Origin of the sequence: Lentzea sp. CC55 (assembly GCF_021056325.1) — a bacterium.
GTDB lineage: Bacteria > Actinomycetota > Actinomycetes > Mycobacteriales > Pseudonocardiaceae > Lentzea > Lentzea jiangxiensis.
This window is the reverse complement of record NZ_JAJCXE010000014.1, coordinates 1-55,247: the sequence shown is the minus strand read 5'-3', so window position 1 is coordinate 55,247 and position 55,247 is coordinate 1. Positions and strand designations below refer to the sequence as shown.

Genomic DNA, 55,247 nt, shown 5'->3' with positions numbered 1-55,247 from the left:
GCCACATCCGCAGCACCCCGCGGCCCGACGCGTGCAGGATGCTGTTCGTCGCCAGCTCGTTCACGGCGAGCACCAGGTCCTCGACCCGGTCGCGGCGCAGCGTGTGCGCGAACGCGGCGACGAGCTTGCGCACGTGGGCCAGCGTGCCGACGGTGAAGGGGTGCTCCTCGGCGCCCAGCGGTGGGGGCGGCAGCGGCACGTTGTAGAGGTCGGCGAGACCGGCCGGATCGGTGTACCACTCGCTCGCGACGCGCCGTTCGCCGTCGATCACCACCGGGTGCGTGCGCTTGGCGTCGTCCAGCACGTGGCCGGGCAACGCCCCCGCGTCGTACGGGCACAGGATGACGCCCCGCCGGCCCTCGAACGCCGTGTTGACCAACGCCTCGTGCTGCACGCACGCCGGGTACTCGAGCTCGGTGCGGCCGGGCCAGATCGGCTCGCCGACCATCCGGAAGCGCTGTTGCGTGCTCGCGCTGAACGCCATCAGCACACCGGGGATGATCCGGCCGGGGTTGCGCCCGGCCTCGGTCATGTCGATGAAGTGGACCTGGTCCGCCGTGCCGCCCAGCCGTGCGCGCAGGGGCGCGATGCTCACCTCCGGCACCGCCACGAGCACGGGCTCACCGGCCTCGACTCCGTCCGCCACGAATCTGGCCGTACCGGTGAGGAAGTCGTCCTCATCCCGGTAGAACAGGGCTTCGTGCGCGAACGGGGCAACGGGGTTCATCGGATTCCCGGCGGGCTCGGTGGCTGCGTCAGCCCTCCATTCTGCTACCCGTAACAGTGTTTCGGCGGGGGCCGGCCGGTGGTTGTCGGCGGGCGTCCAGGTGTCACGCGGTGCCGTGGCGGGTATCTCACGCTTCCGGCCGAGCCCGTCGGAGTGCCGTCCGGGGGGAGCTCGTCGTGCGGACGGGGAAAAGCCCAGGCAGACTGCCCTGGAGTCGGGGCCTTGCGAGGAGGTGACGCCGTGATCGCGCACCACACGCTGACCGGGCCGGAGGACGCGCCGGTGCTGGTGCTCGGCAACGCGCTCGGCACGACGACCGAGCTGTGGAACGACTTCTCGCTGCCGTTCCGCCTGCTGCGGTTCGACCACCGCGGCCACGGCGGCAGCGCGCCCGTGCCCGGTCCGTGCGAGATCGAGGACTTGGCCCGAGACGTCATGGAACTGTTGGACCACTTGGGATTGCGCCAGGTCTACTACTGCGGTGTGTCCCTCGGGGGAATGGTCGGCATGTGGCTCGCCGCGCACACCGACCGCATCTCCCGGCTCGCGCTGGTGTCCACGGCCGCGTGGCTGCCGGACAAGAAGCGGCTGGACGACCGGATCGCACTGCTGCGCTCGCGGGGGATGGAGCCCGCCGCGGACGCGATCGTCGGGCGCTGGTTCACGCCGGGGTGCGCGCCGGACGTCGTCGCCCGCTTCCGCGCCGGCCTGCTGGAGGTCGACCTGCCGTCGTACCTCGCGTGCGCCGAGGCCGTGCGGCGCATGGACCTGCGGGCGGACCTCGCGAAGATCGACGTGCCGACGGTGGTGATCGCGGCGGCGCAGGACCACGCGACACCGACGGAACTCGTGCGGCACACCGCGGAGGAGCTGCCCGACTCGGAGCTCTACGTGGTCGGCGACGCGGCGCACCTGGCGGTCGTCGAGGCACCGCGGACGATCTCGGTGATCCTCGACGACCACTTCGGCAACGACCAGGCCTGGTGCCGCGCCACGAGCCGGGCGCTCCCGCTCCCGGACCGGGGCTGATGTGGTGTCCCGGGACGTTGTTGCGGACGTGATGGCCTGTCGTGGAGACAGGGGACGGCCTCCGGGTGTGGAGTGGAACCGCTGAGGAACCGCTTCACGGTCTGGAGGCCAACGTGTCCCACCCTGACGCGACGTCGACCCCGCGCACCCGGTTGCGGCTGGCAGGGCCTGTGCCGAAATCCACGCCGGCGAAACCGCCGTCACCGCCATCGCGGTACTGCGCCGCGCTACCGCTTGGTTCTCCGATCGGGGAGTGACCGTCGAACGAGCCCTCTCCGACAACGGGGCCTGCTACAAGTCCTACGCCTGGCGAGACGCCTGCGCCGAGCCCGACATCCGTCATGAGCGCACGCGCCCTTACCGGCTCCAGGCCAACGGCGAAATCGAACGCTTCCACCGGACCCTGGCCGGCGGCTGGGCCTGCGCCCGCCACCACACCTCAGAAGACCAGCGCCGAACCGCCCTGTCCGGCTGGCTGCACTTCTGCGATCACCACCGAGCCCACTCCGCTCTCGGAGGCCGGCCACCCATCACCCGGCTGACCAACCTCCCCGGACGTCACACCTAGACCTTTTCGAGCGGCCGGTGCGGCCGCGCCGGGAGCTCGACCCGGATCTCGTCGCCCGGCCGCACGACGCCGCCGGCGAGCACGACCGACATGATCCCGGCGCGGCGCACCAGCTCGCCGTCCGGGCCCTTGAACACGACCTCCTTCAGCAGGCCGGAGGAGAACCGGTCGATCTGCACGCACGGGTTGCGCAGGCCGGTCACCTCCACGACGGCCTCGGGGCCCAGGTGCAGGCGGGTTCCGGTGGGCAGGCCCAGCAGGTCGACGCCGCGCGTGGTGACGTTCTCGCCGATCTGGCCCGGCTCGACGGCGAAGCCCTTGCCGCGCAGCTCGTCGAGCAGTTCCTCGTGGATCAGGTGCACCTGGCGCAGGTTCGGCTGGGTCGGGTCCTGGGCCACCCTCGACCGGTGCTTGACCGTGACGCCCTGGTGGACGTCGCCCTCGACACCGAGACCGGCGAGCAAAGTGATGCTCTCGCGCACGGGCTTGGTGAACGTGTACTCCTCGCTGCGGCTGACCGCCGTCACAACCCCCATGACGACGATTGTGCACGATCGGCTGAGACGCGGAACGTGCTCCGTTCGGCCCAGCGCGCGAAGGGACGCGAACCGGTCAGGACATCCCGGTACAAGGCGTCCGGCGGTGCCCTGCCTGCGGCGATGGGGTGAGTTGTGGAAACGCTCTCACGAACTTCCGGCAAGAGTCTTGACTGGGGCTGAGGTCAGGCTGTTGACTCCGTCACACCTCGTCGGAACCGGTTACGGAACCGGTTCCAGGAGGCGGCGGAAGGAAGTTCGGCATGCGTGTCACGATCGCAGAGGTCGCCCAACGCGCCCAGGTGTCCAAAGCGACCGTGTCACGTGTGCTGAACGGCAAGCCGGACGTGGACGCCTCGACCGCCCAGCGCGTGCGCAAGGTCATCGACGAGATCGGGTACGTGCCCAGCGCCCGCGCCGTCGGCCTGGCGAGGGGACGCACCCGGACCGTCGCGATGCTCGCGCCGTCGCTCACCTGGCCGTGGATGGGCGAGGTGCTGCAGGGCATCGTCGACACGCTGGAGGCCGACGGGTACGGCCTGCTGCTCTACACGCTGAACCGCGGCCCCGACTCGCTCAACCAGTTCGCGAACCACGTGTCCGCCAACGCCTTCGACGGTCTGCTGGTCGTCGAGCCGCCGGACGCCCTGCACTACATCTCCACGCTCTACCGGGCGGGCCTGCCGGTCGTCATGATCGACGACCGCGGCTCGCACCCGGAGTTCCCCTCGGTGACGACGACGAACCGGCAGGGAGGCGCGGACGTCGCACGGCACCTCGTCGCGGCGGGCCGCCGCAGGTTCGCCGTCGTCACCGGGCCTCCGCACTTCGGGTGCACCCGGGCGCGGCTGGACGGGTTCCGGCTCGCTCTGGCCGAAGCGGGCCTGACGCTGCACCCGGATCTCGTGGTCGACGGCGACTTCACCACGGAAGGTGGTGAAGTCGCCGTCGACAAGCTCGTCGCGAGCGGGATCCCGTTCGACGCCGTGTTCGCGCAGAACGACCTCTCGGCGGTCGGGGTGCTGCGGGCGCTGCGGGAGTCCGGCCGCAGCGTCCCCGACGACGTGTCCGTGGTCGGCTTCGACGACGTCCCGGTCGCGGGACACACCGAACCCCGGCTGACGACGATCCGCCAGCCGCTGCAGGAGATGGGTGCCGCCGCCGCGCGGATGCTGCTCTCCACGCTCGAGGGACAGCCCCTGCCCGACCACCCGCTGGTGCTGCCGACCTCGTTGATCGTGCGCGAATCCGCGCCCTGACCCACCCGCCCCACCACAACTGAAGAACCCGCCGGGCCGGACCACGGCCCGGCTGGTTCGCCGTACGCATGAGAGAGCGCTCTCATGCTCCGTCGTATCGGGAGATTCCCCCATGCGCAGAACAATCATCGTCGCGTTGGCACTGGCGCTCGCGGCGACAGGTTGCTCCTCCGGCGGTGCCTCCAAGGCCTCCGGCGTGTTGACCGTGGGCATGCCCAACGGGCCCCTGACCGAGAACCACAACCCGTTCCTGCCCACGTCGGCGGCGGGGTCGCTCGGCTACCGCTACCAGATCTACGAGCCGCTGGCGTTCGTGAACAACACGCGCCCGGCCCAGGACCCGGTGCCGTGGCTCGCGACCAAGTGGGACTGGTCGGACAACTACAGGAAGGTCACCTTCACGATCCGGGAGAACGTGAAGTGGTCCGACGGCAAGCCGCTCACGGCCGCCGACGTCGCCTTCTCGTACGAGATCCTCAAGAAGTGGCCGGCGCTCAACAACCGCGACTCGCTCAAGGTGGAGACCGCGACGGCGACGCCCGACGGCAAGGTCGAGGTCACCTTCCCCTCGCCGCAGTTCGTGAACCGCAACAAGGTCATCAGCGCGATGGTGGTGCCGCAGCACATCTGGAGCACCGTGCCGGACCCCACGACCTACACGAACCCGAACCCGGTCGGCACCGGCCCGTTCCAGCTCAAGTCCTTCACGTCGCAGACCGTCACGATCGCGCGGCGCGCCGAGTACTGGCAGGAGCTGCCCAAGGTCCCGGAGATCCAGTACACCTCGTACAACGACAACACGGCGCAGACCACCGCGCTGGCGTCGGGCGCGAGCCAGTGGTCGTACGTCTTCATCCCGGACTACCAGAAGCTGTACGTGGACAAGGACCCGGCGCACCACAAGCTCTGGTTCCCGGCCGGCCTCGGCATCCACGGCCTGTGGCTGAACACGACGATCGCGCCGTTCGACAACCCCGCGCTGCGTGCGGCCATGAGCGACGTGATCGACCGCGAGGCGATCTTCGTCCGCGGTGAGGCCCGCCTGTTCCCGAAGCTCGAGTCGAAGACCGGCATGCCGCTGCCCGCCGGTGAGTCGTTCCTCGCGCCGGAGTACAGGGACGCGAAGTTCAAGATCGACGTCGACGGCGCCAAGCAGAAGCTGGCGGCGGCCGGGTTCAAGCTGGAGGGCGACGTGCTCAAGGCGCCCGACGGCAAACCGGTCACGATCGAGCTCACCAACCCGTCCGGCTGGTCGGACTACCTGACGGTGCTCGACATCATCAAGAGCGACCTGAAGAAGATCGGCATCGAGGCGACCGTGCGCACGCAGACCGCGGACGCGTGGACCACCGACTTCGCGAACGGCGCGTTCCAGGGCTCGCTGCGCTGGACCAACACCGGCGCGACGCCGTACGAGATGTACCAGAACATCATGGACGCGGCGGAGATCAAGCCGATCGGGCAGACCGCGGCGGTGAACTTCGGCCGCTACAACAACCCGGAGGCCACCGCGGCGCTGGCGGAGTACGCGAACGCCGCAGACGACGCCTCGCGGGCCAAGAGCCTCGCGGTGCTGCAGAAGATCATGGTCGAGCAGGTGCCGATGATCCCGACGTCCGCGGGGCCGATCGGTGCGGAGTACAGCACGAAGAGCTGGGTGGGCTGGCCGACCGAGGAGGACCCGTACGGTCCGCCGCAGGCCACGCTGCCCAACGCCCTGCAGATCGTCATGAAGCTCAAGCCCGCGGGGTCGTAGAAGATGAATGAAGTCGCGCTTGAAGCGAAGGGTCTGGTCAAGACCTACAAGCGCGTGCGTGCGGTGCAGGACGTCTCGATCGTCCTGCGCCGCGGGCGCGTGACCGCCCTCGTCGGCGAGTCCGGATCCGGCAAGTCGACGGTGGCGAAGCTGCTCGCGCGGCTCGTGGAACCCACCTCCGGCGAGATCCTGCTCGACGGCGAGAAGGTGCGGCGGGTGCGGGCGTACCGGCGCAAGGTCCAGATGGTGTTCCAGGACCCCTTCGCCTCGCTCAACCCGGTCCACACGGTCCGCTACCACCTGGCCCGGCCGCTGAAGATCCACCAGCGGCCGGAGACGGTGGAGGAGCTGCTGCGGCGGGTGAACCTGCCCGCCGACTTCGCCTCGCGGTACCCGCACGAGCTCTCGGGCGGCCAGCGGCAGCGCGTCGCGATCGCCCGCGCGCTCGCCGCGCACCCCGAGGTGCTGCTCGCCGACGAGCCGGTGTCCATGCTGGACGTCTCCATCCGGCTCGGTGTGCTGAACCTGTTGCTGGACCTCAAGGAACGGCTCAAGCTCGCGGTCCTCTACATCACGCACGACATCGCGTCCGCGCGCTACTTCGCGGACGAGACGTTCGTGATGTACGGCGGGCAGATCGTCGAGGGCGGCGACAGCGAGACCGTGACGCAGAGGCCGGCCCACCCCTACACGCAGCTGCTGATCGAGTCCGCGCCCGACCCGGAGCGGTCGGTGGTCGCGCTGGACGCGCCACCGGAGGAGACCACCCAGGTCTCGACCGGCTGCCGGTTCGCGCCGCGCTGCCCGAAGGCGCAGTCGCGGTGCTGGACCGAGGCGCCCCCGCGCACGGAGGTCGACCCCTCCGGGCACTGGGCGGCCTGCTGGCTCTACGTGGAGGCGGCGGCATGACGTTCCTGGTGCGCCGTGCGCTGTTCTACCTCGTCACGTTGTGGGCGGCGATCACGATGAACTTCCTGCTGCCGCGCCTGCTGCCCGGCGACCCGGTGCAGGCGATGATCACCAAGCTCGGCGGCCGCCTGAACAGCGACGCGATGGCCTCGCTGTACGTGCTGTTCGGGCTCGACGAGCAGAAGTCGATCTGGGAGCAGTACCTCGACTACTGGGGCGCGCTGTTCCAGGGCGACCTCGGGCTGTCGTTCACGTTCTTCCCGACGCCGGTCGCCGACGTGCTCTCGCAGTCGCTGCCGTGGACGCTCGGCCTGGTCGGCGTCACGACGGTCATCGCGTTCCTGCTGGGCACCCTGATGGGCGTCTACGCGGGGTGGAAGCGCGGGTCGTGGATGGACAACCTCATCCCGTTGACGACGTTCCTGTCGTCGATCCCGTACTTCTGGCTCGGGCTGATCGCGATCTCGCTGTTCTCGGTGACGTGGCCGCTGCTACCGGCGTCCGGCGGCTACGCGGCCGGTCTCGTGCCGGAGTTCTCCGGCGAGTTCATCGGCAGCGTCCTGGAGCACGCGGTGCTGCCGGGTGTCACGATCGTCGTGAGCTCGGTGGCCGGCTGGATCCTCGGCATGCGCAACATGATGGTGACCGTGACGGCCGAGGACTACGTGCTGGTGGCGCGGGCCAAGGGGCTCACGCAGAAGCGGATCATGTTCGCCTACGCGGCCCGCAACGCCGTGCTGCCGTCGATCTCGGGTTTCGCGCTGTCGCTGGGGTTTATCGTCGGCGGCGCCCTGCTGGTCGAGATGGTGTTCTCCTACCCGGGCCTCGGCTACGTGCTGTTCCAGGGCATCGGAGCGAAGGACTACCCGTTGATGCAGGGCGTGTTCCTGGTGATCACACTGACCGTGCTGGTGGCGAACCTGCTCGCGGACATCGGCTACCTGCTGCTGGACCCGCGCACCCGGCGGGAGGGCTGAGACCGCGATGAACTCCAAGACCAAGCTGGGCCTGGGCATCCTGGCCTTCTTCACGCTGATCGCCGTGGTGGGCGAGTGGATCGCGCCGTACGACCCGTCCGCGATGGGCGACGACCTGCTGTCGCCGCCTTCCGCCGCGCACTGGTTCGGCACGACCATGACCGGGCAGGACATCTTCTCCCAGGTGCTCGTCGGCACCAGGGGCGTGATGGTCGTCGGGCTGGTCTGCGGTGTGCTCGCGACCTTCCTGTCGATCCTGGTCGGCGTGACCGCAGGGTTCCTCGGCGGCGCTGCCGACGAGGCCCTGTCCATGCTGTCCAACGTCTTCCTGGTCATCCCGGCGCTGCCGCTGATCATCATCGTGGCGTCGATGCTGCCGTCGGCGGACACCGTGCTGATCGCGGCGGTGATCGCGCTGACCGCGTGGGCGTGGGGCGCGCGGGTGCTGCGCGCGCAGACGATGTCGTTGCGGCGCAGGGACTTCGTGGAAGCCGCGCGGGCGTCCGGCGAGTCGACCTGGCGCATCATCGTGTTCGAGGTGCTGCCGAACCTGATGGCGGTGATCGCGTCCGGCTTCGTCGGGACGGTGATCTTCGCGGTCATGCTGCAGATCACGCTGTCGTTCGTCGGCGTCATCTCGTTGTCGACCTGGAACTGGGGAACGATCCTGTTCTGGGCGCAGAGCAACCAGGCGCTCGGCCTGGGCGCGTGGTGGTGGTTCGTCCCCGCCGGCCTGTGCATCGCGTTGCTGGGCACGGCGCTGGCACTGATCAACTTCGGGATCGACGAGTACGCGAATCCCCGGCTGCGGAAGGTGCGCGCATGAGCCCGGTGCTGGAGATCCGCGATCTCTCGGTGGACTACGGCAAGCTGCGCGCCGTGCACAACGTCTCGCTCTCGCTGAACAAGGGCGAGGTCCTCGGCCTCGCGGGGGAGAGCGGCAGCGGCAAGTCCACCCTGGCCTACGCCGCGACCCGGCTGCTGCAGCCGCCGGGCCACGTGCCGTCGGGCGAGGTGTTGTTCAAGGGCAGGGACCTGCTGTCGCTGAGCGAGAAGGAGCTGCAGGTCCTGCGCTGGAGCGAGATCTCCATCGTGTTCCAGGGCGCGATGAACGCCCTGAACCCGGTGATCTCGGTCGGCACGCAGATCGACGACGTGCTGCGCACCCACCGGCCGCGGATGAAGCGGCCGGAGCGCACCGCCCGCGCCCGTGAGCTGCTGTCGCTGGTGGGCATCCCGACCGACCGGCTCGGCGCGTACCCGCACCAGCTCTCCGGCGGCATGCGGCAGCGCGTGATGATCGCGATGGCGCTCGCGCTGGAGCCCGAGATCGTCATCATGGACGAGCCCACCACCGCGCTCGACGTGGTGGTGCAGCGGCAGATCCTCGGCCAGATGATGAGGCTGCGCGAGACGCTCGGCTTCTCGATCGTCTTCATCACCCACGACATCTCGCTGCTGGTCGAGTTCTCCGACCGCATCGCGATCATGTACGGGGGCCGCGTGGTCGAGGAGGCGCCCGCCTCGGAGATCTACCGGGCCGCCAAGCACCCGTACAGCCAGGGCCTGCTGTCGTCGTTCCCGGCGCTGCGCGGGCCTCGCCGCGAGCTGAAGGGCATCCCGGGCTCGCCGCCGGACCTGCGCTCGATGCCGGCGGGCTGCCCGTTCCACCCGCGCTGCCCGTCCGCGATGGACGTCTGCGGCGAGCGGATGCCGTCCCTCGAGTCCGTCGAGGAACGCCGCCGCGTGGCCTGCTGGCTGGAGGACGTGCGTGTCTGACGTGACCGCGGGCCTGCCGGCGGACTTCTTCTGGGGCGTCGCGACTTCGGCGTACCAGATCGAGGGCGCGCACGACGAGGACGGCAGGACACCGTCCATCTGGGACACCTTTTGCCGCCGTCCCGGTGCCGTCGCCAACGGCGAGAACGGTGACGTGGCCTGCGACCACTACCACCGCATGCCCGCCGACGTGGCGATGATCGCGGGTCTCGGCGTCGACAAGTACCGCTTCTCCGTGTCGTGGCCGCGCATCCAGCCCGGCGGCCGCGGCCCGGTGAACCCGAAGGGCGTGGACTTCTACTCCCGGCTCGTCGACGAGCTGCTGGCCAGGGGCGTCGACCCGTGGCTCACGCTCTACCACTGGGACCTGCCGCAGGAGCTGGAGGACGAGGGCGGCTGGCCGCACCGCGACACCGCGTACCGGTTCGCCGAGTTCGCGGGCCTGGTGCACGACGCCCTGGGCGATCGCGTGCCGACGTGGACGACGCTGAACGAGCCGTGGTGCTCGGCGGTGCTCGGCTACGACACCGGCCGCCACGCGCCGGGCCGCACCGACTTCGGCGACGCCGTGCGGGCCACGCACCACCTGCTCCTGGCGCACGGCCTCGCGGCGCGGGAGCTCCGCGCCCGCGGTGTGGAGTCCCTGGGCATCACGCTGAACATGGGCACGCACTCGGCGGCGTCGGACGACCCGCGGGACGTGGACGCGGCCCGCCGCGCCGACGGCCTCGGCACGCGCGTCTACCTGGATCCGCTGGTGTACGGGCGCTATCCGCAGGACGTGCTCGCCGACATCGCCGCGCGCGGTGCCGAGCTCCCGGTCCGCCCCGGCGACCTGGAGGTCATCTCGACGCCGCTGGACGTGTTCGGCGTCAACTACTACACCTCGCACGTGCACAGGGCGACCGCCGACCCGGCCGTGTCCGAGGTGGTGCCGCGGGGCCGTCCGGTCACCGCGATGGGCTGGGAGATCGTGCCGGAGGGCTTCACGTCGTTGCTGGTCCGGCTGCACGAGGACTACGGCGTGCCGATGGTGATCACCGAGAACGGCGCGGCCTTCGACGACCTCGACGTCGTGGACGGCCGGGTCGCCGACGCCGACCGCGTCGAGTACCTGCGGTCGCATATCGCGGCCGTGGCCGAGGCCGTGCGGGCCGGTGCGGACGTGCGCGGCTACCTGGCGTGGTCGCTGATGGACAACTTCGAGTGGGGCTACGGCTACGCCAAGCGGTTCGGCATCGTCCGCGTCGACTACGAGACCCAGCGGCGCATGCCGAAGCAGAGCGCGCTGTGGTTCCGCGACCTGGTCACCCGGCAGCGCGGGTAGGTCCCGATCCCCGGTCCGGTCGTCGTGGCACTTCCGCGTGCCCGCGACGACCGGACCGGTCTGCCGGCACGACGGACGTGACCGCCTCCGCGTCGAAGCGGAACCGGCCGAGTGGAACCCCGGCGTCCGCGGGCTGACCGAGAGCACGCTGAGCGCGTGAAACGCCCGAATCGTCCTTCGCCGGGGGCCGTGCGGCACTCCAGCGGCGTAGATCACGCCCAAATGCACTAGCTAAGGTATGCCTTAGTTAAGTTAGGGTCGCTTTACGCTGCAGTGGAGTGCCAGGAGAGGATCGCGATGGAACCGGTGTTAGACCTGGCCGGAATCGGCTTCGGGCCGTCCAACCTCGCTCTCGCGATCGCCGTGGAGGAACACGGGCTGCCCGTCCGGGCGCGGTTCTTCGAGCGGCAGCCCCGCTTCGGGTGGCACCGGGGGATGCTGCTCGAGGACGCCACGATGCAGGTGTCCTTCCTCAAGGACCTCGTGACGCTGCGCAACCCCACCAGCGGCTTCAGCTTCCTCTGCTACCTGCGCGACCGCGGGCGGCTGATCGACTTCATCAACCACAAGAACCTCTTCCCGCTGCGCAAGGAGTTCCACGACTACTTCGAGTGGGCCGCGGAACGGGTCGGGCACCACGTGTCCTACGGCACGGAGGTCTCCGAGGTCCGCGCGCACGACGACGGCTTCGAGCTCACCGCGGGCGACCAGCGGGTCAGGACGCGCAACCTCGTGCTCGCGACCGGGCTCGAGGCCAACCTGCCGGACGGCATCGAGACCGGCGAGCGGATCTGGCACAACAAGGACCTGCTGACCCGCGCCGGCACGCTCACCGACCCGCGCCAGGTCGTCGTGGTCGGCGCCGGGCAGAGCGCCGCCGAGGCCGTGGCGTTCTTCCACGACCGGTTCCCCGGTGCCGAGGTGCACGGCGTCTTCGCGCGCTACGGCTACAGCCCCGCCGACGACAGCTCGTTCGCGAACCGGATCTTCGACCCCGCCGCCGTGGACGACTTCTACGCCGCGCCGGAGGAGGTCAAGCGCAAGCTGATGGGCTACCACGCCAACACCAACTACGGCGTGGTCGACGGTGACCTGATCGAGGAGCTCTACCGCCGGGTGTACCGCGAGAAGGTCCTCGGGCGGCAGAGGTTGTTGCTGCACAACACTTCCAGGCTCATCGACGTGACGCCCGACGGCAGGTGCGCCGTCGAGTCGCTGACCGGCGGCGGACGGCTGCCGATCGACGCCGACGTGATCGTCTACGCGACCGGCTACCGCCCGGCCAACCCGTTGCGGCTGCTCGGCGGCCTCGCCGACGAGTGCGAACGCGACGAGCACGGCCGGTTGAAGGTGACGCGCGACTACCGCCTCGTCACCGGAGAAGGCATCCGCGGCGGCATCTACCTGCAGGGTGGCACCGAGCACACGCACGGCATCACGTCGTCGTTGTTGTCGAACACGGCCGTGCGTGTCGGCGAGATCCTCGACTCGGTCCTGCGGCGCGTGCAGCAGCAGGTCGCCGAGTCGGCGCCGAAGCTCCAGGCAGTCAAGTAGCTCCATGAGGAAGGACCCGTCATGACCAACCCGTTCGAGGACCCGCAGGGCCGTTTCTTCGTGCTGGTCAACGAAGAAGAGCAGCACTCGCTGTGGCCGACCTTCGCGGAGGTGCCCGCCGGGTGGACCAAGGTGTTCGGCGAGGACAGCCGCGAGGCGTGCCTGGCCTACGTCGAGGAGAACTGGACGGACCTGCGCCCCGCGTCGATCCGCTAGTCCGCACGCCCGATCGCGCGGCGGGGACCTCGGCCCTGCCGCGCGCCAGGTCCTTCACGGCAAGGTGTCCTGCCTGACGCGGTGGTAGTGGGCCAGCGCCACGGTGCCCGCCACCGCGGCGACCGCGCTGACCACCAGGCCGGCCTGCGCCGCGGCGCTCATGCCCGTGCCCTCGCCGAGCAGCTCGATCCCGATCCACGCCGCGACGATCGGGTTCACGACGGTCTGCCCGGCCACGACGAGGTCCGGCGGCCCGGCCGCGTACCCGAGCTGGATGAACCAGGCCCCGGACAGGAACGCCACCACCAGCCCGCCGAGTGAGACCCACTCGACCACCGGCAGCGCGGTCGTGACGTCCCGGACCAGCACGGCCACGAGCCCGTACGCGATTCCGGCACCCACGGCCAGCGCCAGCGCGCGCACCGCGCCCGCGGTGAAGGTCGCCGCGACGACGCACACCAGCACGCCCGCGACCACGAGCTGCCCGGCCTGCAGCGCCACCTTCGGCGAGACCTGGGTCGGCACCGCCGCGCCCGCCGTGATGGTCACGAACACCGCGATCCCCGCCGTCGCCACCAGCGCCGCGACCGCCGGCACGCCGGTGGGGCGCCGGGTGCGGGCCACCGCGATGATCGGGATGGCCAGCGCGTTCAGCGGCGCGACCACCGAGACCGGGGCCAGTGCCAGCGCGACGACCTGCAGCACCGCGCACGCGAACAGCACGAGGAACCCGTGGACCCAGCGGCGTGACCGCACGAGCCGCAGCGCCGAGGTGAGCTTCAGGTCGGTCGTCTCGCGGACCCCGGCGTGCTGCCACATCGCGCCGAGCGCACCGCACCCGGCCGCGAGCACAGCGCACAGGATCGCGACCCCGACCACCTGGCCGATCGTACGCCGCCGGTGCTATGGTTCATTACATGAGTAACGAACCAGGGAAGTAGTCGTGTTCGACGACCGGAGCCCGATCTACCGGCAGATCGCAGACCGGATCAAGGCCGACGTGCTCAGCGGGGCGTTGAAGGCGGACGAGCAGGTCATGTCGACCAACCAGTACGCCGCCTACTACCGGATCAACCCGGCGACCGCCGCGAAGGCGTTTCAACAGCTCGTGGACGAGCAGGTGCTCTACAAGAAGAGGGGGATCGGGATGTTCGTGAGCACGCAGGCTCGCGACATGCTGCGGGCACAGGGGAGGGAGACCTTCTTCGGCGAGGTGGTGGACCCGATGGTCGCGGAGGCGCGCGCCATCGGCATCCCGCTCTCCGAGGTCATCCGCCGGATCGAACAGCACGAGAAGAACGGGGGCGTGTGATGCGAGTCGACGTGCAGGGCTTAACGGTTCGCTACGGGGACGTGACGGCCGTGGACGACATGAGCTTTTCGTTGCAGGGCAACAAGATTTATGGATTGCTCGGCCGCAACGGCTCCGGCAAGACCAGCCTGATGTCGGCGCTGGCGGGCTACCGCAGGCCCGTGGGCTCCGTTCGGCTCGACGGCGCGCCGGTCTTCGAGAACGCCGCCGCCATGCGCCAGGTCTGCCTCGTGCGGCACAGCGCGGACGCCGCGGACAGGAGCGACAAGGTCTCGCACGTCCTGGAGTACGGCGCCGCGTGGCGGGACACCTGGGACAACGGGTACGCGCTGGAGCTGGCGGAGCTCTTCGGGATCCCGCTCGGGACCAAGGTCGGCGAGCTGTCGCTGGGCCGGCGGTCCGCGCTCGGTGTCGTGATCGGGCTCGCCAGCCGCTCGCCGCTGACGATGCTCGACGAGTCGCACCTCGGCATGGACACGCCGACGAGGTACGCGTTCTACGACACGCTGCTGCACGACTTCATGAAGCACCCGCGCACGATCATCATCTCCACGCACCTCATCGAGGAGCTGTCCTCGCTGCTGGAGGAGGTGCTGATCATCGACGCCGGTCGCCTGGTGCTGCAGGAGGAGGCGGACGTGCTGCGCTCGCGCGGCACCGAGGTCACCGGCAACACCCCGGACGTCGACGAGTTCACCGCCGGGCTGACCGTGCTCGGCAGCAGGTCGCTGGGGCGCACCAAGGCCGCGATGGTCTACGGCGCGCTCGACGACGACCAGCTGGTCCGCGCGCGCCGGCTGGGCCTGGAGCTCGGCCCGATCGCGTTGCAGGACCTGTTCGTCCACCTCACCGAACCTGTCGGAGGCAAGCGGTGAAGGTCTTCCGCCACCTGACCACGTCGCTCGTCGCGTTCTGCGCGCTGGTCGCGGGCGGCGCGTTCGCGTTCGCCGTGGCGCTCACGTTCGCCGTCTCGCTCTTCCGCGATGTCGAGATCAGCGCGTGGAACGTCGCCGCGTCCCAGATAGGTCCCTGGTTCCTGCTGTTCATCGGTGTCCACGCGATCCACAACATGTTGCCGATCGCCGTCGCGCACGGCCGCACACGTCGTGAGTTCCTCGTTGCGGCGTCGGTGTTCTCGGTCGTGCTGGCGGTTCTGATGACGGCGGTCGAGTGGCTCGGCTTCCTCGCCGAGGGCGGGATCTACTCGCTGATGGACTGGCGTGCGGACGAGCACGCCGCCCAGCCGGCGTACTTCCTGATGTACCTGGTGTGGTTCGCGGTCGGCATGCTCTGCGCGGCGGCGTTCGACAGGTACGGCCCGGGCGGGGTCTTCGTGCTGCCGGTGGCGTTCGCGCTCGTCGTCGTGACGCGCGTGCAGATGCCGGGATCGGGCAACCTGCCGTTCGTGGAGGACATCCCCGTGCTGCTCGGCCCGGGGTGGACCGCGGCGCTGGCGGCGTCGTCCGTGATCGCGCTGGCCGGGACGTGGGCGATCGCGCGGGACATGCCGATCCGGACCCGGTCGGTGTGACTCAGCCGCTGTCCCGCACCACCAGCGAGGGTTCGAAGACCACCGACGTGACGGGGGAGCGCGGCTCGGTGATCTGCCGCAGCAGCTGACGGGCCATCTCCGCGGCCATGTCGCTGATCGGCTGCCGGACGGTCGTGAGCTCGGGTTCGGACGTCAGCGCGGCGGTGCTGTCGTCGAACCCGACGACCGCCACGTCGTCCGGCACCTCGCGGCCACCGCGGTGCAGCACGGGGATGGCGCCGTTCGCCATGAGGTCCGAGGCGATGAAGACGCCGTCGACGTCCGGGCAGCAGCGCAGCAGCTGCTCCATCGCGGCGGCGCCGGACTGCCGGGTGAAGTCCCCGTGCACGACCACGGCGTCCGGCACCTCGGCGAGGAACCCGGTGAGCCGGTCCTGGCCCGCCGGGGTGTCCTGCGGTCCGGTGATCGTCGCGATCTTGCCGCACCGCAACGACTTCAGCCTTCGCGCGGCCAGGGTGGCACCGGCCGTCTGGTTCACGTCCACGTACGTGATCGGCATCGGGTCGAGCGGGCGGCCGGCCAGCACGACCGGCAACCCTTCCGCGATCAGCTGCCGCGGCACCGGGTCGGACGGGTAGGTGTGCACGAGGATCACGCCGTCGAGCCGCCCGCACCGCAGGTCGCTCAGCGCCTGCTCACGCGTGCCCGGCCCGGTCATCATCAGCACCAGGTGCACGCCCAGCGGCCGCACGACCCTGGTGACACCGCTGACGACGCTCGCGAGGTGCGGGTCGCCGAGCATCCGGCGCTCGTCGGGCAGCAGGAGCCCGATCGCGTCGGCCCGGCGCGTGACCAGCGAGCGCGCCGCGATGTTCGGCAGGTAGCCGGTGCTGGAGATGGCTTTCTCGACCGCGTGCCGCAGCGTCTCGTCGACCGTCGAGGCGCCGTTGACGACCCTCGACGCCGTCGCGCGCGACACCCCGGCGACGCGGGCGACCTCCTCCAGCGTCACGCGCTTCACCCGGCCGCCAGTTCCGCCGTGCGGTGGCGTTCCATCAGGGCGACCACCTCGGCGGTGGGCGGGTGGGTGACGGCCTGCCTGGCCGACCGGATGACCTCGAGCGACTCGGTGAGGTGGGCGCGCACGAACTGCTCCCGCGCGACCGGGTCGGTCGACGCGAGCCGGATCTCGGCGTCGGTCGGCATCCCGGGCATGTCGTGCCCGGCGTGGTGGTTCACGTACGGCGCGTCGAGCAGCTCGCGCAGCGCGGTGAGCTCGGTGATCCGATTCTCCCTGAGCTCCGCCCTGCCGGTGGGGCCGAGCAGCTCGAGCGCCTGCTCGTCGGTGGCGATGGCCAGCTCGACGAACGCTCGTTCCGTTGCGCCGTAACCGTTCTGGGTGCTCGACGGAGCTGGTGGTGGAGGAGCCGCGAGGGGTGGAGCCTGCTGGCAGGCCGTGAGAAGGCCTGCCAGCAGGAGCACTGTCATCCGTGGTTGCCGTTGTGGTCGCACTTGATCACCACGTTGATGCAGTTGCGGACGCGGCGTTCCATCTCGGCGCGCGGCCACACGTTGAAGAAGTCGCCGTGCATCGTCTGCCCCGTGCCCGAGGACAACCGCAGACCGGCGGTGGTGCCGTTGACCGGGTACCGCAGCACCATGCGGAGCTTCGGCACCGGCACCGGGTGGCTCGACGGGCAGCCGCCCGCGACCGGGTAGGACATGTGGGACTTGTGGTCGGACGAGTCGAGGTTGCGGCCGTCCCAGCACTGCGGGAAGTCCAGGTAGGTCTCGAGCATCGTGCCGGCCGGGCACTGCACGAAGTTCTTCGACGGGTTGACGTGCCCGGCGTGCAGGCAGGACCAGCGCGCGATGCTGTCGGCGTCGCCCGTGGCCTTCGCGTTGCCCGCCACGATCTTGAGCCCGTACGGCGTGGGCTGGATCGCCGCCGGGTTGTTCACGCCCTCACCGAGGTAGTAGAAGGTGACGCCGGTGGGGGCGATCGCGGTGTTGTCGCGGTACAGCGTCGGCACCCAGTACGACGAGATGTCGGAGACCGGGTTGCAGTTGCCCGTCGCGCCTTCGAGGGTCTGCTGGTTCGAGCGGGCGTTGGTCGAGCGGTTGCCGAAGAAGTCGTGCGAGTGGGACGCGCCCGGCAGGTTCGGCAGCACGATCGGGTCGTCCGGCAGGCGGTGGCTGATCGGGCATTCCGCGAGGAACTCGGCGACGCGCACCGGTTCCCCCTGCGCCGCAACGGGAACGCTGAGGGCCGTGGCGATCAGTCCGATGACGGCGGCTATGTGGAACAGAGGCTTCCTCATTGAAGCTTTCCTCTCCGCAGCAGGATTGGGAGAGCGCTCTCACGCCCTTCGAGCATGGCGCAGCCCGCGATCGGGCGTCAATCCGCAAGAAACGTTCAGAAGTCCCGGTTTTCTTGACACGGTGTGGGCGGTGCCCCGACTCTCGGCTCTGATCCCCTGTCGCAAGAGAGCGCTCTCTCGCCTTCACCTCCCGTTCTCCGGCACCAGGAGCACCCATGTCAGGAAGGCTTCAACGCGGAAGACTCCCCCTGTTCGCCGCGGCGGTGGTCGCGGCGGCGCTGGTCGTGCCCGTCCAGGCGTCCGCCGCCGGTCCGCTGATCTCCCAGAACCGCCCGGTCACCGCGTCGAGCAGCGAGAACGCCGCCTTCGCCGCGACCGCCGCGGTCGACGGCGACGCGGGCACCCGGTGGTCGAGCACGTTCAGCGACCCCCAGTGGATCCAGATCGACCTGGGCTCGTCCGCCCGTGTCGACCAGGTGGTCCTCGCCTGGGAGACGGCGAGCGCGCGGGCCTACACCCTCAGCATCTCGCCCGACGGCACGAACTGGCGGGAACTTCGTCGAACGACGACCGGTCCCGGCGGCACCGAGACGCTCGCGGTCACCGGCACCGGCCGGTACGTGCGCCTCGACCTCACCCAGCGCGCCACTGGGTGGGGATACTCGCTTTGGGAGTTCCAGGTGTTCGGCACCCGTGACGGCGGCAGCGCGGAAACCCTGCTCTCGTACGGCAAAACCGGTGCCGCGTCGACGTTCCAGGACGACCCGAACTGCGGTCAGTGCACGCCCGCCAAGGCGTTCGACCGCGATCCCGCCACGCGCTGGGCGACGAGCCCGACGAACGGCTGGGTCGACCCCGGCTGGATCTCCGTCGACCTCGGCGCTCCCGCGCAGATCTCGAAGGTCGTGCTGCAGTGGGACCCGGCGTTCGCGACGGCGTACCGGCTGGAGGTCTCCGACGACAACGTGAACTGGCGGCAGATCTACTCGACCACCACCGGCCGCGGGTTCAAGGAGACGCTGACGGTCAGCGGCACCGGCCGGTACGTGCGGATGTACGGCACGGCCAGGTCGAACGGCTACGGCTACTCGTTGTGGGAGTTCCAGGTCCACGGCACGGGCGGCGCGCCGGTCACGCCACCTCCGCTGCCGCCGAACCCGTCGTTCCCGGGCCGGCTGGTGTGGTCGGACGAGTTCAACGCCCCCGCGGGCACCGGGCCGGACGCCTCGAAGTGGCAGCCGGAGGTCGGGCCCGGCGTGAACAACGAGCTGCAGTACTACACGAACAACAACAACGCCCGGCACGACGGCAACGGCAACCTGGTGCTGCAGGCCCGCCGTGAGGTCACGCCCGGCAGCGCGTGCCCGGTGGACCCGGTGAGCGGCAGCACGACCTGCCAGTACACGTCGGCGCGGCTCAACACCTACGGCAAGTTCACCTTCACCTACGGCCGGGTCGAGGCGCGCATCAAGGTGTCGTCGACGCAGGGGCTCTGGCCCGCGTTCTGGATGCTCGGCGCGGACTTCTTCGACCAGCGCAGGCCGTGGCCCTACACCGGCGAGATCGACATCATGGAACACGTCGGCAAGGAGCCGAACCGGGTCTACTCGACGCTGCACGCCCCGCAGTACTTCGGCGCGGGCGGCTACGGCTCACCGCTCGACCTCGGCCAGCCCGCGTCGTCGGCGTTCCGGACCTTCGCGGTCGAGTGGGACTCCAGCCACATGACGTTCTCCGTGGACGGCACCAGGTTCTTCACCGTCGACCGGGAAGTGCTGGAGACGACGCGCGGACCGTGGGTCTACGACCACCCGTTCTTCATCATCATCAACAACGCGGTGGGTGGGGACTGGCCCGGCCCGCCGGGGGCCGGGACGCAGCTGCCGCAGGACATGGTGCTCGACTACGTCAGGGTGTACCAGTGAGCGAGATCCGCGCCGGTGCCGAGACGTCGAACGCCTCGCTGACGGCCTCCACCTCGATCGGCGTTGTCTCGCCGGCCGCCAGCGCGATCGCGGGCACGAAGTACGCGTCGTTCGGCGTGCCGCCGAGGAAGACCCGGCCGGAGCCCGTCCCCCGGTAGACCCGGTACTGCCGGATCGCGCCGGGGGAGCGGGTCCAGGTGAGCCGTGCCGACACCGCGGTGGCGTCGACACGGCTCACCTGCTCGACCCGGACGTGCGACGGGGCGGCGGGCGGTGTCATGACCGGGCTCGTGACCCCGATCCGGCCGATGAGGGCGGTGACCGCGGCACCGGGCAGCACCCGCAGCGAGATCTCCGTCAGCGTCGAGCCGGAGTGCTCGCCGAGCGGGAACGCGCTGCGCCGCCACGCGCCGCCGGCCCCGCCGAGGTCGAGGACGCGCTCGGTCGTCCCGAACCGCAGGACCGCCTGCAGCCGGGACGGGCCGGTGCCGGTGCGGTGGACGACCTCGAACCAGGTGGAGCCGGTGATCCCGAGCGCCGTCGCGAACAGGCGGACGTCGCCGGCGGACTGCTGGGGGCCCGTGATCTTCAGCGCGGTGCCGCCGTCGAACGGGTCGTCCCAGTCGAGCGACGGCGTGACCGGCGTGGTGGCGCCGGTGACGCTCCACCGCCACGTCGGCAGGACGTCCTGCAGCGACAGGTTGTTCCACGCCTGCGTCGAGCGGACCGTCCCGTTCACGGCGAACTTCCTGCCGTGGCCGGTGTTGAAGTTCGTGACGAACGGCAGCGACGTGATCGGCGTCAGCTCGGTGACGTGGTGCGCGATGCCCTTCCAGGTCGCCGTCGTCGTGGTGTTCGACGGATCGCCGTTCGGGCCGACCCAGAACCTGTTGTCGCGGGCGTAGAAGTCCGCGGGGCCCGACGCGGACTTGAAGGTCCACTCGGGACGGTACAGGCCGAGCGACGTCACGTGCGGCTTCCCCTCGGGGAAGACCGAGGCCCAGCCGACGCTCGTGTTGTAGCCGTTCGCCTCCACGTCCACACCGGCCGCCAGGTCGTACGGGCTGCGGCCCATCTGCCGCGCCAGCGCCGCCGAGTTCGCGAGGCCCTGCGCGCTCCACCAGAAGTTGAGGAACATCTCGTCGGACTGCTCGAAGAACGTCCGATTGCGCGAGGTCAGGGCGTTCTGCCAGCTGACGCCGCCGGTGTCGGTCATGGCGTCGTACCAGATGACCCGCAGGCCGGACTTCTTCAGGTAGACGATGAAGTCGCGCATGTCAGCGGCCAGCCGGGCGTCGCCGCCGGCGGTCTCCTGGTTGAGGAACCAGCCGTCAAAGCCGTGGTGGCGCGCGACCTGGATCATCTTGTCCGCCACGGGGAACCTGTCGCCCTCGCGCCGCACGAAGTCGCGGACCCACTGGAGCTGACCGCCGTACGCGGTCGGCGGGAAGAACACGTTGCCGATCACCCGCACACCGTTGCGGTGCGCCGCGTCGGTGACGGTCGGGTTCGGCGCGAGGATCAGGCCCTCGGAGGCGGACCCGCCCCAGAACACCAGCTCGTCGATGTACTGCCAGTAGTTCGTGGCGTAGTAGTTCATGTCGAGCGAACCCTGCGCGGGGTTGCCGCTCGTCGGCGCGTACGCCACGAGCGCCTGCACCCTGGCTTCGCCAGGACGCGCGTGCGCGTTGGCCGGTCTGGCCGGGACGACGCGCTTCGCGAGCGGCACCGTGCTGCGGTTGTACCTCGCGTCCCGGTCCGTCGACGGGTCCCAGTCCAGGATCGTCGAGGGGTGCCAATAGGACGCGTACGGCTGCGCGGTCTGCGCCGCGGACGCCGGAGTCTCCGACAGCAGACCGGTGAGTGCCGCCGTGGAGCTCAGGACGAGGAACTGTCTGCGGGTGGGCATAGGTCACCCTCGTGCTCCGTCCGAGCCGCCGCATACCGCTTCTACGGTGACCGGACAGGACGACAACGTCCCGGTCCGCTGCGCTGGGTGACGGAGGTCGCTTTCGCGAACACCCGTCGAACACCGTCGAAATGTCCCGGTAACCATCCGAGTGGCCGAATCCGTTCCGGGCTACCGGGCGGTAGCGTGAGCCCCGCCGTCGCTTTTGGTTACCCTGCAACCATTAGAGGTGTCTTCGTCGTGCGCGTCAAAACTGTGCTTGCGGCGCTGGTCCTGGCGCTGATCCCAGCCACCGCCCCCGCCGTCGCCACCGCGGCGGCCAACCCCCACGAACGCGGCCCCGCACCCACGGCCGCCTCCGTCGAAGCCTCCCGGGGCACGTTCGCCGTGACGTCCGCGGCCGTCGCCCGCCAGTCGAACTTCGGCGGCGGCACCGTCTACACCCCGACCAGCGACCTCACGTTCGGCGCGGTCGCCGTGTCCCCCGGCTTCACCGCCACCCAGTCGTCGATCGCGCACTTCGGCCCGCGCCTCGCGTCCTACGGCTTCGTGGTGATCACCATCAACACCCTGTCGGGCTTCGACGACCCGGACAGCCGGGGCCGTCAGCTGCTCGCGGCGCTGGACCACGTCGTCCGCACCAACCCCCGCGTCGACGCCTCGCGGCTCGCCGTGATGGGCCACTCGATGGGCGGCGGGGGAGCGCTGCGCGCCTCCGCGACGCGCCCGGCGTTGCAGGCCTCGATCCCGATGGCCGGCTGGCACACGACCAAGAACTGGTCGACGGTCCAGGTCCCGACCCTGGTGCTCGGCGGTCAGAACGACCCGACGGCGCCCAACTCGCAGCACTCGACGCCGTTCTACAACTCGATCACGGCCGCGCCGGACAAGGCGTTCCTCGAACTGCGCGGCGGTGACCACTCGGCACCGCGCAGCGACAACGTGACGGTGCGCAAGTACACGCTGTCGTGGCTCAAGCGGTTCGTCGACGACGACCTGCGGTACGACCAGTTCCTGTGCCCGGCCCCCGCGCCGAACACGCTCATCAGCGCCTACCGGGACACCTGCCCCCACGCGTGAGGAAAGGGGCTGTGCCGGACAGCGCGACGGCCCGGCACAGCCCCTCCCCACCGGCTCACTCGTAGGCGATCGCGTCCAGCACGTTGAGGCGCGCGGCCCGGATGGCCGGCAGGATCGCGGCGACCACGCCGACGAACGCCGCCACCACCAGGTACTGGACCATCGTCATCCACGGGATCCCGATCTCCGAGATGCCCTGGTCCTTCAGCGCCTGCACGGTGCCGGCGCCGAGCGCGAGACCGACCGCGAGGCCGAGCACCGCACCGAACACCGAGATCACCACCGACTCGACGGTGATCATCCGCATCACCTGCGCCCGCCGCATGCCGATGGCGCGCAGCAGGCCCAGCTCGCGGGTCCGCTCGATCACCGACAGCGCCAGCGTGTTGATGACGCCGAGGACGGCGATCAGGATCGCCAGCGCCAGCAGGATCTGGATCATCAGCAGGACCGTGTCGAACTGCGAGGTCGTCTGCTTCACGAACCCGCTGCGGTCCTGGACGGTGATCTCCGGGTTGTCCGCGAACAACGGCTCGACCCGCTTCTGCACGTCCGCCACGCTCGTCCCCGGCTGCACCCTGGCGAAGGCCTGGCTGATCTGGTCGGACCGGAACTCCCCGGCCGCCGACTCCGGCAGCACCAGCGCGCCCTGCAGCACCTGCGACTTGGCCCAGATGAACGCCACCGTGTACGTGCGGGGCTCGCCCTTGGCCAGTTGCAGCGTGACGGTGCTGCCGACCACCCAGTTCTTCTCGGTCGCGAGGTCCTCCGGCAGGCCGATCTGGTCGTCCCGCAGCGGTGCGATGTCACCGGACTTCGGCTTGAGGGCGAACATCTCCTCCAGCGCGGTCACGTCGGTCACGGCGACCGCGAAGCGCTGGTCCTCACCCTGCAGCACGCCGTCCTGCGACCAGCCGAACGCCGACCTCACGCCGTCGGTCTTCTCGACCTTCGCCAGCACGTCGCGCCGGAACGTCGCCGGCTGGCCCTCCACCTGGCCCTCGCCGGAGATGATCAGGTCGGTCTGCAGCTGCCCGGAGGCCAGCTTCTCGATCGACTTGGTCGCCGACGTCAGCACCACGCTCACACCGGTGATCAGCGAGATGCCGACCATCAGCGCGGCCGCGGTGATCGCGGTGCGCCGCGGGTTGCGCGCGGAGTTGCGGCGACCCAGCAGCCCCGGCATCGACCACGACAGCAGCCGGCCGATCAGCGACACCATCGGCTTCGACAGGATCGGCGTCAGCAGTGCGACACCGACGAACGCCACCAGGATGCCGCCGAAGATCAACGGCAGCGAGGCCTGGGTGAAGCCGAACGCGAGCGACGTGCCACCCGCGGCGGCCACCAGCGCACCGGTGATCGTGATCTTGGTGAGCGGCCGGTCCGGCGTCGCCGCCTCGCGCATCGCCGCCACCGGCGCGATCCGCGACGCCCGCAGCGCGGGCATGACCGAGGCGACCACGGTGACGATCATGCCCACCGCGAACGACGAGATGACCGCCGACATCGGCACGCCGATCCCCGCGAGCTGCAGGCTGGTGCCGCCCACCGAGCTGAAGATCTTCGCCAGCAACGCGCCGATGCCGACGCCCGCCGCGAGACCCACGACCGAGGCGATCAGGCCGATCACCAACGCCTCCAGCACCACGGACCCGATGACCTGGCCGCGCGAGGCGCCCATCGACCGCAGCAGCGCCAGCTCCCGCGTGCGCTGCGCGACGATGATGGAGAACGTGTTCAGGATGATGAAGATGCCGACGAACAACGCGATGCCGGCGAACCCGAGCAGCACGTAGTTGAAGAACTTCAGGCCCTCGTTGATCTGGTCGGCCTGCTCCTTCGCGAGCACCGCACCGGTCTTGACGTCGTAGCCGGAGCCGAGCTCGGCGGCGACGGCGTCCCGCAGCGCGTCGTCGGACGTGCCCTGCGCCGCCGTGACGGTGATGCCGGAGAACACGTCCTTCTTGCCCAGCAACAGCTGCTGCGCGACGGGCTCGGTGAACGCCACCGACAGCTCGCCGCCGAGCGAGTCGCGTCCGCCCGCGTACTCGTAGACGCCCGTGATCTTGAACGTCTTCTTGGGCTCCAGCGTCAGCAGCGCGATGTCGTCGCCGACCCGGAAACCGCCCGTGGTCGCGAGGAACCCGCCGACGGCGACCTCGTTCTCGGCCTGCGGCGCCCTGCCGTCGCGGATCTTCTCCTGGCCCGTACCGGTCCAGTTGAAACCGAACCGCGGCGAGCCCGACGTCGTGATGACCTTGCCGTCCTTGCCGATCGGCCGCGCGGACCCCTGCACGTCACCGACGGCCGACGCCACGCCCGGCACCGACTTCACGTCCGCGATCGCCTGCGGCGTCAGCGGTTCGGGCTGCTTGCCCTTTTCCTGCTTCGGCGACACCGACACGTCCACGCCTGCGAAGGCCGACGAGAACAGGTCGGTGAACGACCTCTGCAGCGTGTCCGTCAGGACGAACGAACCGGACACGAACATCACGCCCAGCACGACGGCGAGCGCGGACAGCACAAGTCTGAGCTTGCGCGACAGCAAGCTCTTGATGGTCGCCTTAAACATGCGGCACCACGACGCCGTCGAGGTGCTTCATGGTGTCGAGGACCTCTTCCGCGGACGGCGACAGCAGTTCGCGGACGATGTTGCCGTCCTTGAGGAAGATGACGCGGTCGGCGTACGAAGCGGCGTTCGGGTCGTGCGTGACCATCACGATCGTCTGCCCGAACTCACGGGCGGACCGCTGCAGGAACGCGAGCACCTCGGCGCCGGACTGCGAGTCCAGGTTGCCGGTCGGCTCGTCGGCGAACACGACCTCGGGCCGTGACACCAACGCGCGCGCACACGCCACGCGCTGCTGCTGACCGCCCGACAGCTGCGTCGGCCGGTGGGTCAGCCTGTCCCTCAGACCCACCGTGTCGACGACGACGTCGAACCAGTCCCTGTCGACCTTCCTGCCGCCGATCGCGAGCGGCAGCGTGATGTTCTCCTCCGCCGTCAGCGTCGGCAGCAGGTTGAACTGCTGGAAGATGAAACCGACCTTGTCGCGCCGCAGCTCCGTCAGCCCGCGGTCCTTCAAGCCGGTCACCTTCGTGCCACCGACCCACACCTCGCCCCGCGTCACGTCGTCCAGGCCTGCCAGGCAGTGCATCAGCGTGGACTTGCCCGACCCCGACGGGCCCATGATCGCGGTGAACCTGGACTTCTCCAGGTCGACGCTCACCCCCGCGAGCGCGGTCACGGCGGCATCGCCGGACCCGTAGGACTTCCAAACGTCGACGGCTCTGGCCGCGACTCCATCGGACGCGCTCACCCTTTGTTCCCCTCTGTGGCTCTCTTGTGCGCACCATCATCGGCGACGCCGTCGCACGCGGGATCGGGTTCTCCCCTGAGAAGAACCCTGAACCAGTGTGCCCCCACCCCCGGCGGAACACGCTGAGAGAACTCTCAGCTCCGGTGCGTACGCGTCGCGTGGCCGCGAGAGGAACGTTATTTCACCGGCGGTGCACTGTCTTCCGCCTTCGGATGACTAAGCCGTCAACTTCCGTCGCAAGGGGACGGTCGGTTCCATCCGCCATGAAACCAGTTCGACGCGGAGACCTTCCCTCAAGGCGTTGGCGGCGAGCCAGTGGTCCACGTCGCCGTGGTAGGCGTTCGCCGGCCGGGGCCAGCGGTCCAGCCAGTCGAGGAACGCCGCGGTGCACGCGATCGGCCCGCCGGGCGGACGCACCCCCAGCACGAGCACGGGGTCCTCCCCGGTGGTGAAGGAGGCGGCGGTGTCGTGCGCACCACCGAAGAGGACCCGATCCGCGCCCAGTTCACGTGCTTTGTCCGCCACCCCGAAGAACGCCGAACCACGTCCGAACGACCGCACCACCAGCTGGTGCGCACCGTGGTCCGCTTCGAGGAACTCGTCGGCGAACGTGCCGTCATCGGCGAGCACCAGCACGTTCGTGCCTCCGGGGAGCGCCCCGACCTGCTCTGGATGCGTGATGCCGATGACCGTGATGCCCACGACTCCCATGCTGCCGAACCCGTGTTAACCCTTGGCACCGAGCGCGTTAAACAAGTTTCGGGAGCACCTCGGCGCCGAAGAGCCGGATCGTCTCGACGACCGACTCGTGCGGCATGCCACCGATGTCCACCATCACCAGGTGCGTGTCGATGGACAGCAGCTCCGCCAGCGCGTTGAGCCGCCCTGCCACCTCGTCCGGCGTCCCGCACACCGCCGCACCGTCCATCAGCGCGTCGACATCGATGTCGCCGTCCCCGCGCCACGGGTCCGCGAACCGCGCGTACTCGGCGAGGTGCGGCCGCCACCGCTCCCGCGCGTCCTCGTCCGCCACGAACACGTGGCTGGGCACGCCCACCCGCCCACCGGGGAAGCGCTCGCGGTAGCGCTGCACCACCTCGCGGTAGATCGACGGGTCCCGCAACGTCGACGGCAGCATCAGCGGCATCCCGAGCTCCGCGCCCAGGTCCGCCGACACCGCCGACCCCGACCCGATCCACACCGCCGGCCGCGGCGTCTGCACCGGCCGCGGCGTCGTCGTCACCTCGCTGAGCTGCCCCCGGAACTTGCCGTCCCAGCTCACCTCCGGCTCCTCGAGGAGCTTGAGCAGCAACCGCAGGTGCTCCTCGAACCGCGCCCGCAGCTCACCGGGCTGCACACCGAACGCCGCGTCGGTCTGCTGGTCCACCCCGCGCGCCACGATCAGCTCCGCCCGCCCCCGCGACAGCACGTCGAGCGTCGCCAGCGCCTCCGCCACCAGCACCGGGTCGCGGTGGGCGAGCAGCGTCACCCCGGTCGAGAGCTTCAGCGTGGACGTCCGCGCCGCCACGGACGCCAGCAGCAATTCCGGCGCCGACACGATGTAGCGCGTGAAGTGGTGCTCGCCGATCGCGACGCCCGCGAACCCCGCCTCCTCGGCCACCACGGCCTGCTCGACCATCGCGCGCAGCCGGTCGGCCTGCGACACCTCCTCGCCCGTGCAGGGGTTGGGCAGGTGGTCACCCAGGATCAGCAGGTAGACGTCCATGCCCGTCATTTTCCATCCGTCCGGTGCAAGATGGTTGACATGGTCACCAAAAATGAAGCCGAGAGCCGCTACGAGGTCCACGTCGACGGCAAGCTCGCCGGCTTCCTGGAGTACCGCGACGTCTCCGGCGTCCTGGCGCTCGTGCACACCGAGGTCGACGACGCCTACGCCGGTCAGGGCCTCGGGGGACAGCTCGCGAAGTTCGCCCTGGACGACGTCCTGGCCCGTGGTGGCAAGATCTCCCCGCTGTGCCCGTTCGTGGCGAAGTACATCGACAAGCACCCCGAATACAGGGTTACTATCCGGTAAGAATTAGTTGCTGTCGCTAACGACGAGGTGGGCGAGCGTGTGGAGTGAGCCGGGCGCGTTCGAGGTGGCACCAGGTGTGCACCGCATTCCGCTGCCGCTGCCGAACGACGGGCTGCGCGCGGTCAACGTCTACGCGATCGAGGACGGCGACGGGCTCGTCATGATCGACTCGGGCTGGGCGCTCGACGAGGCGAGGGACCAGCTCGAAGCGGCGCTCGGCACGCTCGGCAAGGGCTTCGAGGACATCCGGCGGTTCCTCGTCACGCACGTCCACCGCGACCACTTCACGATGGCGGTGTCGCTGCGCCGCCTGTTCGGCAGCAGGATCGGGCTGGGCCTGGGCGAGCAGCCGTCGTTGCGGCACATGCTGCACGGCCAGGACGACCAGCACGTGTCGGACCTGCGCAAATGGGGTGCGGCGGAGCTGGCGGAGACGTGGGTCGAGATCATGCACCGGGTTGACCGCGGTGAGGCGCTGCGCGACTACGAGGAGCCCGACGAGTGGCTCGTCCGCGGCACCGTCGGCCTCGAGCACCGCGAGCTGGAAATTGTTCCGACGCCCGGTCACACGCGTGGCCACGTCGTGTTCGTCGACCACACCGCGAAGGTGTTGTTCTCCGGCGACCACGTGCTGCCGCACATCACGCCGTCGATCGGCTTCGAGCCGTTGCGGCCGGAGCTGCCGCTCGGCGACTACATGACCTCGCTGCGCCTGACCCGCGAGCTGCCGGACCTGCGGCTGCTGCCCGCGCACGGCCCGGTGACCGACAGCTCGCACGCGCGCGTCGACGAGCTGCTGCGGTTCCACGAGCAGCGCCTGGAGGAGATCGGCAAGGCCGTCGCGGGCAGCGCGTTCGAGACCGCCCGCAAGATCGGCTGGACCCGCCGCCAGCGCCGGTTCGACGACCTCGACATGTTCAACCAGGTGCTGGCCGTCGGCGAGACGGCCGCTCACCTCGACGTTCTCGTCGAACGTGGCGAATTGACCCGAACTGAGAACGCCGGCGTGCTCGAATACACGGCGTGACACCGCTTCAGCTGGCCGCCTGGACCTGGAAGATCCCCCGCAGGGGCAGGGGCTTCTGGTTCTCGCTGGCGATCGACGTCCTGTGGCCCGTCGTCGTGCTGTTCGTGCGGCTGCGGGTGCGGGGCAGGCACCACGTCCCCGGCAACGGCGGCGTGGTGCTCGCGTTCAACCACCTGTCGAACGCGGACGCCGTCGCGGCCGTCGTGTTCGCGCTCCTGTCGAACCGGGTGCCGCGGGTGCTCGCCAAGGCCTCCCTGTGGCGCCTGCCGCTCGTCGGCCGGGTCATGCGGTCCGGCGGGCACATCCCCGTCGAACGAGGCACCGTGAAGGCCGCGGAGGCGCTCAAGCCCGCCGTGGAGGCGCTGCGCGAGGGCAGGTGCGTGATGGCGTTCCCGGAGGGCACCTTCACGAACGACCCGGACGGCTGGCCGATGAAGGGCAAGTCGGGGGTCGCGCGGATGGCCCTCGAGGCCCGCGTGCCGGTCGTGCCGGTCGCCGAGTGGGGCACGCAGGACCTGCTGCCCCGGGGCTCGGTCCTGCCTCGGTTGTTGCCCCGCAAGAGGATCGAGGTCGTCGCGGGCGCCCCCGTGGACCTGTCCGACCTCTACGACCGCGAGTTGACGGCGGAGGTGCTGGACGAGGCCACGTCGCGGGTCATGGACGCCATCACGACGATGCTGTCGGGCATACGTTCCGCTCGATCGGGTAGCCGAGGTGCATGACCACGCGAGAAGAGTTCGAGTTGCGCAAGGGACGCCGTCCCGGTGGCACGGGAATCTGGGCGCCGGTCTTCCCCGAACCCCGCGAACCCCAGGAATGGGTCGTGCAGGCCGATGACGAACCGGTGATCGTCCGGAGCGTCGACTGACGTCCAGTTCACCTGAACAGTGTCTAGGGGGCATAGACGCGTCTAGTTACCGTAGACGCCATGACCCTGGACGAAGCGCTGCTGGCAGCGGCACGGAAGGCGGGCACCGCCTCGGCCGCTGCCCAGCAGCAGGCCGACGTCGCGAAGGCCGTCTACCACCACACCGTGCTGCGGCTGCACCGAGCGGGTGGCTCCCTGCGCGAGATCGCCGAAGCGCTGGGCATGAGCCACCAGCGCGTGCACCAGATCGTGGAGCAGTCCAGGCGAACCGAACGCTGCTGGTTCTGCGGGCGCGTCGCCGCGGACGTGGACAAGATGATGGCGGGACCTGCCGCCGTGATCTGCGACGTCTGCGTCGCCGAGGCCCGGGTGGGGGAGCTCGGCGACTGCTCCTTCTGCAGCGGGACCGCACCTGTCTTCTCCGGCGCGGAGGCGCGGATCTGCCGGTCGTGCCTGGACTTCAGCGCCGCCGTGATCAGCGGGGCAGCTTCACCACGGTGACGAAGAAGTCGTCGATCTGGCGGACGACCTCGATGAACCGGTCGAAGTCCACCGGCTTGGTGACGTAGGCGTTCGCGTACAGGCTGTAGCTGCGCAGGATGTCCTCCTCGGCCTCCGAGGTGGTCAGCACCACGACGGGGATGGAGCGCAGCTCGGCGTCCGCCTTGACCTCGCTCAGCACCTCGCGGCCGTCCTTGCGGGGCAGGTTCAGGTCCAGCAGGATCAGGCCCGGCCGCGGCGCGTTGGCGTACTGGCCCTCGCGGCGCAGGAACTCGAGCGCCTCCACACCGTCCTTCACCACGTGCAGCTTGTTGCGGATCTTGTGGTGCTCGAACGCTTCCTGGGTCATGAGGGCGTCGCCCGGGTCGTCCTCGACGAGCAGGACGTCGATCACGTTCAGCGGTGACTCAGACATGTACTTCCTCGGGTTGGGCGACGAGCTCGGGTACCACGGGCAGCGTGAACTCAAAGGTGGTTCCGGAGTCCACGTCGGTCTTCAGCCAGATGGTCCCGCCGTGGTATTCGACGATCTTCCGGCACATCGCCAGTCCGATGCCCGTGCCCGGGTAGGCGTCCTTCGGGTGCAGGCGCTGGAAGATGACGAAGATCCGGTCAGCGTACTCCGGCTCGATGCCGATGCCGTTGTCCCTGACCGTGAACTTCCACATCTCGTCGTCGCGTTCGACGCCGAGGGTGATCACCGGCGCCTCGGTGCCCTTGAACTTCAGTGCGTTGCTGATGAGGTTCTGGAAGACCGCGCTGAGCAGGGACGCCTCACCGCGCACGGAGGGCAGGTCCGCGATCTCCACTCGGGCACCGGTCTCCTCGACGCGGTCGGAGTAGCTGTCCAGGACCTGCTGCACGAGGACGTTCAGGTCGACCAGGGTCTGCTCGCGGGTCATCCGGCCGACGCGGGAGAACGCCAGCAGGTCGTTGATCAGCACCTGCATGCGCTTGGCGCCGTCCACCGCGAAGCCGATGTACTGGTCGGCCCGCTCGTCGAGCTGGCCGCCGTAGCGCCGCTGCAGCAGCTGGCAGAACGACGCCACCTTGCGCAACGGCTCCTGCAGGTCGTGCGAGGCGACGTAGGCGAACTGCTCCAGCTCCGAATTGGACCGCTGCAGCTCGGTCTTCGCCGTTTCGAGCGTCGCGAGCTCCTGCACGATCCGGCGCCGCATGGCGTTGACGTCCTCGCCGAGCTGCACGGTCTCGCGCGGGCCGTTCACGTCGATCTCGTGCTCGAAGTCGCCGGACGCCACCTGCCGGGTGTGGTCGGCGAGCTCCGCCAGGGGCGCGATCAGCAGCCGGTACAGCAGCAGCGAGAGACCGCCGATCACCGCCACGAGCAGCACGCCCATGCCGATGACCAGCCACAACACCACACTCGCCGCGTGCTGCAGCTCGTCGCGCGTCTGCCGGCTCAGCTCCAGGATGTCGCCCCGCAGCGCGGTCAGCTCGGTGCGGATCTGGTCGAACAGGACCTTGCCGCGCTCGATGTCGCCACCGGGACCGGGGGTGAGGCCGGGCCGGGCGGCGGTGATCGTGAGCGTCGCGTACTCCGCGCGCCACTGCCGGGCCAGGTCCTCGATGAGGGCCACCCGGCCCCCGGGGTCGCCGATCAGGGCGCGCACGTCCCGCGCGGCCTCCTCCTCGGCCTTCTGGCCCTCGAGGTAGGGCGTCAGGAAGTCGTCCTGCGTGGTGAGGACGAAGCCCCGCACGCCGGTCTCCTGGTCGAGCAGTGCGCGGTTCAGGTCGTTCGCGCGCCGGGCGGCGGGCTCGATCTGGTCGACCTGCCGCGACCTCGCGCCACCGAGCGAGTCGAGCGCGATGACGGTGGACGAGATCACCACCGCGGTCATGACCAGCAGGACCGCCACGATCCCGGCCATCAGCCGGCTCGCCGGCGCCGATTGCGGCAGCTTCACTTTCCGTCCTTCAGCAGCAGGATGGCCACGTCGTCGTCGAGCGGCCCGCCGTTGAGCTCCGTCACCTCCGCGATCACGGGGTCCACCCAGGCGGGACCGTTGCGCAGATGTCTGGCGAGGATCTCGCAGAGGCGCTCGACGCCGAGCCGGTCGACGTCGTCGGGCACGCGGCCCTCGATCAGGCCGTCGGTGTAGCAGGCGAGCGACCAGCCGGCCGGCAGCGGCACGTCCACGCCGGTCCACGCGTAGTCGGGCAGCACGCCCAGCGGGACGCCGACCTTCGCCCGGGGCAGTTCGACGATCTCCTCGCCGGTGACCAGCAGCGGTTCGGGGTGCCCGGCGAGGAAGTAGCGCGCCGAACGCCGGTCCGGCGCCACCGAGACCATGCATGCCGTGGTGAAGATGCCGTCGCCGTGCCGTTCGGCGACGAGCACCTGGTCGAGCGTCTTGAGCACCTTCTCGGCCGGCTCGCCGGCGAGCACCAGCGCGCGCCACGCGATCCGCAGGCAGACGCCCAGCGCGGCCTCGTCCGGGCCGTGGCCGCAGACGTCGCCGATGATGGCGTGCACGGTGCCGTCCGGCATGCCGACCGCGTCGTAGAAGTCGCCGCCGAGCAGCATCCGCTGGCCACCGGGCTGGTAGCGCACTTCGAGGCCCACGTCCGAGTTCTGCAGCAGCGCCGGAGGGAGCAGGCCGCGTTCGAGGCGCGACCGCTCGGAGGCCAGCAGCTCGACCTCGCGCAGCTTGCGCTGGGCGTCCTCGGCGCGGCGGCGTTCGACCGCGTACCGGACGCCGCGCAGCAGCAGCTCGCCGTCGACCTTGCCCTTGATGAGGTAGTCCTCGGCGCCCGCCGCGACCGCGTCGATGCCCTCGCGCTCGTCGTCGAGACCCGTCAGCACCAGGATCGCCGGTGCGTTCGGCTTGGCCAGCAGGCGGTGCAGTCCGGCGAGGCCCTGCGAGTCGGGCAGGCCGAGGTCGAGCAGCACGCACTCGGCGTCGGAGAGCATCCGCTCGGCCTCCGCCAGCGTTTCCGCGCGTGACAGCACGAATGGCGCGCTCGCCTCTTCGAGCAGCGCCTCGACGAGGACGGCGTCCCCGTCGTCGTCCTCGACCAGGAGGACCCGCACGGTCTTATTTCGCATCACGTCGGACTTTAACGTTATCGGGCTGCGGGGTCCGCGTCCGACCTACCAGGATGACGGGCGTGTTGATCCGTCTCGCCCAACCAGACGAACTGCCGTACGTCCGGCAGATCGAAAAAGCCTCCGGTGAACCCTTCCGCGACGTGGGCATGCCCGACATCGCCGACAGCGCCCCGATGCCCCTGGACGACCTGGCCGGACACGAGGTCTGGGTGGCCATCGGCGCCGAGGGCGTGCCTGTGGCGTTCATCGCGGTCGGTGACGTCGACGGTGTGACGCACATCCACCAGGTGAGCGTGCACCCCTCGCACGCGCGCCAGGGAATCGGTGCGGCGCTCATCGAACACGTCACCCGTCCCGGTCGCGCTGTGACGCTCACGACGTTCCGGGACGTGCCGTGGAACCGGCCCTACTACGAGCGCCTGGGGTTCCGGGTCGTGACGGAGGTCTCGCCGGGGCTCGCGGAGATCGTGCGCCGGGAGGCCTCAGCCGGCCTCGATCCCGCGAGCAGGGTCGTCATGCTTCTTCTCCCAGCGCAGGTATGACCCCGACGCCACCGAGAGGCTGCTGAGCAGCCACACGAGGACACCCGCGTCGTCGGTCACACCGATCAGGGGGAGGAACTCCGGCAGGACGTCGATCGGCGACACGAGGTAGACCAGCGCCACCGCCCACATCACGACCTGGCTGCGCGGCAGCTCCGGGTACTTCCCGCTCCGCCAGGTCCTCCACAGCCGCGGCAGCGCCTTGAGCCGCTGCACGGGGTTGCCGACCGGGCCGGGAGCCCCCTGCGCGCGCTTGCGGCGGTGGCGCAGGACGCCCAGCACGACGAACACCAGGCCGAGCGGGATCATCACCCAGCCGGCCACGGCGGGGCTCAGCCCGCCCAGCGGTGCGTCGCGCAGCAGCAGGATCAGCAGACCTGACAACGAGATGAGCGATCCGAAGACGACCATCTGGCTGGGCGCTCCTAACTGGGCTCCTGGAAGAGCATGGTCGGAATGGCCTTGTGGGGTTGCTTCTGCCGCGGCTCGGGCTCCCGCAGCTCGATCACCGGTTCGGGTTCCTCGGCGGGAGCCCGCTCAACCACCGGTTTGCGCGCGACCTTGACCGGGGCGGGAGTGGTCTGGTCCAGGGCGGTGCGCGCGTTGGAGATCCAGACCTTCTGCATGGCCTCGTCCTTGCTGCCGGCCGCCGTGGCCGCGAGTCCGGAGAGGACGCCGCGGATGCGGGGGACCAGTGCTGGATGACGCCGGATCGCCTGCCACACAGCGTGATCACCCGGTAGCCGGGCGGACACGAGCCGCGAGACCTGAGCGCGCAGCTCCTCTGTGGACAGATCGAGCCAGCGCTCGACCGCTGACGGGCCAATTGCCACGTAGACAGCCTTCCCCGAAAACGACAACTGCCCCCAGGATCTCACGGATCCGGCGGGGGCAGCGGTCTGGTGCCGGGATCGGTCAGGAGGCGACGGCTTCGAGCAGCGTCTTGCCGTTCTCGTCGACGATCCGGAAGGTCGCGATCTCGTGCCAGCGCATGGCGACGTTCGCCTGCAGCTTGATGGTCTTCGAGTCACCCGCCACCGGTTCGGGGGCGAACCACGACGTGACCTGCGCGACGCGGCCCGTGCGCCCGACGGCGACGAGCGAGCCCCTTCCGGGGCCGGTCATCCCGCTCACCTCGATGTCCATCGCCGTCCCCGACGGCGTGTCCTCCGCGGCGATCTTGGTGAAGACACCGCTGCCGGGGTCCTGCTGCTGGACCTTCATCGAAGCTTCGTTGCGGTTGTTCGCCACCGGCGTCTGGGACGTCGGGGTGGTGTTCTTCGGCGCGGCCTGGTTCGAGCCGTCGCCGCCACCCACGACGAGCGTCGTCACGACAGCCGTCACCGCCACGATGCCGGCGGCGGCGGCCGCGACACCCTGGGCGACGAACCACCGCCGGCGCTTCCTGCGCGCCGCGACGGCGTCGAGCATCACCCGCACCGACTTGCCGTCGGGGCGTTCCGGAGCTGTCCCGCGCAGCATCCCGCCCGCGTCGGCCTCGTCGATGAGGTCCGGCACCACCGCGAAGTCGCGCAGGTCAAGAGCGCACCGCCGACATTCGGTCAGGTGGTTCTCGAACGCCTCCACCTCATCGGCATCGAGGATGCCGAGCACGTAGGCGGCTACGTCGAGGTGATCTGGTGCCGTTGTCACCGCGTCTCTCCCCGATCGTGCAACGCACGCCGCAACGCACGGAGCGCGTAGTACACCCTCGACTTGACCGTCCCCGGAGGCACACCCAATGCCGCCGCGGCCTCACCGACGGTGCGGTCCCGCAGATATGTTTCGAGAATAGCCTCCCTGTGTTCCTCGGAGAGACCGTTCATCGCCTCCGCCACGACGATCGCCGCGAGGGTGCGGTCCTCTTCGCCGCCGGAGGGCGACTCGTCCGAAGGGGTCAGTTCGAACTCCTGCGGACGGACGCTTCTCTTACGCCTGTCGTCAATGACCAACCGCCTTGCCACCGTGAACAACCACGACCGCAGGAGCACGGGGTCACGTTCGAGCTTTTCGGCGTTGCGCCATGCCCTGACCAGGGTTTCCTGCACGATGTCCTCGGCCCACTGTCGATCGTGGCCCGTCAACCTCATGCAGTGTCCCAGCAGGGCGCTGCCGAATTCCTCGTACAGCCGACGGATCAACTCTTCTTCGAGAGACCCCGGTCTTGGTGATTGTTCGTCTAACTCGCGTTGACGTCTATGCCGCGCCACGGGGGACATCCTTGCCCTACCAACCGTCTCAAGTCGAGAGGCAAATATTCCTCACGAAGTTCGTGAACCGTTGCCGGATCGTGTCCGTACTCCTCGGTACCCAAGCCGAGAAAGGACCTGCCGATGCGACGTGGTCAAGCCATCACCGCTCTCGCGGCACTGGCTGTGAGCCTCACGGCGTGCGGTAGCACCCAGACCCCTCCCGGAGGGGCCGCGACGGGCGGCTTGCAGGCGAAACCCGCTGATCTGGGCGGCATGAACATGTACTTCATCGCGAACACCGACCAGATGGGCTGGTTCGTCACCGACGCCGACGGACTGCCCCTGTACCGCTACGACAAGGACGTTCCCAAGCCGTCCAAGTCGAACTGCGAGGGCGAGTGCGCGAAGGCGTGGAAGCCGGTGCCCGCGGACAAGACGCCGATGGCGACCGGTGTGGACCCCATCTCCATGGGTGTTCTGACCAGGCCCGACGGCACCAAGCAGCTCACCATCCAGGGCTGGCCGCAGTACACCTACGCCGAGGACAGGGCGGCCGGTGACATGAAGGGGCAGGGGAAGGGCGGCGTGTGGTGGGTCACCGCCCCGAACGGCGCCAAGATCACCGGCGGCAAGGCGCAGAACAACAGCAGGAGCAGCGGTCAGCCGAGCACGCCCCCCGCTTCGGGGACCGCGCGGACGCCGCAGTCCGCGCCACCTCCGCCGGCGCCCGGCTACTGAGCCCGCTGCTCAGGCGAACACGTCCACCCCTACCGACCTCCTTTGAACGACGAGGACCACAAGACGATGACCAGAGCCCTCGCCACCGTCTTCGCGCTGCTGTTCCTCCTCTCCGGCCTGACCGCCACGGCTGCGGCGCAGCCCGCGGACACCGGAGGAGTGATGGACACCCCGTCGGGGCCGTTGACCGCGAACGACCGCGAACTGCTGAACAAGGTGCGTCAGGCGGGTCTGTGGGAAATGCCCATGGGCGAGCTCACCGCCACGAAGGCGTCCAACGCCAGGGTCAAGCAAATCGGCAAGATGATCATGCTCGACCACATGATGCTGGACACGCTGACGAAGAAGACGGCCGCCCAGTTCGGGCTCACCACCCCGGACGTGCCGAACCCGGCGCAGCAGTCGTGGATGGAGGAGATCAACGCGCTCGACGGGGACGCGTTCGACCAGGCGTTCGTCGCCCGCTTGCGCGCCGCCCACGGCCAGGTCTTCACCTTCATCGCGAAGGTCCGCTCGGCGACGCGCAACGACGTGATCCGCGGCTTCGCCCAGGCCGGCATCGACGTCGTGATGAAGCACATGACGTTGCTGGAGAGCACCGGCATCGCCGGTGACTCGGCCTTCGCCGAGCCCGTGCCCGCCGGTGGCATCGTCAACGCGACCCTGGCCTCGAACGAGGGGCCGAACATGTGGGTGATCCTCACGGTCACCGCCGCGGGAGCCGTGCTCACGGTCCTCCTGCTCCGAGTGCTCCGCCCGCGACGACCGGTGCGGTGATGTGCGCAAGACCCCTGTGAACAACGGGAAACGGAGGTGGTGTCCCCAAGGTCAGAGGCACTCCAACGCGGACCTGTTCCCACCCGCCCGGCCCTGATGTGTCCACTCCTGCACCGCGGGGCCGGGCGGGTTCCCGCGAGAAAGTTCTTTCCGGAGGAAGAGTTGTTGTCGAGCCAGATTCCGCTCCTGGTGGCCCAGTCGTCGGAGTTCGACGCGGGCGTCAAGAAGATGGCGCAGCTGTCTGCCAGGCTGGCTTACGTCCTGATGTGCGCGACCTTGTCCTGGGGCGTGCTGATCGCGACCGGGTGGGCCGAGAAGCTCACCGGCCGTGAAGGGCTGAAGAACGGGCACATGGTGCTCGCCTCGCTGGCGATCGCGTTCGGCTGCATCCACGCGTTCGCCTTCACGCTGATCCAGACCGGTACCTTCGGCTTCGTCAAGCTCGTCCTGCCGTTCGTCGACGGCGGCCTGTTCCGGCACGCGCTGGGCATCCTCGGCCTGGAGGTCATGCTCGCGATCGCCGTGCTCGCCTCGATGAGGCACAAAGTCTTCTACCGCAAGTGGTTGCGGTTCCACCAAACCGCCTACATCGCGGTGACCACCACCGTGGTGCACTCCTGGTTCGGCGCCATCGCGAACGGCAACCTGTCCGTCCTCTGGCTCGCCGGCCTCACCGTGCTCGTCCCGACCGCCACCCTGGCCCTGGCCCGGTTCCTGCCGCCCGAGGTGCTCGTCCGCATCGGCATGCTCGACGCCGAGCGCGGCCAGGAGCCCGGTGTCGGCGAGGGCGACGCGATGGACGTGAGCGTCAACAACGAGAAATGCCACCGCTACGGCACCTGCCAGGCGGAGGCCCCGGACGTCTTCCAGCTGATCGAGGACAACCGCCTGACCTACAACCGCCGGCCGCCCGAGGAGCACTTCGCCCAGGCCCGTGCGGCACAGCGCGCGTGTCCCATGCGCGCGATCGAGATCAGGGAGCGAGTGAAGTGAGCGAACGGATCGTGGTCGTCGGCGGCGGACTCGGAGGAGTCCGTTCCGCGGAACGGCTGCGGGAGATGGGCTTCGACGGGCAGATCACGATCCTGTCCGCCGAGCGGCACCTCCCGTACCACCGCCCGTGCCTGTCGAAGCAGATCATCACCGGGGAGTGGACACCCGACGACGCCCTGCTGTCGTTCTCGGGGGACCTCGACGCCGAGTGGCGCCTGAACTCCCCGGCCCTGCACCTGGACCCGAAGAAGCAGTCGGTCTGGGTGCCCGGCGGCGAGGAGATCAAGTACGACGGCATGATCATCGCCACCGGCGTCGACGCCAGGGCGATGGGCGGCGCTCCGCGCCACGACCCGCGGGTGCACGTGCTGCGGACCCTGGACGACGCGGTCGCGATCCGCAGGAACATCCGCCAGTCGCAGGGCCTCGTCGCCGTCATCGGCGGCGGGTTCATCGGCTGCGAGCTCGCCTGCTCGGTCCGCCACATGGGCCGCGACGTGGCGCTCATCGTGCGCTCGCCCGCCTTGCTGGGCGGCGTCGTCGGCGACGACATCGGCAAGAAGATCACCGAGGCGCACGTCGAGCACGGCGTGCGCCTCGCCACCGGCGTGGGCATCAAGCACTGGGTGCGCCAGCCGGGCGGCATCGGCATCCACCTGTCCGACGGCCAGGTCTTCTTCGCCTCGTGCGTCGTGCTGGCGGTCGGCGCGTCCCCGGCCGTCGACTGGCTGCGCGGCTCCGGCCTCGACATCTCCGACGGCGTCCTCTGCGACTCGACGAACCACGTCGTGGGCGCCGAGAACCTGGTCGCCTGCGGCGACGTGGCCCGCTGGCCGAACATGCGCTTCAACGGCGTCGTCCGCCGCGTCGAGCACTGGCTCAACGCCGTGGAGGGAGGCCGCGCCGCCGCCGAGAACCTGCTGGTGGGCCGCAAGCACGCCCGGACCTACACCCCGGTCCCGCGCTTCTGGACCGAGCAGTACGGCATGCGCGTGCAGGGCGCGGGCCTGCCCGTCCTCGGCACCGACACCACCGACGTCAACGGCCTCACCGGCTTCATCGCCAACGGCAAGCTCGTGGGCATCGTGGGCCTCGAGTCGCCCGGCAAGATCATCACCGAGACCCCGGAACTCTTCCGCCAGAACGAGGTCGAGACGAACGTTCCGGTGTGGACGCAGCCGGAGGAACCCGCTGCCGCCGCACCGGAAGTCCTCCCGACCACCATGATCCCGGTTCCCGAACCGGTCGCCGCCCACGCATCATCCGTTCCCCCGTCCGTCTCGTCGTCGATGTCCCCGCCTTTGCAGCGGCGGCGGCATTCGCGCTCGAGGCCGGAGATGGTGCGCTCGGGCGGAGGACGCGCGAGGCCCTGACCAGGGCGAGGAGGTACCGGATGCCGGTACAGGGCAAGCGGGGACGGCGAACTCCGACGTCGCACGCGTGGCCAGGTGGCGGACCGATGACGTCACGCGGCGATGCGCTCGTTCCCGCGCCGGCAGTCCGGAACTTCCCTTTCGCGCGTCACCGGCGGTGTGGCGGCTCGGCGGGCTCCCGAGTCGCCACACCGGCCCCGGTGGTGTGGGCGGGTGTGAGGATCGCTTGGCGGTGGTCGCCTTGGTCCCGTATCGCGCGTGGTCGAGTCATCGCCGCTTCGCGACGATCGCCGTCGTGGTTGCGTCATCACCGCTGGTCAGAGGCATATGGCTTGCGCGGCTCGGTTTTGCCGTCGCGGTTGGTGGACTGGTGGCTCGCCTTCGGCTTCGCCCTGAGGGGCGTGGTGGTGACGGCGCACGGCACCGAGCCCCGGCCTCAAGGCGCCGTGACGACCTGCCCCGACCACGAAAGCCCGCCTCCGAAAGCGAAGAGGAGAACGGGCCGGCCGGACGGGAGCTCCCCGCGCTCGGCCATCTTCGAGAGGGCGAGCGGGACCGAGGCCGCGGAGGTGTTGCCGGACTCGACCACGTCGCGGCCGATCACGACGCCGGGCGGGAGGCCGAGGCGCCGGGTCATCGCCTCGATGATGCGCAGGTTGGCCTGGTGCGTCACGACGGCGGCGAGGTCGGTGACGGCGATGCCCGCCCGGTCGCAGGCCTGGGCGGCCACCGCGGGGAGTTCGCTGGTGGCCCAGCGGAAGACGGCCTGGCCCTCCTGGGCGAAGCGCGGTTGCCAGGCGTCGACGAGGCGGACGGCGTTGCCCCGGGTCGGGTCGGAGCCCCAGACGACGGGGCCGATGAGGGCGTCCGGGGAGGTGCTCACGACGGCGGCGCCTGCTCCGTCGCCCAGCAGGATGCAGGAGGAGCGGTCGGTCCAGTCGACGAGGTCGGACATCTTCTCGGCGCCGATGACCAGGGCGTGCCGGGCCGCGCCCGCTCGGATGGTGTGGTCGGCGGTGGCGAGGGCCGTGCAGAAGCCGGCGCAGGCGTTGTTCAGGTCGAAGCAGACGGCGGACGGGATCGACAGGCGGGCCGCCACCTGAGCCGCGGTCGACGGGCTGCGGTCGATGGCCGAGCAGGTGGCGACGACGACCTGGCCGATGTCGGACGGGGACAGGCCCGAGGACGCGAGGGCCTTCGCGCCCGCTTCGGAGGCCATGTCGGCGACGGTCTCGTCCGGGGCGGCGATGCGGCGGGTGGCGATGCCGGTGCGCTGCAGGATCCACTCGTCGCTGGTGTCGACCACCTTCTCCAGGTCGGCGTTGGTCAGCACCCGTTCCGGCTGGTAGTGGCCTAGCGCTGCGACACGGGATCCGGACACGGTGTGCTCCTTCGGCGGGGCCGGGCGACGACGCGGCGAATATAGCAACCGATCGGTCGGTAGCTAAAGAGACGTAAGGTACGGGGATGAGCCCGCGCAGATCTGTCGCCGACACCCTCGAGACGCGGCAGCGCATCCTCGACCGGAGTCTCGCCATCGCGTCGGCGGAAGGGCTGGAGGGGCTCACGATCGGGCGGCTGGCCGCGGAGCTCGGGATGAGCAAGGCCGGGCTGCTCGGGCACTTCGGTACCAAGGAGGCCCTGCAGCTCGCGGTGGTCGACCAGGCCGCCGAGGTCTTCCTGCGCGAGGTGCCCGGCAAGGTCGAGCAGATGCCGTCGGGGTTGCCGCGGCTGATCGACGTCTGCGAGGCGTGGGTGTCCTACCTCGAACGCGAGGTGCTGCCCGGCGGGTGCTTCTTCACGGCGGCGACGGCCGAGTTCGACGGGCGCAGCGGGCGCGTGCGGGATGCGCTGGCCGGCATGAACGCGTTGTGGCGCAGGGACTTGCGCATCCACATCCGGCGCGCGGTGAACGACGGCGACCTCGCGCCGGACACGGACGTCGACCAGCTGATCTACGAGATCCTCGGGGTCATGCTGGCGCTCAACCACTTCCTGCAGCTCGAACACGACAGCACGGCGCCGCGCCGGGCCCGTCAGGCGTTGAAGCGGTTGCTCACGAAGTGATCGACCACGGCCGCGACCTCCCGCGGCCGCTCGGCCACCATGCCGTGCGTGGCGTCGATCTCGTGCACCCGCACGTTCGGCGGCAGGTCGCGGCGCAGTCCGGCGCGGTGGGCGTCCATCAGCGGCACGAGCTCCGGCGGCACGGGCAGGTTCCGGGTGGCGAGCACGAGCAGGAACGGGCTCCTCACCGCCGCGAAGACCGGGAGCGCGTCCAGGAACTCCGGCGCCGTGCGCAGCGCCGAGGTGATCGAGCGCGACGGACGCGTGACCGTCTCCAGTTGCGCGTCGAAGAGGGCGTTCAGCGCGGCCAGGCCCTTCTCCACCTCCTCGGCCGGCAGCCCCGCGTAGTTCGCCGGATGCGTTGTCGCGGAACGGTGTCCGTCCAGGCTCACGGCGGGACGCCCCGGGTGCCGCGCCGCCCACATCCCGGCGAGGACGCCGCCCAGCGAGTGCCCGACGACCACGGGCTCGTCGAGTCCGAAGTGGACAGCTGTGTCCTCGAGGTCGTCGAGCACGGCGTCCCAGTCCCATTCGCCGTCGGGCGACTCGCCGTGCCCGCGCAGGTCGACCGCGACCGCGCGCCCGTCCAGTCGTGGCGCGAGCGCGTCCCACGCCGACCGGTCGCCGCCCAGGCCGTGCAGCAGCAGGAAAGGCGTGCCGGAGCCGCCGTGGTCCGTCGCCGCGAGCTTCACGCGTCTCTCCTCAGGCCGAGGCGGGCACGGATCGAGTCGACGGTCACGCCGCCGTCCGGGTGCCGCAGCAACTTGTGGCGGTTCACGAGGTCGTGCACGCCTTGGCGGGTGATGCCGAGCATCGCGCCGGCCACGCCGAGCGACACGTGGTCCTTGCCGGGGTGACCGGCGCGGCGTGCGGTGACGCGGCCCAGCGGCGTCGCCCACCAGCCCTCGGGCGGGTCGAACGGCGCGTCGCCGGGGTGGAGCACGGTCAGCAGCCTGATGGCCACCCGCCGGGCCACCGCGTCGTCCGGGCCGAGCAGCTGGGCCGCCCACATGTCGGCGTCGGCGCGGACGGAGGTCCGCAGGCCGGCCAGGTCGGCCTGCGGCAGCAGGATCTCCAGCGGGTCGAGCAACCGGCTCGTCACGAGCCGGATCAGGTCGTTCCGCAGGTCCACGTGATCCGAAAGGGTCGGCACCGGACAGACGATATCAAGTACTTGACGGCTGCTGTCAAGTAGCTCAGGCCGCCCACATCTGCACGGGCGCGATGTAGTTCCAGCTGTGGAGCTGGTTCGCTCCGTCGTAGCTGCCGTCGGTGCCCGCGCCGTAGGTGTCGTGAACGTAGAACGACCCGTTGTGAAGGTGGTGCCGCGGTGGGAGAACTCGTCGGTGATGTAGCGGCCCCACTTCGAGTGGTGCGAGAACGGCTGCGCGACCTGGACGCCGAACTCGCCGGTCAGCTGGTAGGTGACGAGGTCGACCACGCACTGGTCGGGCCGCAGGAGGAGTTGCCGTTGAACTCGTCGCGCGTGTCCCACAGCTGGTGTACGTACTCGGCGCGGTTCAGCCGGCCCATCGTGGTGACCTGGCCGCCGTCGAGCGTCGCCGCCTTCAGCCCGGAGGCCTTCACGTACCCGCGAGCCGGGCTGCCGATGACGGCCTCGGTGCCGTCGACGCCGGTCAGCGCGTAGTGGAACGACAGGCCCTCGACGACCCGCGTGGTCTTCCCGCAAGCCAGCTCCCGGACGTGGACGCCGTGGAGACCGTCGAACTGGTTCGGCCCGAGCTTCTTGTCGGACACGCCCCATGACCTCGTACGCCACGCGTGCGCCGTCGGTGCTCCACACCGCGCTGCGGTTGCAGGACGCGGGCGTCTTCCAGGACGAGCACTCGTCGCTCGCCAAGGCGTTCGTGACGTCGCGGATGCGCGAGGTCGTCGCCTGGGCGCGGGAGATCTTCGGGGGCAACGGGATCGTGCTCGACCACGACATCGCGCGGTTCTTCGCCGACGCCGAGGCGATCTACTCGTTCGAGGGCACCCGCGAGATGAACACGCTCATCGTGGGCAAGGCGATCACCGGGCAGAGCGCGTTCGTGTGACCCGTGGCGTGGAGGGGCCGTTGTCGGCGACAGCGGCCCCTCGTCGCGTCCTCAGGCGTGCCCGGCGATCCGGTGCGGCTCGTAGGAGCCTTCCAGCAGCAGCACCTCGGCGTCGGTCAGCTCGAAGTCCAGCGCCCCCACCGCGTCGTCGAGCTGCGCCGGCTTCGTGACGCCGACGATCGGCGCCGTGACGACGGGGTTGCGCAGCAACCACGCCAGCGCGACCTGGGCCCGGGAGACGCCGCGCGCCTCGGCCACCGCCGCCACCTGCTCGACGGTCGCGCGGTCCGAGTCGGTGTAGAGCGTGGCGCCGAACTCGTCGGTCTCGGTGCGTGCGGTCGTGGCGTCCCAGTCGCGGACCAGGCGGCCGCGCGCGAGAGGGCTCCACGGGATCACCGCGACGCCCTGGTCCGCGCACAGCGGCAGCATCTCGCGTTCCTCCTCGCGGTAGATGAGGTTGTAGTGGTTCTGCATCGACACGAACCGCGTCCAGCCGTTCTGCCGTTGCGTGAACAACGCCTTCGCGAACTGCCACGCGTACATGGACGACGCACCGATGTAGCGCGCCTTGCCGGATTTCACGACGTCGTGCAGCGCCTCGAGCGTCTCCTCCAGCGGCACGGTCTTGTCGAAGCGGTGGATCTGGTAGAGGTCGACGTAGTCCGTGCCGAGGCGGCGCAGCGAGTTGTCGATCTCGGCGAAGATGGCCTTGCGGGACAGCCCGGCGCCGTTGCGGCCGTCGTGCATGCGCCCGTTGACCTTGGTGGCGAGGACGATCTCGTCGCGGCGCGCGAAATCCCTCAGCGCGCGGCCGGTGATCTCCTCCGAGGAGCCCGCGGAGTAGACGTTCGCGGTGTCGAAGAAGTTGATGCCGGCCTCGATCGCGGCCTTGATGAACGGCCGGGACTCCTCCTCCGGCAGCGACCACGGGTGGCCGCCCCGAGCCGGGTCCCCGTAGCTCATCATGCCGAGGCAGATCTCGGACACGTCCATGCCGGCGAGCTTGGTGTAGCGCATGGTCAGCCCCTCAGGAAAACGGTGATCACGGTCGGGTGATGGCAGCCACGATCCGTTCAACATCAACCTAGTCCGCCTCGCCGGATCGTGCCCGGATCAGACACGACGGTGGAAACCCGCCTCCGGTACCTGACCAGCGGGTTTAGCGTCGGGATCCCGGTGTCTGAGAGGAACGCGGATGACGAGCATCGAGGCGGTCGCGCCGCCGAGGACCGCGCTGGAGCGGGCGCGTGCCACCGTCGGGCCGCTGCTGGCGGCCGCGCTGGCGGAGCTCCCCGGCGAAACACGCGAGGTGGTCGAGTCCGGCCTGTCCCGTCAGGACTTCTCGACGGCGGCGCTCGTGCTGCTCTGCGCGGAGGCGGTCGGCGACGCGGACGTGGTGCCGGTCGCCCTCGCGATGGAGTTCGCGCACCTGCACGAGCAGTTGCACGCGGACCTGATGGCGCACACGGGTGCTCGGGTGGAGTTCGGTGCGGACAGGGTCGTCTCGGCGGCCGACGCGCTGCTGTCCCTCGCGTGCGGACGGCTCGGCAGCACCGGGGTGATGATCCTCAACATCGCGCTGATGTCCGTTGTGGACGGTTACGTCCAGGAGATCGGGATGGCCGAGGAGGACGAGGCCGACATGTCCCGGCACCTCGGCGTGGCGGTGGCGAAGCACAGCTCGCTCACGGCCGCCGCGTGCGAGCTCGGCGCGCTGGCCGCCGGGGCGGACGCGCGCCGGGCGGGCCACCTCCGGCAGTTCGGCGACGACCTCGGCCTCGCGCGCAAGCACGTGGACGACGTCCTCGCCGTCCGCGACGACCGCAGGACGCTCCCGGTCGTGGCGGCGATCAACGCGAAGATCACCGTCGAGGGCGGGCGCAGGTGGTGCGAGCAGCAGGCCGGGCTGCTGCTCGCCCGCGCGCTGGGCCACCTGCGGCGGTGCGGTCCGAGGGCGGGGGCGGCGGACGAGCTGGCGGGGCTCGCCAGGCAGATCACGACCGGCAGGTGCGCACCGGCCGTGCCCGCCCAGGTGAGCCGGGAACCTCACTCCGACGGGCGCAGCACGACCTTGCCCGCGGCGTGTCCGGTCGCGACCAGGTCCTGAGCGTCGGCCGCGTCGGTCAGCGGGAAGCTCCGCGCGACGCGCACCGCGAGCTCGCCGTCGGCCACGAGCCGCGCGTACTCGCGCAGCCGCGAGCCGAACGGGGCACCGCCGCCGGAGAACTCGACGCCCAGTCGGGCCGCGTCGCCGGGGTCGACGATCGTGACGACGCGGTCCGTGGCGCCGCGCAGCTCGACGAGCACGTCCAGGTCGTGGCCGGCCGCGTCGAACACGGCGTCGACGCCTTGCGGTGCGGCGGCGCGGACCCGGTCGGCCAGCCCGTCGCCGTAGGCGACCGGCGTGGCGCCGAGCGATCGCAGGTAGTCGTGGTTGCCGGCCGAGGCGGTGCCGACGACGGTGGCTCCGCGGGCCACCGCGAGCTGTGCCGCGACGGCGCCCACGACCCCCGCGGCGCCGTTGAGGAGCAGTGTGTCGCCCTCCGCGACCGCGAGGAGGTCGAGCACGCGGACCGCGGTCTCCACGGCCACGGGCAGCGCGGCGGCGAGGTCCCAGTCGAGATCGGCGGGCTTGGGCGCGTAGTCGGTGGCCAGCGCGTGCTCGGCGTAGGCGCCGGTGGTGGTGAAGCCGAGGACCTCGTCACCCACCGAGACCCCGGTGACGCCCTCGCCGACCTCGTCCACGACACCGGCGGCCTCCAGACCGGGCGTGACGGGGAACGGGGGAGTCATGGACGGCATCCAGCCGTTGCGGATCTTGTGGTCGAGCGGGTTGACGGCCGCCGCCACGACCTTCAGCCGGATCTCGCCCGGTCCCGCGTGCGGCTCCTCGACCTCGTTCAAGCCCAGGACCTCGGGGCCGCCGAACGTGGTGTAGGTGATCGCCTTCATCTCTGTCTCCGGTGTGGTCGCCGTGTGGGTGGTACACCAGCCTTGAGCCTGTGATCGTTCTCGCGCGCCCGTACTTCGGCTAGCTCCACCTGTCCGAACGGCCAGTCGGCCACCTGTCGGTGAGAGCTACGCTCGGTTCATGGACCTGGTGACGGCCGCTCGGGTGATCCAGGCACCGCAGAGCGAGACGCTGGTGCACCTGTCGGCGGCGGTGGAACAGGCGATTCCCCACCGCGCGATCGCCGAGCTGTCGAACTGCTCGTTCGCGCCGTTCAAGTTCCGCGGCGAGTCGCCGGGGCCGTCCGTCACGATCGCCGACCTCGCCGCGCTGCGGTCGCGGGCCGGCGACGGGGGCGCCTGGCAGGGACGGGCGCTCCTGGCGGGCACCGAGGTCCCGGTGGTGGTGCTCGTCAGCGCCTTCTCCGAGCCGGACGCGCTGCTGGTGCTCCTGCGCACGGAGGACTCCCCGGTGCCGCGGGAGGTCCTGGCCTCCGCCAACGCGCTGTGGGACGTCGTGACCGCGCACATGGAGGGCCTGCGCAACGAGGCCGTGCCCGCCACGATCGCCGTATCACGGGCGGCCGCGGCGGCGCGTGCCGTGGCGATCTCCGACCTGGGAGACGCCTACGGGGCGTCGCTGACGGCGTTGCTGGGCGTGCTGCGCGACCGCGACGTCACGGACGCGGCCGCTCGCTCGCGTGCCACCGACCTCGCGGTGAGCGCGCTCGTCGAGCTCCGGGCGCGCGCGGACCTCGACCGGACGCAGACGGAGGAACGCGCGGGCGACGCCTTCGAACGGCTCGCCGAGTCGCTGCGCCGCGCTCTGCGCGGCCGGGACGTCCGGCTGGACCTGGGCACGCCCGGCGCGGAGGAGGGCGCGGACCGCGTCCTGCCCAGCGACATCGCCGCCACGGCCGCCGCGGTGGTCCGCTCGAGCGTGCACGCGATGCTCGACGACCAGCGGGGCGTGCACCGCGTCCACCTCGGCTGGAAGATCGCCGGAGCCGTGCTGAGGGCGACCGTGCGCGACGACGGCCCCGGCACGTTGTCGTGCGGCAGCCTGGACCTGCGCCGGGTTCCGGAACGGCTCGGGCCGCTCGGCGGCGTGGTCGAGGTCGACGCCGTCCCCGGCTGGGGCACGACCGTGACGATCGAGGTGCCGCTCGGCCCGCCGCAGACCCCGCGCGAGGACCCGCTGACCGTGCTGGGTGCGCGGGAGCTGGAGGTGCTGGGGCAGCTCGCCCGCGGCCGGCGCAACCGCGAGATCGCCGGGGACCTGCACATCAGCGAGTCCACGGTGAAGTTCCACGTGGCGAAGATCCTGGAGAAGCTGGGTGTCGGGTCGCGCGGCGAGGCGGCCGCGCTCGCGCACGAGTGGGGTGCGGCGGCGCGTTAGGCCGTGCCTGTGCCGGGGCCACGTCCGGCGGGGCAACGGCCGCCGATCGTGCCCGTCGATCCTCGGCACGGTCGCCACCTGCGCGAAGTCTCCCGCGAGCGAACCTGTGGCCACGGGCGCGAAGATGGCGTCTCCTGCTCGATACAGAGACGTGGACCACCCCTGGTTGCACGTCCAATAGTAGGAAGTCAAACTATTCTCATGACGATGCCGTCTTCTGGGACGTCCCCCGCGCCCGCGTTGCACAAGCCGGTCAACCCGGTGCGCTTCGTGACCGCGTCGAGCCTCTTCGACGGCCACGACGCGGCGATCAACATCATGCGGCGCATCCTGCAGTCGCAAGGCGCGGAGGTCATCCACCTCGGCCACAACCGGTCGGTGGCGGAGGTCGTGAACGCGGCGATCCAGGAGGACGCGCAGGGCATCGCCATCAGCGCGTACCAGGGCGGGCACGTCGAGTACTTCTCGTACCTCGTCGAGCTGCTGGGCGAGCGCGGCGCCGGGCACATCCGGGTCTACGGCGGCGGTGGCGGCGTCATCGTCCCCGAGGAGATCGAGCTGCTGCACTCGCGGGGTGTCGCGCGGATCTTCTCGCCGCAGGACGGGCAGACGCTCGGCCTCGCGCGGATGATCAACCTGATGATCGAGGAGTGCGACCACGCGCTCACCGCGCCGTTCAGCCACGACGCGTTGCTGACGGGGGCCGACGAGGCACTGGCGCGCGCGATCACGCACATCGAGGCCGGCACCGCGCAGCCGTTGGAGACCACGCGCAAGGTGCCGGTGCTGGGCATCACGGGCACCGGTGGCTCGGGCAAGTCGTCGCTCACCGACGAACTGGTGCGCCGCTTCCGGCTCGACCAGCAGGACAAGCTGCGCATCGCCGTGCTCGCCGTCGACCCGACGCGTCGCCGTGGTGGTGGCGCGCTCCTCGGTGACCGCATCCGCATGAACTGCCTCGACGGCGACCGCGTGTTCTTCCGTTCGCTGGCCACGCGCCGTGCGGGCAGCGAGATCCCGGACGGCTTGGAGCAGGCCATCGTGGCGTGCAAGGCGTCCGGCGCGGACCTCGTCATCGTCGAGACGCCCGGTATCGGTCAGGGTGACGCGGCCATCGTGCCGTTCGTCGACTTCTCGCTGTACGTGATGACGCCGGAGTTCGGTGCCGCGTCGCAGCTCGAGAAGATCGACATGCTCGACTACGCGGACGCCGTGGCGATCAACAAGTTCGAGCGCCGCGGTGCCGAGGACGCACGGCGCGACGTGGCGCGGCAGATGGTGCGCAACCGCGAGGCGTTCGGCGCGAAGTGGGAGGACATGCCGGTCTTCGGCACGTCCGCCGCGACGTTCAACGACGACGGCGTGACCGCGCTGTACCAGTTCCTGCGCGACGGACTCGTGGAACACGGCCTGAGCGTGGAAGAAGGCGCGCTGGCCACCGTTTCCGGCAAGACGTCGACCTCGGCGTCCACCGTCGTGCCGGCTTCCCGTGCGCGGTACCTGTCCGACATCTCCGACACCGTGCGCGACTACCACCGCAAGACCGAGGAGCAGGTCGCCGCGGTCCGCGCGCACACCCAGCTCACGGCGGCGCAGAAGGCGCTGGAGGCCGCGGGCAAGGGCGTCGCGGACATCGCGGACCTGGCCTCCGACGCGGAGCGCAGGGTCGACCGCGGCACCGCCGACCTGCTCCGGGCGTGGCCCGCGACGGTCGAGCAGTACTCCGGCGACGAGCTCGTGTTCAAGGTCCGCGACAAGGAGATCCGCACCCGGCTCACGCGGGAGACGTTGTCGGGCAACCAGGTCCGCCGGGTGAGCCTGCCCCGGTACGACGACGAGGGCTCGCTGCTGAGGTTCCTGCGCAAGGAGAACCTGCCGGGCTTCTTCCCGTTCACCGCGGGCGTCTTCCCGTTCAAGCGCGAGGGCGAGGACCCGGCGCGCATGTTCGCGGGCGAGGGCGACGCGTTCCGCACCAACCGCCGCTTCAAGTACCTGTCGCAGGGCAACCCGGCGACGCGCCTGTCGACCGCGTTCGACTCGGTGACGCTCTACGGCCGCGACCCCGACACCCCGCCGGACGTCTACGGCAAGATCGGCACCTCCGGCGTCTCCATCGCGTCGCTCGACGACATGAAGGCGCTCTACGACGGCTTCGACCTCGTGGCGCCGACGACGTCCGTGTCGATGACGATCAACGGCCCGGCGCCGACGATCCTCGCGTACTTCCTGAACACGGTGATCGACCAGCAGGTCGACAAGTTCAAGGCCTCCGAAGGCCGCGACCCGTCCGCCGAGGAGTACGAGGAGCTGCGCGCGTTCGCGCTGGCCAACGTCCGCGGCACCGTGCAGGCCGACATCCTCAAGGAGGACCAGGGCCAGAACACCTGCATCTTCTCCACGGAGTTCTCGCTGCGCATGATGGCGGACATCCAGGAGTGGTTCATCCAGCAGCAGGTGCGCAACTTCTACTCGGTGTCGATCTCGGGCTACCACATCGCCGAGGCCGGGGCGAACCCCATCAGCCAGCTCGCCTTCACGCTCGCCAACGGCTTCACCTACGTCGAGTCGTACCTGGCGCGCGGCATGAACATCGACGACTTCGCGCCGAACCTGTCGTTCTTCTTCTCCAACGGCATGGACGCCGAGTACAGCGTCATCGGCCGCGTGGCGCGCCGCATCTGGGCCGTGGCCATGCGCGACCGCTACGGCGCCGCGGAACGTTCGCAGAAGTTCAAGTACCACGTGCAGACGTCCGGCCGTTCGCTGCACGCGCAGGAAATGGACTTCAACGACATCCGCACCACGCTGCAAGCGCTCTGCGCGCTGTACGACAACTGCAACTCCCTGCACACCAACGCCTACGACGAGGCGATCACCACGCCCACGGAGTCGTCCGTCCGCCGCGCGATGGCCATCCAGATGATCATCAACAAGGAGTGGGGCCTCTCCGCGAACGAGAACCCGCTGCAGGGTTCGTTCGTCATCGACGAGCTGACCGACCTCGTCGAAGAGGCCGTGCTGATGGAGTTCGACCGCATCTCCGAACGCGGCGGCGTGCTCGGCGCGATGGAGACCGGCTACCAGCGCGGCCGCATCCAGGACGAGTCGATGCTCTACGAACAGCGCAAGCACGACGGCTCGCTGCCGCTGATCGGCGTCAACACCTTCCTGCCCGAGGGCGGCGAACGCGAGGTCGTGAAGATCGAGCTCGCCCGCGCCACCGAGGAGGAGAAGGAGTCGCAGGTCCAACGCACCCGCGCCTACCAGGCGGCGCACCGCGACGAGGCCCAGAAGGCGCTCGCCCGGCTGCGCGAGGTGGCGCAGACGAACGAGAACGTGTTCGCGGTGCTGATGGACGCGGCTCGCGTGTGCACGCTGGGGCAGATCACGGAGGCGTTCTTCGAGGTGGGTGGGCAGTACCGCCGCAACATCTAGCCCGGCCGAAGAGCAATGGCGCCCGTCAACAGCTGTTGGCGGGCGCCATCGCTGTTGAACCTGCCAGCTGCGGTGCCTCCGGGGCACACGGCCGGTGTCCACTTCTAGACCGCGTAGGGCCAGCCGACGATCCACCCGCCGACACGCTCGGGAAGCTCGTCGGTCGGCACCACCTCCACCGGGTCGCCGACGTTCACCACGCCCGCCCGCACCACCCAGCTGTCCAGGCACAGCACCCCGCCGAACTCCCGCCGGATCCGCCGGTGCACGTCCAGGTCCTGCGCCCCGGTGTCCGGGTCGATCGTCGTCACGACGCACCGCGCCCGCTTCCGGTACATCCCGATCACCACGTCACCCACCACCAGCGCGTGCCCCGGCCACGAGTCCTCCTCGCCCGCCTCGACCCCGCCGATCAGGATGTTGGGTCGCAGCCTCCGCACGTCGACCCCCGCGGCCGCGACCTGGCCGTCCGTCGCCACCAGGACGTTGAGGACGTCGAAGCGCTCCGGGCCGGTGTAGCGGGTGAGCCTGCCGCCGAACGGCAGCACCCGCTCGTGGGCTTGCCGGCTGTCCCACGGGTGGCCGTCGACCAGCGGTCCGCCGGGGCCGGTGGAGGCCGGGATCGTGAGCAGGCCGTAACGGGTGCGGCCGGTCAGCACGCCGCGTGGGCCCTGCACGTGCACCAAGCGGTCGCCCGCCACGCCGTCAGATGTGAACTCCGCCGACTCGAGCGGTTCGCCGCCCAGCGACTTCACGGGATAGCGCCACAGGGCTTCGACGTGCATCGCGGTCACTCCGCCGGGATCTCGTAGGTCGACGCGGGATCGATCCGCCTGTCCTCGAAGGCGATCCGCACGTCGTTGATGCTCGCCTCGCGCCGCGCCATCAGGCCGGAGGCGGCGAACTCCCAGTTCTCGTTGCCGTAGCTGCGCCACCAGCGGCCCTCGTCGTCGTGCCACTCGTACTGGAAGCGCACGGCGATGCGGTTGTCGCCGAACGCCCACAGCGACTTGCGCAGCACGTACTCGTGCTCGCGCTCCCACTTCCTCGTCAGGAACGCGACGATCGCGCCGGTGCCGCGGAGGAACTCGGACCTGTTGCGCCACACGGAGTCCGGTGTGTAGGCGGCGGCGACGCGCACCGGGTCCCTCGTGTTCCAGGCGTCCTGGGCGGCTCGCACTTTCAGGCGGGCGGTCTCCGCGTCGAACGGGGGCAAAAGTGCCACGAGCGGTCCTTCCAACGGTTGAACGATGTTCTGAACGTTAGAACGCGAGGCTAACGGATGCAAGCCTGTGTTACCGTTAGACGTGCTGACGCCCGACGAGCCCCGTCCGGTCCTGCTGATGAACACCATCTGGGCCAGCCGGTCGCAGGTGCACGACGACCTGACGACTGCCGGTGGGCTCCGCGACTTCCTGGGCGTGCCGGTGGACCGGGCCGACCTGGAGGCGTTCCGCGCGCTGCGGCAGGCGTTGCGGGACCTGGCGGGCGTGCTCACCGAGGACACGCGTGCGGTCGCGCAGGATCGTGACCTGGAGAGGGCCGTGACCGAGGTCAACCGTGCGGCGCGGAGCGCGCGCAAGTGGCCGCAGCTTGCTGTGCGCGACGGGGAGCTGTTGCGCCACAACGAAAGTGAAGGTTCGCCCGCGGACAGGGAGCGCGCGTCGATCGCCGCGGAGGCCGTGGAGCTGTTCACCGGCGAGTCCCGGCTGCTGTTGCGCGCCTGTTATGCGCCGGGCTGCGTGCTGTACTTCGTGAAGGACCACCCGCGCCGGGAATGGTGCTCGCCCTCGTGCGGCAACCGGGTGCGCGCCGCGAGGCACTACCGGCGCAATCGGGGTGAATCCCCTGGTCCGAACGGGTTTTCCTGATCGCAGGGCCTACACGTGAGCCGCGTTCGTTCCGATTAAACGGATAACAGTTGGGCGCGTTTGTGTGTGGTGGTGATCCGCGATGTCCCGAGAATCCGTACCAGGTCACGACATCAGCTATCACCTCGTCTGCTTCGACGAGACCGGCGACGAGCGGGGGCGCGACAGCGCGGACGTCCTGTACGACGCCCGCCGCGGTGTCACCGACGTCTTCTTCTTCATCCACGGGTGGAACGGCGACGTGCCGGCCGCCCGTCACCAGTACGGGCAGTGGGTCGCGACGATGGCCGGCTGCCGCGCCGAACGCGATGCGGCGCACCGGCTCCCGGGCGGCTTCAAGTCCCTGCTCGTCGGCCTGCACTGGCCGTCCAAGGCCTGGGGCGACGAGGACACGCGGTCCGACGAGTTCATCGAGGCGCAGGCGCAGCGGCTCGGCGGCGGTGCCGGGCGGACGGCCGCGGTGCGCACGATCGTGCAGGCCGCGCGGCAGCACCCGTGCCGGATGTCGGCCGCCGTCAAGCAGGCGTACGACTACCTGGAGAGCTCCGTGCCGGACCTCCCGGGCGAGGACGGGATGGCGTTCGACGCCGAGCAGCTCTACCGGGCGTGCCTGGAGGACCCGGCGCTGGGCGGGATCCTGTCACCGCTGCGGATCCTGACGTTCTGGAAGATGAAGCGGCGCGCCAAGGTGTTCGGCGAGAGCGGAGCCGCGCGGATCGCCCGCGAGGTCGCGCAGGCCGCCCCGGACGCGCGCATCCACCTGATGGGCCACAGCTTCGGCTGCATCACCGCCACCGCGATGGCGAACGTCGTGCCGGCCGCGACGCTCACCCTGGTGCAGGGCGCGATGTCGCTGTGGTCGTTCGCGGAACGGCTGCCCGGCGAACCCGGCTCCGGCTACTTCCGCGGCGTGCTCGGCCGCGTGCCCGGTCCGATCGTCGTCACGACGTCCGCGCACGACCACGCCATCGGCCGGTTCTACCCGCTGGCCGCGCGTTCGGGCCGCCAGGTCGACCTCGACTCGTACCCGAAGTACGGCGCCATCGGTTCGCACGGCGTGCAGGGCACGTACGCGCACGGCCACACGATCGGTTCACCCGGCGAGCTGGTCAGGGGCCAGGTGCACAACGTCGACTGCACGTCGGTGATCCGCCGCGTCGACGGGATCGCGGGCGCGCACAACGACATCTGCCACCCGGAGCTCGCCCGGCTGCTGTGGAAGGCGGTGCTGTCGCGGTAGCCGCCGGTCCGATGTGGACGGCTAGCTGTACTGACCTGTGAGGTTGGGAACGCGGCTGGCGGGTGGCTGGCCTTTGAGTGCGGTGTGACCGCGGTGGTGATTGTAGGTGTGGAG

58 protein-coding genes and 1 pseudogene (1 of these 59 running past the window's edge) are annotated in these 55,247 nt (G+C 70.1%); 33 read left to right on the top strand and 26 right to left on the bottom strand.

Features of this window, described 5'->3' with window-relative positions:
• Positions 1 to 727: the 5' portion of an anti-sigma factor RsbA family regulatory protein gene (locus L6E10_RS09815; RefSeq protein ID WP_236218941.1), read on the bottom strand. 170 nt of this gene lie to the left of the window's left edge; 727 of the gene's 897 nt are visible here — the first part of the coding sequence; its start codon is at positions 725 to 727; its stop codon lies beyond the left edge, outside the window.
• 240 nt (positions 728 to 967) lie between these two features.
• On the opposite strand from L6E10_RS09815, the gene L6E10_RS09810 reads away from it, so the two are divergent.
• Together L6E10_RS09810 and L6E10_RS09805 are read left to right on the top strand one after the other, a co-directional pair.
• Positions 968 to 1,756 carry an alpha/beta fold hydrolase gene (locus L6E10_RS09810; protein WP_236218940.1) on the top strand — a complete coding sequence of 263 codons (789 nt, stop codon included), beginning with the start codon at positions 968 to 970 and terminating at the stop codon, positions 1,754 to 1,756.
• A gap of 166 nt (positions 1,757 to 1,922) precedes the next feature.
• A pseudogene (locus tag L6E10_RS09805) lies at positions 1,923 to 2,324 on the top strand (integrase core domain-containing protein); the annotation flags it as partial.
• Here the strand turns inward: L6E10_RS09805 and L6E10_RS09800 are convergent.
• The gene (locus L6E10_RS09800) at positions 2,321 to 2,860 is read right to left on the bottom strand and encodes an MOSC domain-containing protein (protein ID WP_236218938.1); all 540 of its coding nucleotides are present in this window, start codon (positions 2,858 to 2,860) and stop codon (positions 2,321 to 2,323) included. The pseudogene L6E10_RS09805 and the gene L6E10_RS09800 sit on opposite strands and share 4 nt — an antisense overlap.
• A gap of 263 nt (positions 2,861 to 3,123) precedes the next feature.
• Between L6E10_RS09800 and L6E10_RS09795 the strand changes: the two genes are divergently transcribed.
• The 9 genes from L6E10_RS09795 (at position 3,124) to L6E10_RS09750 (ending at position 12,637) form a co-directional block, all read left to right on the top strand.
• The gene (locus L6E10_RS09795; protein ID WP_236218935.1) at positions 3,124 to 4,119 is read left to right on the top strand and encodes a LacI family DNA-binding transcriptional regulator; all 996 of its coding nucleotides are present in this window, start codon (positions 3,124 to 3,126) and stop codon (positions 4,117 to 4,119) included.
• A 112-nt stretch (positions 4,120 to 4,231) separates the two neighbouring features.
• Positions 4,232 to 5,875 carry an ABC transporter substrate-binding protein gene (locus L6E10_RS09790; RefSeq protein ID WP_236218932.1) on the top strand — a complete coding sequence of 548 codons (1,644 nt, stop codon included), beginning with the start codon at positions 4,232 to 4,234 and terminating at the stop codon, positions 5,873 to 5,875.
• A 3-nt stretch (positions 5,876 to 5,878) separates the two neighbouring features.
• Entirely contained in the window at positions 5,879 to 6,784 is a 906-nt protein-coding gene (locus tag L6E10_RS41165) for an ABC transporter ATP-binding protein (RefSeq protein ID WP_374236231.1), read from the top strand.
• Positions 6,781 to 7,761: an ABC transporter permease gene (locus L6E10_RS09775; protein ID WP_236218931.1), complete on the top strand. Its 981-nt coding sequence runs from the start codon at positions 6,781 to 6,783 to the stop codon at positions 7,759 to 7,761. Before L6E10_RS41165 ends, L6E10_RS09775 begins: the two co-directional genes overlap by 4 nt.
• A 7-nt stretch (positions 7,762 to 7,768) precedes the next feature.
• Positions 7,769 to 8,587 carry an ABC transporter permease gene (locus tag L6E10_RS09770; protein WP_236218929.1) on the top strand — a complete coding sequence of 273 codons (819 nt, stop codon included), beginning with the start codon at positions 7,769 to 7,771 and terminating at the stop codon, positions 8,585 to 8,587.
• Positions 8,584 to 9,540: an ABC transporter ATP-binding protein gene (locus L6E10_RS09765; protein WP_236218928.1), complete on the top strand. Its 957-nt coding sequence runs from the start codon at positions 8,584 to 8,586 to the stop codon at positions 9,538 to 9,540. The genes L6E10_RS09770 and L6E10_RS09765 overlap by 4 nt, the downstream gene beginning before the upstream one ends.
• On the top strand, positions 9,533 to 10,867 hold the full coding sequence (locus L6E10_RS09760) for a GH1 family beta-glucosidase (protein ID WP_236218926.1): 1,335 nt from the start codon (positions 9,533 to 9,535) through the stop codon (positions 10,865 to 10,867). Before L6E10_RS09765 ends, L6E10_RS09760 begins: the two co-directional genes overlap by 8 nt.
• Before the next feature lie 297 nt (positions 10,868 to 11,164).
• Complete coding sequence (locus L6E10_RS09755; RefSeq protein ID WP_236218924.1) at positions 11,165 to 12,421, top strand: lysine N(6)-hydroxylase/L-ornithine N(5)-oxygenase family protein; 1,257 nt, start codon at positions 11,165 to 11,167, stop codon at positions 12,419 to 12,421.
• Positions 12,422 to 12,442: 21 nt separating this feature from the next.
• On the top strand, positions 12,443 to 12,637 hold the full coding sequence (locus L6E10_RS09750) for an MbtH family protein (protein ID WP_090103786.1): 195 nt from the start codon (positions 12,443 to 12,445) through the stop codon (positions 12,635 to 12,637).
• Positions 12,638 to 12,691: 54 nt separating this feature from the next.
• On the opposite strand, the gene L6E10_RS09745 is transcribed toward L6E10_RS09750, so the two are convergent.
• On the bottom strand, positions 12,692 to 13,516 hold the full coding sequence (locus L6E10_RS09745; protein WP_236218923.1) for a DMT family transporter: 825 nt from the start codon (positions 13,514 to 13,516) through the stop codon (positions 12,692 to 12,694).
• A gap of 64 nt (positions 13,517 to 13,580) precedes the next feature.
• Here L6E10_RS09745 and L6E10_RS09740 point away from each other — a divergent pair, with 64 nt between their 5' ends.
• From L6E10_RS09740 to L6E10_RS09730, 3 genes are read left to right on the top strand one after another with little or no spacing between them, the layout of a single operon-like run.
• Positions 13,581 to 13,949, top strand: a complete 369-nt coding sequence (locus L6E10_RS09740; RefSeq protein ID WP_090103781.1) for a GntR family transcriptional regulator — start codon at positions 13,581 to 13,583, stop codon at positions 13,947 to 13,949.
• Positions 13,949 to 14,824: an ATP-binding cassette domain-containing protein gene (locus tag L6E10_RS09735; protein ID WP_236218922.1), complete on the top strand. Its 876-nt coding sequence runs from the start codon at positions 13,949 to 13,951 to the stop codon at positions 14,822 to 14,824. Before L6E10_RS09740 ends, L6E10_RS09735 begins: the two co-directional genes overlap by 1 nt.
• Positions 14,821 to 15,480: a hypothetical protein gene (locus L6E10_RS09730; RefSeq protein WP_236218921.1), complete on the top strand. Its 660-nt coding sequence runs from the start codon at positions 14,821 to 14,823 to the stop codon at positions 15,478 to 15,480. The genes L6E10_RS09735 and L6E10_RS09730 overlap by 4 nt, the downstream gene beginning before the upstream one ends.
• 1 nt (position 15,481) lies before the next feature.
• Here L6E10_RS09730 and L6E10_RS09725 read toward each other — a convergent pair whose 3' ends face one another.
• From L6E10_RS09725 to L6E10_RS09715, 3 genes are read right to left on the bottom strand one after another with little or no spacing between them, the layout of a single operon-like run.
• Complete coding sequence (locus L6E10_RS09725; protein WP_236218920.1) at positions 15,482 to 16,453, bottom strand: LacI family DNA-binding transcriptional regulator; 972 nt, start codon at positions 16,451 to 16,453, stop codon at positions 15,482 to 15,484.
• 5 nt (positions 16,454 to 16,458) lie between these two features.
• Positions 16,459 to 16,929, bottom strand: coding sequence for a hypothetical protein (locus L6E10_RS09720; RefSeq protein WP_236218919.1), 471 nt, complete (start codon positions 16,927 to 16,929; stop codon positions 16,459 to 16,461).
• Entirely contained in the window at positions 16,926 to 17,762 is an 837-nt protein-coding gene (locus L6E10_RS09715; RefSeq protein ID WP_090103771.1) for a DUF1996 domain-containing protein, read from the bottom strand. The genes L6E10_RS09720 and L6E10_RS09715 overlap by 4 nt, the downstream gene beginning before the upstream one ends.
• Positions 17,763 to 17,977: 215 nt before the next feature.
• On the opposite strand from L6E10_RS09715, the gene L6E10_RS09710 reads away from it, so the two are divergent.
• Positions 17,978 to 19,687: a discoidin domain-containing protein gene (locus L6E10_RS09710; protein ID WP_236218918.1), complete on the top strand. Its 1,710-nt coding sequence runs from the start codon at positions 17,978 to 17,980 to the stop codon at positions 19,685 to 19,687.
• On the opposite strand, the gene L6E10_RS09705 is transcribed toward L6E10_RS09710, so the two are convergent.
• Positions 19,671 to 21,596 carry a hypothetical protein gene (locus L6E10_RS09705; protein WP_236218917.1) on the bottom strand — a complete coding sequence of 642 codons (1,926 nt, stop codon included), beginning with the start codon at positions 21,594 to 21,596 and terminating at the stop codon, positions 19,671 to 19,673. The two genes, L6E10_RS09710 and L6E10_RS09705, sit on opposite strands and share 17 nt — an antisense overlap.
• A 240-nt stretch (positions 21,597 to 21,836) precedes the next feature.
• On the opposite strand from L6E10_RS09705, the gene L6E10_RS09700 reads away from it, so the two are divergent.
• Positions 21,837 to 22,676, top strand: a complete 840-nt coding sequence (locus L6E10_RS09700) for a dienelactone hydrolase family protein (RefSeq protein WP_236218916.1) — start codon at positions 21,837 to 21,839, stop codon at positions 22,674 to 22,676.
• 55 nt (positions 22,677 to 22,731) lie between these two features.
• On the opposite strand, the gene L6E10_RS09695 is transcribed toward L6E10_RS09700, so the two are convergent.
• From L6E10_RS09695 to L6E10_RS09680, 4 genes are all read right to left on the bottom strand, one after another.
• Entirely contained in the window at positions 22,732 to 25,251 is a 2,520-nt protein-coding gene (locus L6E10_RS09695; protein ID WP_236218915.1) for an ABC transporter permease, read from the bottom strand.
• Positions 25,244 to 25,999 carry an ABC transporter ATP-binding protein gene (locus L6E10_RS09690; protein ID WP_236218914.1) on the bottom strand — a complete coding sequence of 252 codons (756 nt, stop codon included), beginning with the start codon at positions 25,997 to 25,999 and terminating at the stop codon, positions 25,244 to 25,246. Before L6E10_RS09690 ends, L6E10_RS09695 begins: the two co-directional genes overlap by 8 nt.
• Before the next feature lie 216 nt (positions 26,000 to 26,215).
• Positions 26,216 to 26,701: a hypothetical protein gene (locus L6E10_RS09685; RefSeq protein WP_236218913.1), complete on the bottom strand. Its 486-nt coding sequence runs from the start codon at positions 26,699 to 26,701 to the stop codon at positions 26,216 to 26,218.
• A gap of 46 nt (positions 26,702 to 26,747) precedes the next feature.
• Positions 26,748 to 27,725, bottom strand: a complete 978-nt coding sequence (locus L6E10_RS09680) for an LLM class flavin-dependent oxidoreductase (RefSeq protein WP_236218912.1) — start codon at positions 27,723 to 27,725, stop codon at positions 26,748 to 26,750.
• Positions 27,726 to 27,764: 39 nt separating this feature from the next.
• Between L6E10_RS09680 and L6E10_RS09675 the strand changes: the two genes are divergently transcribed.
• From L6E10_RS09675 to L6E10_RS09655, 5 genes are read left to right on the top strand one after another with little or no spacing between them, the layout of a single operon-like run.
• Entirely contained in the window at positions 27,765 to 28,034 is a 270-nt protein-coding gene (locus L6E10_RS09675) for a GNAT family N-acetyltransferase (protein WP_236218911.1), read from the top strand.
• A gap of 37 nt (positions 28,035 to 28,071) precedes the next feature.
• Complete coding sequence (locus L6E10_RS09670) at positions 28,072 to 29,061, top strand: MBL fold metallo-hydrolase (protein WP_236218910.1); 990 nt, start codon at positions 28,072 to 28,074, stop codon at positions 29,059 to 29,061.
• Positions 29,058 to 29,783: a 1-acyl-sn-glycerol-3-phosphate acyltransferase gene (locus tag L6E10_RS09665; protein ID WP_236218908.1), complete on the top strand. Its 726-nt coding sequence runs from the start codon at positions 29,058 to 29,060 to the stop codon at positions 29,781 to 29,783. The genes L6E10_RS09670 and L6E10_RS09665 overlap by 4 nt, the downstream gene beginning before the upstream one ends.
• Positions 29,780 to 29,929 (top strand): hypothetical protein, encoded by a 150-nt coding sequence (locus L6E10_RS09660; RefSeq protein WP_176960101.1) that lies wholly within the window; start codon positions 29,780 to 29,782, stop codon positions 29,927 to 29,929. Before L6E10_RS09665 ends, L6E10_RS09660 begins: the two co-directional genes overlap by 4 nt.
• 60 nt (positions 29,930 to 29,989) lie before the next feature.
• Positions 29,990 to 30,430, top strand: coding sequence for a ClpX C4-type zinc finger protein (locus L6E10_RS09655; protein WP_236218906.1), 441 nt, complete (start codon positions 29,990 to 29,992; stop codon positions 30,428 to 30,430).
• On the opposite strand, the gene L6E10_RS09650 is transcribed toward L6E10_RS09655, so the two are convergent.
• The 3 genes from L6E10_RS09650 to L6E10_RS09640 are packed head-to-tail and all read right to left on the bottom strand — an operon-like array spanning position 30,405 to position 33,497.
• Positions 30,405 to 30,845, bottom strand: coding sequence for a response regulator (locus L6E10_RS09650; protein WP_236218904.1), 441 nt, complete (start codon positions 30,843 to 30,845; stop codon positions 30,405 to 30,407). The two genes, L6E10_RS09655 and L6E10_RS09650, sit on opposite strands and share 26 nt — an antisense overlap.
• Positions 30,838 to 32,355: an ATP-binding protein gene (locus L6E10_RS09645; RefSeq protein ID WP_308102758.1), complete on the bottom strand. Its 1,518-nt coding sequence runs from the start codon at positions 32,353 to 32,355 to the stop codon at positions 30,838 to 30,840. Before L6E10_RS09645 ends, L6E10_RS09650 begins: the two co-directional genes overlap by 8 nt.
• The gene (locus L6E10_RS09640; protein WP_236218902.1) at positions 32,352 to 33,497 is read right to left on the bottom strand and encodes a PP2C family protein-serine/threonine phosphatase; all 1,146 of its coding nucleotides are present in this window, start codon (positions 33,495 to 33,497) and stop codon (positions 32,352 to 32,354) included. The genes L6E10_RS09645 and L6E10_RS09640 overlap by 4 nt, the downstream gene beginning before the upstream one ends.
• A 53-nt stretch (positions 33,498 to 33,550) precedes the next feature.
• On the opposite strand from L6E10_RS09640, the gene L6E10_RS09635 reads away from it, so the two are divergent.
• Positions 33,551 to 34,042, top strand: coding sequence for a GNAT family N-acetyltransferase (locus tag L6E10_RS09635; protein ID WP_308102756.1), 492 nt, complete (start codon positions 33,551 to 33,553; stop codon positions 34,040 to 34,042).
• Here the strand turns inward: L6E10_RS09635 and L6E10_RS09630 are convergent.
• The 4 genes from L6E10_RS09630 to L6E10_RS09615 all read right to left on the bottom strand — a co-directional run bounded on the left by L6E10_RS09630 (position 33,983) and on the right by L6E10_RS09615 (position 36,261).
• Positions 33,983 to 34,453, bottom strand: coding sequence for a YkvA family protein (locus L6E10_RS09630; protein WP_236218900.1), 471 nt, complete (start codon positions 34,451 to 34,453; stop codon positions 33,983 to 33,985). The genes L6E10_RS09635 and L6E10_RS09630 overlap by 60 nt on opposite strands.
• Before the next feature lie 14 nt (positions 34,454 to 34,467).
• The gene (locus tag L6E10_RS09625; protein WP_236218898.1) at positions 34,468 to 34,875 is read right to left on the bottom strand and encodes a hypothetical protein; all 408 of its coding nucleotides are present in this window, start codon (positions 34,873 to 34,875) and stop codon (positions 34,468 to 34,470) included.
• An 82-nt stretch (positions 34,876 to 34,957) separates the two neighbouring features.
• Positions 34,958 to 35,695, bottom strand: a complete 738-nt coding sequence (locus tag L6E10_RS09620; RefSeq protein WP_236218896.1) for an anti-sigma factor — start codon at positions 35,693 to 35,695, stop codon at positions 34,958 to 34,960.
• Complete coding sequence (locus L6E10_RS09615) at positions 35,692 to 36,261, bottom strand: sigma-70 family RNA polymerase sigma factor (protein ID WP_030468711.1); 570 nt, start codon at positions 36,259 to 36,261, stop codon at positions 35,692 to 35,694. Before L6E10_RS09615 ends, L6E10_RS09620 begins: the two co-directional genes overlap by 4 nt.
• Positions 36,262 to 36,375: 114 nt before the next feature.
• Here L6E10_RS09615 and L6E10_RS09610 point away from each other — a divergent pair, with 114 nt between their 5' ends.
• The 4 genes from L6E10_RS09610 to L6E10_RS09595 all read left to right on the top strand — a co-directional run bounded on the left by L6E10_RS09610 (position 36,376) and on the right by L6E10_RS09595 (position 40,115).
• Positions 36,376 to 36,972, top strand: coding sequence for a hypothetical protein (locus tag L6E10_RS09610; RefSeq protein WP_236218894.1), 597 nt, complete (start codon positions 36,376 to 36,378; stop codon positions 36,970 to 36,972).
• A 42-nt stretch (positions 36,973 to 37,014) separates the two neighbouring features.
• Positions 37,015 to 37,749 carry a DUF4142 domain-containing protein gene (locus L6E10_RS09605; RefSeq protein ID WP_236218892.1) on the top strand — a complete coding sequence of 245 codons (735 nt, stop codon included), beginning with the start codon at positions 37,015 to 37,017 and terminating at the stop codon, positions 37,747 to 37,749.
• Between the two features lie 165 nt (positions 37,750 to 37,914).
• Entirely contained in the window at positions 37,915 to 38,742 is an 828-nt protein-coding gene (locus L6E10_RS09600) for a ferredoxin (RefSeq protein ID WP_236218890.1), read from the top strand.
• Complete coding sequence (locus L6E10_RS09595) at positions 38,739 to 40,115, top strand: FAD-dependent oxidoreductase (RefSeq protein WP_236218888.1); 1,377 nt, start codon at positions 38,739 to 38,741, stop codon at positions 40,113 to 40,115. Before L6E10_RS09600 ends, L6E10_RS09595 begins: the two co-directional genes overlap by 4 nt.
• 436 nt (positions 40,116 to 40,551) lie before the next feature.
• Here the strand turns inward: L6E10_RS09595 and L6E10_RS09590 are convergent, their stop codons facing one another.
• Positions 40,552 to 41,496: a beta-ketoacyl-ACP synthase III gene (locus tag L6E10_RS09590; protein ID WP_236218886.1), complete on the bottom strand. Its 945-nt coding sequence runs from the start codon at positions 41,494 to 41,496 to the stop codon at positions 40,552 to 40,554.
• Between the two features lie 86 nt (positions 41,497 to 41,582).
• Here L6E10_RS09590 and L6E10_RS09585 point away from each other — a divergent pair, with 86 nt between their 5' ends.
• On the top strand, positions 41,583 to 42,182 hold the full coding sequence (locus L6E10_RS09585; protein ID WP_236218885.1) for a TetR/AcrR family transcriptional regulator: 600 nt from the start codon (positions 41,583 to 41,585) through the stop codon (positions 42,180 to 42,182).
• On the opposite strand, the gene L6E10_RS09580 is transcribed toward L6E10_RS09585, so the two are convergent.
• The 3 genes from L6E10_RS09580 to L6E10_RS09570 all read right to left on the bottom strand — a co-directional run bounded on the left by L6E10_RS09580 (position 42,152) and on the right by L6E10_RS09570 (position 43,940).
• On the bottom strand, positions 42,152 to 42,874 hold the full coding sequence (locus tag L6E10_RS09580) for an alpha/beta fold hydrolase (protein ID WP_236218883.1): 723 nt from the start codon (positions 42,872 to 42,874) through the stop codon (positions 42,152 to 42,154). The two genes, L6E10_RS09585 and L6E10_RS09580, sit on opposite strands and share 31 nt — an antisense overlap.
• Positions 42,871 to 43,335 (bottom strand): hypothetical protein, encoded by a 465-nt coding sequence (locus tag L6E10_RS09575; RefSeq protein ID WP_236218881.1) that lies wholly within the window; start codon positions 43,333 to 43,335, stop codon positions 42,871 to 42,873. Before L6E10_RS09575 ends, L6E10_RS09580 begins: the two co-directional genes overlap by 4 nt.
• Positions 43,336 to 43,595: 260 nt before the next feature.
• Positions 43,596 to 43,940, bottom strand: a complete 345-nt coding sequence (locus L6E10_RS09570) for a hypothetical protein (RefSeq protein WP_236218879.1) — start codon at positions 43,938 to 43,940, stop codon at positions 43,596 to 43,598.
• Positions 43,941 to 43,975: 35 nt separating this feature from the next.
• Between L6E10_RS09570 and L6E10_RS09565 the strand changes: the two genes are divergently transcribed.
• Positions 43,976 to 44,239: an acyl-CoA dehydrogenase family protein gene (locus L6E10_RS09565; protein ID WP_374236252.1), complete on the top strand. Its 264-nt coding sequence runs from the start codon at positions 43,976 to 43,978 to the stop codon at positions 44,237 to 44,239.
• Positions 44,240 to 44,290: 51 nt separating this feature from the next.
• On the opposite strand, the gene L6E10_RS09560 is transcribed toward L6E10_RS09565, so the two are convergent.
• Positions 44,291 to 45,256 carry an aldo/keto reductase gene (locus tag L6E10_RS09560; protein WP_236218877.1) on the bottom strand — a complete coding sequence of 322 codons (966 nt, stop codon included), beginning with the start codon at positions 45,254 to 45,256 and terminating at the stop codon, positions 44,291 to 44,293.
• A 178-nt stretch (positions 45,257 to 45,434) separates the two neighbouring features.
• Here L6E10_RS09560 and L6E10_RS09555 point away from each other — a divergent pair, with 178 nt between their 5' ends.
• Positions 45,435 to 46,346: a polyprenyl synthetase family protein gene (locus L6E10_RS09555; protein WP_236218875.1), complete on the top strand. Its 912-nt coding sequence runs from the start codon at positions 45,435 to 45,437 to the stop codon at positions 46,344 to 46,346.
• Here the strand turns inward: L6E10_RS09555 and L6E10_RS09550 are convergent.
• The gene (locus L6E10_RS09550) at positions 46,286 to 47,191 is read right to left on the bottom strand and encodes an NADP-dependent oxidoreductase (protein ID WP_236218873.1); all 906 of its coding nucleotides are present in this window, start codon (positions 47,189 to 47,191) and stop codon (positions 46,286 to 46,288) included. The genes L6E10_RS09555 and L6E10_RS09550 overlap by 61 nt on opposite strands.
• A gap of 139 nt (positions 47,192 to 47,330) precedes the next feature.
• Here L6E10_RS09550 and L6E10_RS40245 point away from each other — a divergent pair, with 139 nt between their 5' ends.
• Positions 47,331 to 48,587, top strand: a complete 1,257-nt coding sequence (locus tag L6E10_RS40245; protein ID WP_275676335.1) for a LuxR C-terminal-related transcriptional regulator — start codon at positions 47,331 to 47,333, stop codon at positions 48,585 to 48,587.
• 207 nt (positions 48,588 to 48,794) lie between these two features.
• Positions 48,795 to 52,022 (top strand): fused isobutyryl-CoA mutase/GTPase IcmF, encoded by a 3,228-nt coding sequence (gene icmF, locus L6E10_RS09540; RefSeq protein ID WP_236218871.1) that lies wholly within the window; start codon positions 48,795 to 48,797, stop codon positions 52,020 to 52,022.
• A gap of 104 nt (positions 52,023 to 52,126) precedes the next feature.
• Here icmF and L6E10_RS09535 read toward each other — a convergent pair whose 3' ends face one another.
• A complete protein-coding gene (locus tag L6E10_RS09535) occupies positions 52,127 to 52,807 on the bottom strand; it encodes an MOSC domain-containing protein (protein ID WP_236218870.1) in 681 nt (226 codons plus the stop codon).
• 5 nt (positions 52,808 to 52,812) lie between these two features.
• Positions 52,813 to 53,247 carry a nuclear transport factor 2 family protein gene (locus L6E10_RS09530; protein WP_236218868.1) on the bottom strand — a complete coding sequence of 145 codons (435 nt, stop codon included), beginning with the start codon at positions 53,245 to 53,247 and terminating at the stop codon, positions 52,813 to 52,815.
• Between the two features lie 82 nt (positions 53,248 to 53,329).
• Between L6E10_RS09530 and L6E10_RS09525 the strand changes: the two genes are divergently transcribed.
• Positions 53,330 to 53,893 carry an ABATE domain-containing protein gene (locus L6E10_RS09525; protein ID WP_236218866.1) on the top strand — a complete coding sequence of 188 codons (564 nt, stop codon included), beginning with the start codon at positions 53,330 to 53,332 and terminating at the stop codon, positions 53,891 to 53,893.
• 82 nt (positions 53,894 to 53,975) lie between these two features.
• The gene (locus tag L6E10_RS09520; RefSeq protein ID WP_236218864.1) at positions 53,976 to 55,133 is read left to right on the top strand and encodes a hypothetical protein; all 1,158 of its coding nucleotides are present in this window, start codon (positions 53,976 to 53,978) and stop codon (positions 55,131 to 55,133) included.
• Positions 55,134 to 55,247 lie beyond the last annotated feature (114 nt).

Bases quoted from the DNA above. Each gene is read 5' to 3' on its own strand.
- L6E10_RS09800 (WP_236218938.1), bottom strand. From the start codon at position 2,860: ATGGGGGTTGTGACGGCGGTCAGCCGCAGCGAGGAGTACACGTTCACC.
- L6E10_RS09795 (WP_236218935.1), top strand. From the start codon at position 3,124: ATGCGTGTCACGATCGCAGAGGTCGCCCAACGCGCCCAGGTGTCCAAA.
- L6E10_RS09790 (WP_236218932.1), top strand. From the start codon at position 4,232: ATGCGCAGAACAATCATCGTCGCGTTGGCACTGGCGCTCGCGGCGACA.
- L6E10_RS41165 (WP_374236231.1), top strand. From the start codon at position 5,879: ATGAATGAAGTCGCGCTTGAAGCGAAGGGTCTGGTCAAGACCTACAAG.
- L6E10_RS09775 (WP_236218931.1), top strand. From the start codon at position 6,781: ATGACGTTCCTGGTGCGCCGTGCGCTGTTCTACCTCGTCACGTTGTGG.
- L6E10_RS09770 (WP_236218929.1), top strand. From the start codon at position 7,769: ATGAACTCCAAGACCAAGCTGGGCCTGGGCATCCTGGCCTTCTTCACG.
- L6E10_RS09765 (WP_236218928.1), top strand. From the start codon at position 8,584: ATGAGCCCGGTGCTGGAGATCCGCGATCTCTCGGTGGACTACGGCAAG.
- L6E10_RS09755 (WP_236218924.1), top strand. From the start codon at position 11,165: ATGGAACCGGTGTTAGACCTGGCCGGAATCGGCTTCGGGCCGTCCAAC.
- L6E10_RS09750 (WP_090103786.1), top strand. From the start codon at position 12,443: ATGACCAACCCGTTCGAGGACCCGCAGGGCCGTTTCTTCGTGCTGGTC.
- L6E10_RS09735 (WP_236218922.1), top strand. From the start codon at position 13,949: ATGCGAGTCGACGTGCAGGGCTTAACGGTTCGCTACGGGGACGTGACG.
- L6E10_RS09720 (WP_236218919.1), bottom strand. From the start codon at position 16,929: ATGACAGTGCTCCTGCTGGCAGGCCTTCTCACGGCCTGCCAGCAGGCT.
- L6E10_RS09715 (WP_090103771.1), bottom strand. From the start codon at position 17,762: ATGAGGAAGCCTCTGTTCCACATAGCCGCCGTCATCGGACTGATCGCC.
- L6E10_RS09710 (WP_236218918.1), top strand. From the start codon at position 17,978: ATGTCAGGAAGGCTTCAACGCGGAAGACTCCCCCTGTTCGCCGCGGCG.
- L6E10_RS09705 (WP_236218917.1), bottom strand. From the start codon at position 21,596: ATGCCCACCCGCAGACAGTTCCTCGTCCTGAGCTCCACGGCGGCACTC.
- L6E10_RS09695 (WP_236218915.1), bottom strand. From the start codon at position 25,251: ATGTTTAAGGCGACCATCAAGAGCTTGCTGTCGCGCAAGCTCAGACTT.
- L6E10_RS09680 (WP_236218912.1), bottom strand. From the start codon at position 27,725: ATGGACGTCTACCTGCTGATCCTGGGTGACCACCTGCCCAACCCCTGC.
- L6E10_RS09675 (WP_236218911.1), top strand. From the start codon at position 27,765: ATGGTCACCAAAAATGAAGCCGAGAGCCGCTACGAGGTCCACGTCGAC.
- L6E10_RS09660 (WP_176960101.1), top strand. From the start codon at position 29,780: ATGACCACGCGAGAAGAGTTCGAGTTGCGCAAGGGACGCCGTCCCGGT.
- L6E10_RS09655 (WP_236218906.1), top strand. From the start codon at position 29,990: ATGACCCTGGACGAAGCGCTGCTGGCAGCGGCACGGAAGGCGGGCACC.
- L6E10_RS09650 (WP_236218904.1), bottom strand. From the start codon at position 30,845: ATGTCTGAGTCACCGCTGAACGTGATCGACGTCCTGCTCGTCGAGGAC.
- L6E10_RS09640 (WP_236218902.1), bottom strand. From the start codon at position 33,497: ATGCGAAATAAGACCGTGCGGGTCCTCCTGGTCGAGGACGACGACGGG.
- L6E10_RS09635 (WP_308102756.1), top strand. From the start codon at position 33,551: ATGACGGGCGTGTTGATCCGTCTCGCCCAACCAGACGAACTGCCGTAC.
- L6E10_RS09630 (WP_236218900.1), bottom strand. From the start codon at position 34,453: ATGGTCGTCTTCGGATCGCTCATCTCGTTGTCAGGTCTGCTGATCCTG.
- L6E10_RS09615 (WP_030468711.1), bottom strand. From the start codon at position 36,261: ATGTCCCCCGTGGCGCGGCATAGACGTCAACGCGAGTTAGACGAACAA.
- L6E10_RS09610 (WP_236218894.1), top strand. From the start codon at position 36,376: ATGCGACGTGGTCAAGCCATCACCGCTCTCGCGGCACTGGCTGTGAGC.
- L6E10_RS09585 (WP_236218885.1), top strand. From the start codon at position 41,583: ATGAGCCCGCGCAGATCTGTCGCCGACACCCTCGAGACGCGGCAGCGC.
- L6E10_RS09560 (WP_236218877.1), bottom strand. From the start codon at position 45,256: ATGCGCTACACCAAGCTCGCCGGCATGGACGTGTCCGAGATCTGCCTC.
- L6E10_RS09555 (WP_236218875.1), top strand. From the start codon at position 45,435: ATGACGAGCATCGAGGCGGTCGCGCCGCCGAGGACCGCGCTGGAGCGG.
- L6E10_RS09550 (WP_236218873.1), bottom strand. From the start codon at position 47,191: ATGAAGGCGATCACCTACACCACGTTCGGCGGCCCCGAGGTCCTGGGC.
- L6E10_RS40245 (WP_275676335.1), top strand. From the start codon at position 47,331: ATGGACCTGGTGACGGCCGCTCGGGTGATCCAGGCACCGCAGAGCGAG.
- icmF (WP_236218871.1), top strand. From the start codon at position 48,795: ATGCCGTCTTCTGGGACGTCCCCCGCGCCCGCGTTGCACAAGCCGGTC.
- L6E10_RS09535 (WP_236218870.1), bottom strand. From the start codon at position 52,807: ATGCACGTCGAAGCCCTGTGGCGCTATCCCGTGAAGTCGCTGGGCGGC.
- L6E10_RS09520 (WP_236218864.1), top strand. From the start codon at position 53,976: ATGTCCCGAGAATCCGTACCAGGTCACGACATCAGCTATCACCTCGTC.